Genomic DNA, 57,671 nt, shown 5'->3' with positions numbered 1-57,671 from the left:
GGCCTGCGGGGTTGCCACAGGAGCTGGTGCAGTGTTCAACGCCCTGCAGCCGGACCTGGGGGCCTCCATGGTCGTCTACGGCGCTGGAACGGTCGGGCTGGCCGCGATCATGGCCGCCCGCAATACTGGTGCCTCGACCATCATCGCTGTCGATCTGCATGAGAGCAGGCTGGCATTGGCCCGGCGATTCGGCGCCACCCACACTGTTGATGCCCGCGCGCACGATCCTGTTGTTGCGGTGAAGGACATCTGCGGGAGCCGACTGGCGGATTTCGCACTGGAATGCACCGGAAAGATAGCGGTCGTGCGGCAGGCTATCGACTCGGTCGGAATGCTCGGCACGGCGTGCCTGATCGGCGGGGCGCCAGCGGGTGCGACTTTTGAGGCCGACCACATGAGCACGTTGTGGGGCAAGCGCATCGTCGGACTGCTGGGCGGCGAAAATACCAGCGAGGCACTTATCGGCGGACTGCTGGAGCTCCACGCACAAGGTCGCTTCCCGTTCGACGAACTCGTTCAGGAGTTCCCACTGGAGCAGATCAATCAGGCACTGGAAGCCTCGCTGTCCGGAGCAGTGCTGAAGCCAGTACTGCGAATGCCCGCATGAGCGCATGCCTTCCGGTGATCCGAAATGCACAGTCGGACACATGCGAGATTTCGGTGCAACAAATTTGGATTCGACGAGGAGCTTTCATGCGCGAAGGAGTGGCGCGTGGCTGAAATCCTGAGCCTCTCACAGGGCGTGCGCCGCCTGGTATTCGACGGCGCCACAGTGGCCTTGGAAGGATTCACTCACCTGATTCCAATGGCCGCCGGGCGCGAGATCATCCGGCAGGGTCGTGCGGATCTGACGCTGGTGCGGATGACCCCTGATCTGGTGTACGACCAGATGATCGGGGCGGGCTGCGCCCGCAAGCTCATCTTCTCCTGGGGCGGAAACCCGGGTGTCGGGTCACTGCACCGGTTCCGCGATGCGGTGCAGAAATCCTGGCCGGTGCCGCTGGAGCTCGAGGAGCACTCGCACGCGGGCATGGCGAACCGCTACGTTGCCGGGGCCTCCGGCCTTCCGTTCGCGATTCTGCGCGGCTACGTGGGAACCGATCTGCCGCGGGTGACCGAGACGATCAGATTCATCGACTGCCCGTTCACCGGGCAGCGACTTGCCGCGGTGTCCGCGCTGAACCCGGACGTGACGATCATCCACGCTCAGCGCGCAGACCGTCGGGGCAACGTGCAGCTGTGGGGCCTGCTCGGCGTACAGAAGGAAGCAGTCCTGGCGGCCAAGGCCAGCCTGGTCACCGTCGAGGAGATCGTGGACGAACTCACCCCCGTACCGGGTGCCATCGTCCTGCCGCACTGGACCATCACCGCCGTCGCCCCAGTGCCCGGCGGCGTGCACCCGTCCTACGCACAGGGCTACTCCGAACGCGACAACGCCGCCTATACCGCCTGGGACCCCATCGGGCGAAACCGCGACAAGTTCCGGGAATGGTTGCGCGACAGCGTGTTCACCACCAGTGACGACCACCCCGTACCGGCAGGGGGCACGGCATGAGCGTGCGCTCGTCCGCCCTCCGGAAAGGCAGGGCCTGAATGACTTCCGAACGCTACACCGCCGACGAAATGATGTGTGTCGCCGCAGCCCGTGCCCTGGGCGGGGGCAAGCGGGTGTTCGTCGGCATCGGATTGCCATCCACGGCAGCGAATCTAGCGCGCCGCACGCATGCTCCCGACTTGGTGCTGATCTACGAGTCCGGAACCTTGGGGTCCAAGCCGGACCGGCTGCCCGCCTCCATCGGGGACGGCATCCTGGCAGAGACCGCCGACGCGGTGATCAGTGTGCCGGAGGTGTTCAACTACTGGCTGCAACCCGGGCGCATCAACATCGGATTTCTCGGTGCGGCCCAGCTGGACCGCTTCGGCAACATCAACACCACCGTCATCGGCGACTACCGCGACCCGAGAGCACGGCTGCCCGGCGCGGGCGGAGCGCCCGAGATGGCGGCCTCCTGCGGCGAGGTGTTCGTCGTGACACGGCAAAGCACCCGCAGCTTCGTCGAACAGGTCGAATTCGTCACCAGCTTCGGCCACGGCCGCGGCCCCGGCGACCGTGAGCGCCTCGGGCTGCGTGGTGCCGGGCCCACTCTCGTCATCACCGACCTGGGCGTCTTCCGACCCGATCCGGACAGCCGCGAACTCACCCTCACCGCCCTGCACCCGGGCGTCACGGTAGACCAGGTCGCCGCCGCCACCGGCTGGGCGCTGAAAACAGCCGCCACGCCGGAGGTCACACAGGAACCGACCGACGACGAACTCGCCGAGCTGCGTGTCCTGTGGGCAGCATCATGAGCGCCCGTCACGACCATCCGCCTGCCGAAGGATGCCGGACGAGTCACAATCGCGCAGCGCCCGTCCGCCCATTGGGGTGCGGGAACTCCCGCAGGACATATGGGGGGCGGATGAACGAGGTGTTCGTCCTGGATGGCGTGCGGACCCCGTTCGGACGTTACGGCGGTGCGCTCGCCAGTGTGCGGCCGGACGACCTCGCCTGTCACGTCTTGCGAACCTTGCGGCAGCGCAACGAACTCGATCCCGGCGATGTCGACGAGGTGATCCTCGGCGCGGCCAACCAGGCCGGGGAGGACAACCGAAATGTGGCGAGAATGGCCGTGTTGCTGGCGGGGTGGCCGACCAGCGTGCCTGGCAGCACTGTCAATCGGCTGTGCGGATCCGGTCTCGACGCGGTCATGCAGGCGTCCCGTACGATCGCCTCAGGCGACGCCTCGGTGATCGTGGCCGGGGGCGTGGAATCGATGAGTCGCGCGCCGTGGGTGCTGGCCAAACCCGCCAGTGGATTTCCCGGCCGGCACGAGACCCTGCACTCGACGACGCTGGGCTGGCGGCTGGTGAATCCGTCGATGCCGAAACAGTGGACGGTCACGCTGGGGGAGGCCACCGAACTGCTCGCCGACCGCTACGGCATCGGCCGCGATCGGCAGGACGAATTCGCGCTGCGCAGCCATCAACTCGCCGCCAAGGCGTGGGCCGACGGCTTCTACGACGACCACGTCGCGCCGGTACCCGGTACCGACCTCGTTGCTGACGAGGCGGTTCGAAAGGACACCTCGTTGGAGAGGCTGGCAAGGCTGAAACCCTCGTTCCGGGGTGACGGCACGATCACCGCCGGCAACGCCTCACCACTCAATGACGGTGCGTCGGCAGTGCTACTGGCCGACTCCGCAGGCGCCGACCGGCACGGCCGGACGCCGTTGGCGCGCATCGCCGGGCGCGGCGACGCGGGCGTAGATCCGGACATGTTCGGCATCGGACCGGTCAAGGCCGCCGAAATCGCGCTGCGGCGAGCGGGAATCGGCTGGTCCGACCTGTCGGTGGTGGAGTTGAACGAGGCGTACGCCGCGCAATCGCTGGCTTGTCTGGCCGAGTGGCCGGAACTCGATCCCGAGATCGTCAATATCCACGGTGGCGCCATCGCCATCGGACACCCGCTGGCCGCCTCCGGCGGTCGTCTCATCGCGACCGTCGCCCGTGAACTCCACCGCCGCGGCGGTGGCTGGGGACTCGCCGCGCTCTGCATCGGCGTCGGCCAAGGCCTCGCCGTGGTCTTGGAGGCCTGACATCATGACTGCCACCTCGGAACTGTTTCCGCCCGGCTACCGCAACGATTCACCCAACACCCACCCCCCGCTGGACTTTCCCGACTACAAGTCGACCGCACTGCGGCACCCGAAGCAGCCGCCGCGGCTGCTGGCGCACACCCTGACCGAGATCACTGGGCCTGTGCTCGGCCATGACCGGGTCGGCCCCGGCGATCACGATCTGACCTTCCAGCACCGCGGCGACCCGATCGGCCAGAAGATCATCGTCTTCGGCTGCCTGCTCGACGGTGACGGCCGCCCGATCCCGGACTCGCTCATCGAGATCTGGCAGGCCAACGCCGCTGGCCGCTACCGCCACATCGGTGATCGCTGGGACGCTCCCCTCGACCCGAACTTCGACGGTGTCGGACGCACGCTCACCGACAAGCAGGGCCGCTACGAATTCGTCACCGTCAAGCCCGGCGCCTACCCGTGGGGCAACCATCATAACGCCTGGCGGCCAGCGCACATCCACTTCTCGGTTTTCGGACGAGCGTTCACCCAGCGCCTGGTCACCCAGATGTACTTCCCCGACGACCCGCTTTTCCGCCAGGACCCCGTCTTCAACTCGATTCCGAAACACGCGCGGCCCCGGCTGATTTCGAGATTCAGTTTGGAACACACCACGCCGAACTGGGCGCTGGCGTTCGAGTTCGACATCGTGCTGCGTGGCCGCGATGCCACCCCCGTCGAGGATCCACATGATGACTGACACCCTGATCACGCCGTCACAGACCGTCGGCCCCTACCTGCACATCGGATTGCATTGGGATGACGGGCCTTACGTGGTGCCGTCCGGCACCCCCGGCGCGTTCTGGATCCGTGGCGAAGTGTACGACGGTGCCGGCGATCGGATTCCGGACGCTCTGGTCGAGACGTGGCAGGCCGATTCGAACGGACGCTTCGACCACCCCGATGACCCGCGGGGGAGGGTACCCGGGTGGCGTGGTTTCGGCCGCAGCGACACTCGGCTCGGCGAATACGCCATCCACACGGTGCTGCCGGGTGCAGTGCCCGGTGCGGATCGTCGCCCGCAGGCACCCCACATCGACGTGTCGGTGTTCGCGCGCGGTCTGCTGCACCGCACCGTCACCCGGATCTACTTTCCCGAGCACGCCGATGCGCACGCCACCGATCCGGTATTTAAATCGATTCCAGCGCACCGACGTTCGAGCCTGGTTGCGGCGACATCACCCGATGGATACCGGTTCGACATCCATCTGCAGGGTGATCACGAAACGGTGTTCTTCGATGTCTGAGCTGTTCGATCCGATCCAAGCCGCCGGGCCCGTCGCGGCGGCCACCGGCGATACCGCATGGCTGCAGGCGATGCTCGACGCCGAGGCGGCGCTGGCTCGGGCGCAAGCCGAGACGGGCGTCATCCTGCCCGGCCATGCCGACGCCATTGCCGCGGCGTGCCGGGCCGACTTGTACGATCTCCGCGAGATCGGCAGCGCGGCAACTGGAATCGGCAATCCGGTCGCGCCGCTGGTACGTGCGCTCACCGCCCGAGTTGACGGCGCGGCGGCTGGCTCCGTGCATCGGGGCGCGACCAGCCAGGACATCGTCGATACGGCCGCGATGCTGATCGCGCGCAGGGCGCTGGATGCACTGCTGGTCGACCTGTGGGCCTGCACGGATGCCCTGGCGGCGCTGGCCGAACAGCACGCGTGCACCCCACAGGTCGGGAGAAGCCTGCTGCAGCAGGCTCTTCCGATCACCTTCGGCCTGACCGCCGCATGCTGGCTGTCGGCTCTGGACGCCGCCGCCGAACGCCTCGAGCGCATCCGGGACCGGCGGCTCGCCGCTCAGCTCGGCGGCGCCGTCGGTACGCTCGCCTCCCTGGGCGAGGCAGGGCCGCAGGTGCTGGCGGCCTATGCAGGGCAGCTCGACTTGGTCGTACCGGAACTGCCATGGCATACCGAACGCAGCCGGATCGGTGAGCTGGCGGGTGCGCTGGGCACCCTGGCCGGAGCGGTCGCGAAGATCGGCCGTGACATCACGCTGCTGGCGCAGACCGAAGTCGGCGAAGTCGGCGAGATCGCCGCAGACGTCGGCGGCTCGTCGACGTTGCCGCACAAGCGCAACCCGATCGCGGCCGTTGCCGCATGCGCTGCGGCAGCCCAGGCGCCCGGTCTGGTGGCCACTCTGCTCGCGACCGTCGACCACGAACATCAACGCGCCGCCGGGGGCTGGCACGCGGAATGGCACCCGTTCACCGAACTGCTGCGCAGCACCGGCTCGGCCGTGCACTGGCTGCGAACCAGTCTGTCGCGCTTACGGATACATCCCGGACGGATGCGGCACAACCTCGGACTGACCGGCGGCGTGCTCCTGGCCGAACGCGTCACCACCGAACTGACGCCCGTCGTGGGACGGCTTGCGGCCCACTGCGCGGTGACCGAGTGCGCGCAGCGCGCGGCAGCGGGGGAGTCGTTCACGGAACTTCTCGCGGCGCACCCGGTGATCGGTGATCATATCGACGAGCATCGACTCATCGCGCTGCTGGAAACCTCTGGATACATCGGAAGTGCACCGGTTTTCGTCGACCGCGCGCTGGCGGGGCACGACGAGCTGGTCGCCGATCGCGGCAGACCCGCTCGGACCAGGGGCGCCGTGGCCGTCCACAGCCTCGGCCACGGCGATCCCGACGGTGTGCCGGTGGTGCTCGTCAACGCCATCGGCAGCACTCTCGAAATCTGGCAGCCGTGTCTGAAACCGTTGATCGACAGTGGTTTCCGCGTGATCTGTTACGACGCCCGCGGCCACGGCGAATCACCCGTCCCGGCGGGGCCCTACGGCATCAGAGACTTAGGCACCGACCTGCTCGCACTGCTGGACCAGCTCGGGATCCGGGCCGCCCACTTCGTCGGCGTCTCCCTCGGGGCAATGACCGCGCTATGGCTGGCCGGCCACACCCCGGATCGCGTCCGCGGCCTCGTGATCTGCTGCGCCTCCGCTCGGCCCGGTAACCAACGGATGTGGCGGGAACGGGCGGCCGAGGCGCGCGCGGAGGGCATGAGACGCATCGCCGACGCCAGCGTCGCCCGCTGGTTCACCCCTGACTGGCGGGCCTCCCACCCCGAAACCACCCGCCGCATGCGGCAATTGACCGCCGACACCCCTGCCCACGGATACGCCGGCTGCTGCGCGGCCATCGCCCAGGTCGATCTCACTGCCGAGCTGCCGCGCATTACCGCTCCGACCTTGGTTCTGTCCACCGCCCAGGATCCTGCGTTCCCGCCCGAGCACGGGCGGCTGATTGCCGACCGGATTCCCGGCGCCCGCTTCGAAACCATCGCGGGCGCCGCACATCTGGGCCCTTATGAGCGGCCGGAGCCTTTCACCCGGTCCATCATCGATCACCTGAAGGGTACGTCGTGAGCTACGACCACGATGCCGCGATTACGGTGCGCCGCGAGGTCTTGGGCGACGACCACGTCGACCGAGCCGTCGCGGGGACCACCGACTTCACCAGGCCGTTCCAGGACTACATCACTCAGGCCGCCTGGGGCGCCATCTGGACCCGCGACGGCCTGGACCGACGAACCCGCAGCGCGATCACCCTCGCGCTGCTCACCGTCCTCGGCTGCCACGAGGAACTGGCCATGCACACCCGCGCCGCCCTGCGCAACGGCCTGAGCGACGCGGAAATCGCCGAAGTTCTGCTGCACACCGCCGCCTACGCCGGCATACCCCGAGCCAATACCGCATTCGCCGTCGCCGAACATGTGCTCGGCGAGGCGAAACCGCGGTAGACCTACACCCCCTATCGCCGAAGGAGGAATCGTGGCATCACGCACCATCACCGAGACCACCGTCGGGATCGTCGGCGCCGGCCCCGCAGGCCTGATGCTGTCACACCTGCTCGCGCTCGCCGGTATCGAGTCCGTGGCGATCGATCTGCGCCGTCGCCGCGAGATCGAGGCAACCCATCGCGCCGGGATCCTGGAACGCGACAGCGTTCGGATGCTCATCGACACCGGAGTGTCCGATCGGGTGCTACGAGATGGACACGAACACAAAGGCATCGACCTGCGCTTCGACGGTGTGAGCCACCGGATCGATTTTCAAGCGCTGGTCGGCGCGTCCACCTGGTTGTACCCGCAGACCGATGTGTTCATCGACTTGGTGGAGGCGCGCGAACGGGATGGCGGCGACATCCGTTTCGGGGTGACCGACACACAGGTTCTGGATATCACCGACGCGCGCCCCGGCATACGCTTCGCCGACGCCGACGGCGTGGGACATGAGATCCGCTGCCGGTACCTCGTCGGCGCCGACGGGTCACGCAGTCTGTGCCGGTTCGAAGTCCCGGCGACCGAACGTCAGCAGTACTTCCGCGAGTATCCGTTCGCCTGGTTCGGTATTCTGGCCGAGGCGCCCAAGAGCGCGCCCGAGCTGATCTACGCCCGCTCCGACCGTGGATTCGCGCTGATCAGCCAGCGGACACCCACCCTGCAACGCATGTACTTCCAATGCGCTCCCACCGAGAACGTCGACGACTGGTCCAACGACCGGATCTGGCATGAGCTGCAGGCCCGGATCGCCGGCCGCGACGGCTACGCCCTGCACGAAGGGCGAGTCCTGGAGAAGTCGGTGCTGCCGTTCCGCAGCTTCGTCCAGGAACCCATTCGCTATGGCAACATGCTGCTGGTCGGCGACGCAGCCCACACCGTTCCCCCCACCGGAGCGAAAGGGCTCAATCTCGCCCTCGCCGACGTACGGGTCCTCGCGGAGTTACTCGAACGCGCGATCGTCAAGAATGACACGCAAGCACTCGATCACTACACTCCGCGCGCACTCGCTCGAGTGTGGAAAGCGCAGAACTTCTCGTACTGGATGACGACGATGCTGCATCAACTTCCCGACGCGACCGACTTCGACAACCGGCGGCAGCTGGGCGAATTGGAAATGGTGGTCACGTCGGAATCAGGATCCCGATATCTCGCGGAGGCATACACGGGCTGGCCCACCCCGTAACCGATGGCCGCACGACTCCACCTTGCTGCTCGGAGGTCAGCCCGCACGCCGGACCGGTCGCGCAGGATCGGGTTGATCCAGCGTCGCAGCTGTGCGTCCCTTGGCGCCATCGTCAGCTGATCTTCAGGTGCCGTCCCCGCTGGGTCCGAGAAAGATCCGAAAATTCGTCGCTGCGGATGTCGAGAACGTAGGACCGGATCCGTCCCAGGGTACGAGCAGCCGAGAACGGCGCTCGAGGACGCCGACACAGGAGCGACAGCAATGGAACAGCACGAGATCACCGAGATCCTCAACCGCCCGATCAGCCAGGAGTTGCTGGCCCGCGACCTGAGCCGCTTGGCCTACGTCGCCAAGGACGGCACACCCCGCAACATCCCGATCGCGTTCGCCTGGAACGGCTCGGAGATCGTGCTCTGCACCACGAAGAACGCCCCGAAACTGCCCTCCCTGCGGCACAACCCTCAGGTCGCGCTGACGATCGACACCGAGGTACACCCGCCGAAGATCCTGCTCATCCGCGGGCGGGCCGAGCTGGACGTCGTCGACGGCATACCGGAGGAGTATCTGCAGATCAACGGCAGCTACGAGATGACACCCGAGCAGCGCGTCGAGTGGGAAGCCGAGGTCCGCTCGCTCTATGACGGCATGGTCCGGATCGTCGTCACCCCGACCTGGGTGAAGCTCATCGACTTCGAAACCACCTTGCCCACCGCGATCGAGGAGCTGACCCGGCAGCGGGCCGAACGTCAGCACGCCTGAGGTCACCGCGGCCAGAATGGGCCGTAACGAACCGCCTGGCGCAGGTTCCTCGACGCCTGCCCGGGCCGAAACCTCACGGCGGGGACGGGAACTCGCCGTGGAGGTCGAGCCGCCGAGAGGTCCGGTGCCAGGCACGGACGACTCGCTGTGGCTCTACTTCCTGTGCGCGCACCCGTCGCAGTCCCCTGGTTCGGCCGTCGCGTTGACGCTGCGCGCGGTCGGCGGCCTGACGACGCGGCAGATCGCGACGGCATACCTGGTGCCCGAAGCGACCATGGCACAACGAATCAGCCGAGCCAAGCGGCGTATCTCGGGGCTGCCGCTCGACCAACCCGGCGATCTGACGACGGTGCTGCGGGTCCTTTACCCCCAGCGCGGGTGCGGAAGTTACTGCGTTCGTAGTCGGTCTCCAACCCGGCAGCCTGCCGGAAAGACCGGTCGCACTGAGGATCACCGACCGATGGATGCTGCCCACCGGAGGCACTCGCGAGCAAACGGGACCATCAGCCGAACGACCGTAGTAGCCGGAGGGTTGTCTGCACAACACAACTGGCTCAAAGCCGCCGACATCGATCGAACTGGCCGAAGCGCTTCCGCAGCTGCGGCGCCGCCGGGCTGGTGTGCGCAGCGACTTCCGTCGCCGAGTCGCGGAGCCTGAGCGCGGCCGTCGAGGGGGCGCGGTAAGCGGCTCATTGCGCGCTCGTCGGTCAGTGGGTGAATCGTTCAGCGCCGGTGACACGCAGAAGGTCCAGTGATGTGGCCGCAGGTGTGGCAGGGGCGGCCGAATAGACCACGATGGTTTGGTCGGCCTCTGGTATCAGTAGGGCGTCGCAGTCGAGTGTGAGCGGGCCGAGTTCGGGGTGTTCGATCGTTGTGGTGACGGCGCGCATCGTGCTGGAGTGTCCGCCGCGCCATAGGTGCTCGAAGCCCTCGTTGCCGGAGCGCAAGTCGGCGACGAGGCGGGCGATGTCGGGGTCTTCTGGGTAGCGTGCTTGGGCTGTGCGTAGGCAGCCGACGCAGTTGGCGGCTGTCTTCTTCGCATCTTCCGGCGTCAGTCTCACGCGGCCGAGGCCGTTTCCGAGGAACCGTTGCAAGATGAGGTTGCGTCGAGCGGCTGGTATCTCGGAGAAGTCGCCGAGTAGTGCGGTGGCGAGCGGATTCCAAGCCAGCACATCGGATTTGGCCGACAGCACCAGCGCTGGCAGATCGGACATGCGGTCGAGCATCCGAAGCGCGCTGGGGTGCACCAGCATCGGGACGTGTCCAGCGTGCGGGGGTTCGGAGCCGGCGAGCCGGAACACCAGGTCGCGATCGTTGTCGCTGAGTCGTAGGGCACGTGCCAGTGCACCGAGCACCTGCGTGGATGGTTTCGGTCCCCGTCCCTGCTCGAGTCGGACCACGTAGTCGACGCTGAGCCCCGCCAACTGGGCGACCTCTTCACGACGCAGTCCGGGAACCTGCCGCCGCAGCCCCGATCGTAGGCCCACATCGGCGGGTTTGATGCGTGAACGTGCGGTGCGCAGCACGGTGGCCAGTTCGGCTCTGTCCATGCTCCTATCGTGCCGTGCGTCCCGATCGTCGGGGTGGTACTGCCGGTCCCATGCGTGAGCGGTCCTGGCGGCCGGATGCTGGGACTGTGACGCTGCGGACATGGCAATCACAACAACTGCCCTGGTGACCGGGGCGAACAAGGGGCTTGGCCGCGAGACTGTGCGACGGTTGGCGGGCATGGGCTGGCGGGTGTTCCTGACCGCCCGTGACATCGACCGTGGCACTGCAGCGACACAGGAACTGGCCGCGGCAGGCTTGGCGGTGGAATTCGTCCCACTGGATGTCACCGCCGACGAATCGGTGCAGGCAGCCGCCGATATCGTGATGAATCGCGCGGGTTGGCTGGACGTGCTGGTCAACAACGCCGGCATCGGCGGTCCGATGACACCACCGGCCGACATTCGGGCGGCTGATCTCTGGGATGTCTTCGAGACCAACGTCTTCGGCGTAGTCCGCGTGACGAATGCGTTCCTCCCGCTGCTGCGCGCCGCCGGGCATCCCAGGATTGTGATGGTGTCCAGCGGCTTGGGCTCGATCGCCGCCACCACCGACCCGGATCTGGTCGGGCTGGTGCCTCCCGCCCTCGGCTATCCAGCGTCGAAAGCGGCATTGAATATGATCACCAGCCAATACGCCCGCGCCCTGTCCGATATCCGGGTCAACGCCGTCGACCCCGGATACACCGCCACCGACCTCAACCACCAGTCCGGATTCCAGACGGTCGCCGAGGGCACCGACGCCATCATCCGACTGGCCGGCATCGACTCCGCCGGACCGACCGGTGGATTCTTCGACCGCAACGGTCGTACGCCATGGTGACCGACGGCCGCGTCAACGCCGTGCCGAGCACGCGAGCGGACCGAACGAGGCGGATGATCGGAGCCGGTGTGGCTCTCCTGCTGGCCCTGGGCGTGATCGGGTTTGCCTGGACATCGAAACAGAAAGGAACCGAGACAGTGGCAGATCAAAGCGAAACGAACACCGTCCTGTCGATCGGCCTGCACCCCAGCGCCATCGACTACAGTCGCATACCCGGTCTGGACGAGGCCACGCTGACCGCAAGGATCGCGGTGGGCGAGCAAGCGCTGCACGACGCCGGATTCGACATCGTATCGTGCCTGGTGGAAGCGGAACCCGACGCGGCCGAAGCAACCCTGCGTGACTGCGCCGCCACCAAGCCATTCGGTATCGCGATGATCGGTGCCGGGATACGCGCTATGCCCGAGCACACCTTGCTGTTCGAACGACTAGTGAACGTGGTCAACGAGATATCACCCGGGGTCAAGTTCTGTTTCAACACCTCACCGGAAACCACCATCGATGCGCTGAGGCGATGGATACAGCCGGGCAATCGGTGACAACCATGGCCCTGCAGCCCCGCATCGCGGACGCCAGAGCCCCCGTGATCGGGGCTCGGGGCCGAGTTCGACGTGAGATTCCATGGTCTCCCATCGTGGGCGGTGGGATTATGCGGGCAGCCATGGCCGTCCCTCGGCGAGTATGACGAGGGTTTCAAGCCGTTCTCGCCGACCACGACCGGGAAGATCGAACACTGGCACCAGACGCTGCGCCGGGAACTGCTGGACCAGTCGGCGGATAACACACCAACCGTCACCGGGTTCGCGTTCGTTCAGCTCAGCCGTGATGCCGTGACGAGTTGGAAGGCACCGCCGACTTGCTGGACGCGCGGCTGGAGAAAGCCAGCCGCTTCGAGCATCGAGACGAGTTCGGTGTCGGAGTGGAAGCGAACGCGTTCGGCCACCGGCGCGGGCATGAGCGAGCGGGGCGGCTCGGGTGCGACGGTGTGCAGGACGAGACGTCCGCCCGGCGCGAGCACGCGATGGAGCTCGGCGAGCAGGGCTGGAACAGAGACGAAGAACAGCACGTTCATCGCGGTCACACAGGTGAAGTGCCGGTCCGGCAGCGGCAACGATTCGGCCGCCGCCTCGATGACCTCGAGCCGGCCTTCGCGCACGGCGTCCGCGTTCGCCGACGTCGTGAGCGCCACCATATCGGCACTGTGATCCACCGCGGTCATCCGGCAGCCCAGCGCGAGCGCTCGTGCGGCGAAGGTGCCTCCTCCGCAACCGATTTCCAGCAGATGGTCGTCGTGGGTGAGGTTCAGCGCCGTCAGCGTCTCGTTGAAGATCTCGTGGTGGGACTTCATGTCCCGCCACATCATCCGGGCCAGCCACCCTCGCGGTCGGCGCAGCAGATGGTCGATGAACAGGTCGAAGAGAGCCAAGATTCTTCCTCGGGCGATGTCGGTGATCGGTGTCAGGATCTGGAGCGCGGGTCGATGCGCATGTCTCCGACGATGGTCCGGCGCGCCATGGGGCGTGCGAGGACGTTGTGCGGATATCCCGGAGCGACGGCGGATGCTTCCTGGAGGTATTCGAGATGGTGGTCCTCGAGGCGCACGGTCAGCGCGCCGAGATCGTCCTCGAGCTGTGTGAGGGTGCGTGCGCCGAGAACGGGTGCGGTGACATCGGGTTGGCGCAGCGTCCAGGCGAGGGCTACCTGCGCCGGTGAACGGCCGAGCTCCTCGGCAACGCGGCGCACGGAATCGGCGATGGCCAAGCTTCGTTCGCTGAGACCTTCACCGGCGAGGATCAGGTCCTTCCGGGATGTCCCCAGTGTCGGCTTGCGTGCGTCCGACGGCAGATCGTTGCGGGTGTATTTGCCGGTGAGAACGCCACCTGCCAGTGGGGACCAGGCGACGACGCCGAGACCGAGTTCCCGTGCCATCGGCAGCATGTCGTGCTCGACGGTGCGTTCGGCCAAGTTGTATTCGAGCTGGACCGCGATGAGCGGTGTCCAGCCGCGCAGGTCGGCGATGGTCTGCATGCGGGCGATCTGCCAGGCGGGGGTGTTGGAGATGCCGGTGTAGAGCACTTTGCCTGCGCGCACCAGATCGTCCATGCCGCGCAGGATTTCCTCGACCGGTGTCAGGTCGTCCCACAGGTGCAGATAGAGCAGATCGAGATAGTCGGTGTTCAGGCGGCGCAGGCTGGCCTCGACCGAGGCGATCATGTTCTTGCGATGGTTGCCGCCGGAGTTCGGGTCGGTGAGCCGTCGCAGCGCGGTGTACTTGGTCGCGAGGACGAGAGAGTCCCGGTCGGTCGCGGCGAACTCGCCGAGCCATTCCTCGGCCGTGCCGCCGGTGTAGTTGGCTGCGGTGTCGAAGAAGTTGCCGCCGCGTGTGACATACGCGTCGAAGATCCGCCGGGCCTCTTGCTTGTCCGCCCCCCACCCCCAGGTGGACCCGAAGGTCAAGGTACCCAACGCCATCGGCGACACACGCAGTCCCGACCGCCCCAGTAACCGGTAGCAGTCCAGCGCATTGTTGAAAAAGATTGTCATTATTGGTTAGTGTATGCGCGTTGGTTTTCCCGAGCAAGGGCTGGAGATGGCGACCACTGTGGATGAAGTTCGCCGTTGCGCTGCAACGGTTCTCGGAATCAATGCGAGCGAGATCGATGCGCGGCGCCCGTTGCAGGAACTCGGACTGGATTCGTTCCTCGCCGCCCGTCTGCATCTGCGCTTGGCCGAACGCACAGGCGTCCGCGTGCCACTCGCCTCCTTCGTCGGCGCCACACTCGAGACCCTGATTACTGAAGTCGAAAAGCGCGGTGCGACAGCCGATCCCATCCCCGTTTCCGATTCCTTGCCATCCGCCGCCAAGGTGTCCGACGCCGTCGAGGAGGAGGAGCTCACCGCGATTCAGGCGTCCTACTGGGTCGGCCGGGAAGTAGGGATGCCACTTGGCGGGGTGGCCACTTTCTACTACTTCGAGTTCGACCGCGATCCGGAGCGGTTCGTGGCGGCGAACGTGTGGTCGGAGGCCGCTGCGCTCGAGACGGCGTGGAACATGGTCGTCGCGCGTCACGACATGCTGCGGGCTGTCGTCACCGACGATGGCCGGCAACGGGTGCTACCGGCGGGAAATCCTTACCGCATCGAGATCACCGATCTGCGGGATCCCGGAAGCGACGCCTCCGCGGAACTGGCGCGGCTGCGGCAGGAGAAGTCGCATCAGGTGTGCGATACCACGACCGGACCGTTGTTCGACATCCACGCCGCGCTTCTGCCGTCCGGTGCGATACGGCTGTTCGTCGGCTTCGACATCATGATGCTGGACATGGCGAGCTGGATTCAGCTCATGCGCGAGTGGGGGCGTTTCGTCGCCGATCCCGACGCTGTTGCGGCAGCGCCGCCGACCACGTTCCTTCGCGTACTGCGCGCACGCCGGATGGCCGAAACGGCGCGACGAGAGCGGGATAAGGCGTACTGGGCGGAGCGACTGACCGTCCTGCCACCCGGTCCTCGGCTGCCCTACGCCGCCGCACCGGAAACCATTCGCACCGCACGCTTCCGCCGTCATGAAGAACGGCTGAGTCCGTCACACTGGTCGGCCCTCACCGCGCATGCGGCGCGGCGCGGACTGAGCCCAACCGCAGTGCTGCTCGCGGCCTTCGGCCTCACCCTGTCGCGCTGGGGTGCCACCGACGCGTTCTGCCTCAACGCCACCCTGTTCGATCGGCCCGACAACGTGGACATCGAGGGTGTGGTAGGCGATTTCAGCACTACCGCGCTGGTCGAGATGCCGTCGCCGGAACCGGGTTCCTGGCAGGGCTTCACCGATTTCGCCCGCCGCGTCAACGCGCGGTTCTGGGCCGATCTGGAACACCGTTCCTACAGCGGTGTCGAGGTACAGCGCGAGCAGTTCCCCGACCTGGCCCCGCGCTATCCGGTGGTCTTCACCAGCGGCGTCGGATTGGGCCAGGCCGACGGCCCGGCCGCGGGATGGCTGGGCGACGAGATCTTCGGCGTGTCGCAGACCCCGCAGGTGACCCTCGACCACATCGTCTGGGACGAGGCGGGCGGACTTCGGCTGGCGTGGGACGCGGTCGAAGAGGTCTTCCCGACCGGCTTCGTGACCCGGATGCTCACCGCCCACGCCCGCCTGTTGCGTCGGCTGGCCGAGGACGACCACGCCTGGGAAACCGTGGATCTGGGCTGGAACCCGCATTTCGAGCAGATGCAACCGCTTCCACCCGGACTCGGCACCGGGCTGCTCACCGACCCGCAGCGCAACCAACTGGCGGCGCGGCCCGAGGCCGCTGCCGTGCTGTCCACCAGGGAAACACTCACGCACAGCGAGATATCCGCGCGGGCGCGGGCGATCGCCGGGCGACTGATCGCGGCCGGGGTCCGGCCACATGACCCTGTGGCGGTCCTCGCCCCGAAGTCGGCGGCGCAGATCGTCGCCGTGTACGCAGTGTTGTGGGCGGGGGCGGCATTCGTGCCCGTCGAGCCCGATTGGCCCGCATCGAGGATCGCCTCGGTCTGTCGCCGTGCCGGAATCACGCACGCCTTGACCGCACCCGGCGTCGAGTTGCCCGAGAACGTCATCGCGCATCCGCTCGAGGCCGCGTCCGGTGCGGTAGCCGCGGACGAGCTGGTCGCCGCCGCGGACGATGCCCTGGCCTATGTCATCTTCACTTCCGGATCGACTGGTGAGCCGAAGGGCGTCGCGGTCGAACATCGCGCCGCACGCACGACCGTCGACGACATCAACGACCGCTTCGGCATGGGCCCGAGCGACCGGGTACTCGCACTGTCGGCGCTGAGTTTCGATCTGTCCGTGTACGACATCTTCGGCGTGCTCGGCGCGGGTGGCGCGCTGGTCCTGCCGGACGCCGAGCGGCTGCGCGATCCGGGGCACTGGTGCGAACTCGTCGCGGCGCATCAGGTCACGGTGTGGAACACCGCGCCCGCGCTCGCCGAGATGCTCGTCGAATACGCCGAGGCCGACGTGGCGGCGGCGGCACGCTTGCGCTCGTTGCGGCTATTCCTGTTGTCCGGTGACTGGATTCCGCTGTCACTGCCGGACCGTCTCCGTGCGGTGATCGGCGACCATGTGCGGGTCATCAGTCTGGGTGGCGCGACCGAGGCCGCCATCTGGTCGATCTGTTATCCGATCCGCAAGGTGCGGCCTGAATGGACCAGCATCCCCTACGGCACGGCACTGCGCGCCCAGTCCTTCCTCGTGCTCGACGAGCAGGGCCGACCCTGTCCGGTCGGCATCCCCGGTGAACTGCACATCGGCGGAGCCGGTCTGGCGCGCGGGTATGTCGGCGACGACGAGCAGACCGCGCGCCGTTTCATCCGGCACGATCGGCTGGGCCAGCGGCTCTATCGCACCGGCGACCTGGGCAAATGGCGTCCCGACGGGGCCATCGAGTTCCTCGGCCGCGTCGACCGGCAGGTCAAGGTGCGCGGCCACCGCATCGAACTGGGCGAGATCGAAGTCGTGCTCGCCCGCCATCCGGGCGTGCGCCGCTGTGTGGCGGCGGCGGTGCCGGGGGCGGACGACCGGCCGCAGCTCGTGGCCTACGTCATGATCGGCGACGCACCGGTGGACACAACGGAACTCGCGGACCATGCGGCGCGTCACCTGCCGCAGTACATGGTGCCGTCCCGGTGGGTGCTGTTGGACGCCTTGCCGTTGACGTCCAACGGCAAGGTCGACCATTCCCGGCTGCCGAACCCGTTCCGTCGCGGCACGACCGCCGCGGCGTCCAGAGCGCCGGCCGAGAACGGTCGGGCAGTAAGCTGGTCCGGGGTCGGCAACGATCGGTCCGCGTCCGAAAAATCCGATCCGGTACCAGATTTCGCGCGAGCCGCCGTCGTCACTGCCGGCGACGAGGCAGCCGCAGCGGCCGCCTGCGGTCGTCTCGACGGCACGCCGGACCGGCCAGGGGAGCAGGTGTGGACACCGGCTGATGACTGGCTGCTGCACGCGGCGCGGCAGGCCGAAGCGCTCGGGCTGACGCTGACGCTGCGCGCGGAACCCATCGAGGGCGCCGTCGCGAACAACGCCGGCGAGTGGGTCGGCCGACTGCATGCCTCGGCCACGGCCGGCGGGCTCGTCGCCGAGGCACGCTACGGCGATGCGGCCGAACTCGTCCTCACCGCCGCCAGCACGACCGCCACGGCCGCCCGCGCACGAGTGGAGGCCGTGATCATCGAGGTCTTCACCGATCTGCTCGGCCCCGACATCGCGGCGACCACCCCTTTCCACGATCTCGGCGCCACCTCCCTGACCCTGGTTCGCGCCCATCGCAGGCTGCGGCATCTCACCCCGGCGCTCACGGTCCCGGACATCTTCCGGCTCGGCACCGTCCGGCGACTGGCGGACTGGATCGCCGACCGCGTCGCGCTGGGCTCGTCGACGAGCCGATCCGGTGTCGTGCCGATCGATCTCACCGACGCCGCAGCGCGCGGACGCCGCCGACGTGCGCACCGATCGAAAGCGAGGCTCGCGGATGTCATTCGCTGACACCGTATTCCGGCTGCGCGCCGCTTCGGGCCGTGCAGCCGACCGCAGACAGCGGTTCACCGTCCATTCCGAACACCGCTCGGGCACCGCGACCGAGATGCGGGTGCGCATCGGCCGGCACAGCCTCGTGGTCGACGAACCCGTGGCGGCCGGCGGCGGTGACTCCGGTCCCGACCCGATCGGCATGGCCTTGGCCGCGCTGGGCAGCTGTCAGGCGGTCACCTACCGGTTTCACGCGGCACGGCTGGGTATCGGCATCGATTCGCTGTCGGTGGACGTCACCGCCGATGTGGATCTCGGTCCCGTCTTCGGGCTCACGGACCCGGCATTGCCGTCGCGTGTCCATGTCCGGGCCCGGGTCGGTGGTCCGGACGCACCGGACCGGTATCGGGAACTGCATCGACTCGTCGAGGCCTCGTGCCCGGTGCTGGCAATGATGCGCGGACAACTGGCGGTGGACTCGGAAGTGGAGATCGAATCGTGAACGAAGACAACGCCGTCGCCATCATCGGGATGGCCTGCCGATTTCCCGGCGCACCTGACCTGGCCTCCTACTGGGATCTGATCGCCTCGGGCCGGGAAGGCCTCACCCGGTTCGATGACGCGGAACTCGCCGCGCGTGGCGTGTCCGCCGAACTGCGCGCGCACCGCAATTACGTGCCCGTCGGCGCGGTGATCGAGGGGCAGGACCGCTTCGAACCGGAGCATTTCGGCATCCTGACGCGCGACGCCGAACTGATGGATCCGCAGCTGCGGCTGCTGCTGGAATGCTCATGGGACGCGCTCGGCGACGCGGGATACCGTGCCGGTGGCGGCCTCGGCGCGGTCGGCGTTTTCACCGGAGCCTCCCGCAGTGACTATCTGGAGCACAACCTCGCCGCCTATCGCCTGAATGCCGAACGGGATCCGATCGGCCGGCTCCAGGCGGAGATGGGCACGCTGACGGACTATTTTCCCCAGCAGCTCGCCTACCGGCTCGACCTCACCGGACCCGCTGTGGCGGTGCAGGCCGCCTGCGCGACCTCGCTGGTCGCGGTACACCTCGCCGCACAGGCCCTGCTGTCGGAGGAATGCGACGCCGCCCTCGCCGGGGGTGCGTCGTTGATAGTCCCCCAGGGCCGCGGTTACCTGCATGTGCCCGATGCGGTCTTCTCCGCGGACGGCCATACCCGGGCGTTCGGAGGCGGCGGTACCGGCATGGTGCACAGTCAGGGCGTCGGCGTGGTGGTGCTGCGGCGGCTCGCGGACGCGCTCGCCGACGGCGACCCGATCTACGCGATCGTGCGCGGCAGCGCGGTGAACCACGATGGTGGCGGTAAGGCCGGATTCACCGCTCCGTCGGCGGCCGGGCAGGCGCGAGCGATCGCCGAGGCGCTCGCGGTCGCCGATCTCGGGGTCGACGCGGTCGACCTCATCGAGGCACACGGCACGGCGACCGCGCTGGGCGATCAAATCGAGCTGTCGGCGCTGGCCGCGGTGTTCGCCGACCGAACGGCGCCGCAGCCGATCGCGCTGGGGTCGGTCAAGAGCAATATCGGCCACACCAACAGCGCGGCAGGCATCGCGTCACTGATCAAAACCGCCCTCGCCCTTTCGCATCGGCGCATTCCCGCGACGCTGCACGCGCGTCCGGTCCATTCGGATCTGGAACGCCATCGTGGGCTGTTGGAAGTCGTCGAGCACACCCGGGACTGGCCCGAACGCGATGGCACCCGGATCGCCGGGGTGAGCTCGTTCGGTATCGGCGGCGTGAATTGCCATGCGGTGCTCGAACAAGCCCCCGTGCACTCCGGCGCGAGCGACCCCGACCCGCGCGCGCAACTGCTCTTGGTCTCGGCGGTCACGGAAGCCGGATGCCGGGAGCAAATTGCGTGGGCCGACGCCGATGTGACAGCCGAAACCAGAGCCGACTACGCCTACACCGTGTCGCGCGGGCTGCATCCGGAGTCCGGGTGGCGTGCCACGGCCCTGCTGTCGGGCGAAGAGCCGAACCCGCGGCCCATTGCCGCCGGGCCGGTACCGTCCACGCGACCGGACATCGTCTTCGCGTTTCCTGGCGCCGGTGCGCAGTATCCGGGTATGGGCGCCGGGCTCTACCGCGACGAGCCCGTGTTCGCCGCACATATCGACGACTGCGCCGAAGCGATGCAGCCGTTGCTGAACTACGACATCCGCGACATCGTGAGCGGCCGCGCTTCCCGGCACGACGTCGACGACGTGCGCTACGGGCAGCCCGCCCTGTTCGCGGTATCGCTCGCCACCGCGGCGACGCTGCGCCACTACGGCATCGAGCCCGACGGCGTCATCGGCCACAGTCTGGGCGAATACGCCGCCGCTGTCGTCGCGGGAGTGCTGAGCCTGCCGGACGCTGCCCGGTTGGTGGCGGTCCGGTCCGGCGCACTGGCGGATGCCGCGCCCGGAGCGATGCTGATTGTCGCGCTCGGCGAGGAGGATGTGCGCGCCGCGCTTGCCCGGTATCCGGAGATCGCGCTTGCCGCCGTCAACGGCCCGGACGCCTGCGTGGTCTCGGGACCGGTCGACGCCATCGAGACGCTATCGGCCGCCCTCGGTCGAGCCGGGATCCGCGCCCGCAGGCTGCGTATCAACGCCGCCCTGCATTCTCCCGCCGTCGCCGCTGTGGTCACGCCGCTGCGCACCGCGGCCGAGAACGTGCCGTCCGCTCCGGCCACGCTGCCGCTCTACAGCACCCGCACCGGCCGTCTGACCCGATCCCTGGACGCCGAGCATTGGGCGCGGCATCTACGGGAACCGGTGCTCTTCGCGGCCGCGCTGCAGGCCGCGACGGCCGCAGCACCGACGATCTTTGTCCAGGTCGGACCGGGCAGCTCCCTCGCCGCGCTCGCGCGAGGCAACGCGTCGGCCAATCTGACCGCCGCGCTGAGCACGCTCGCGGAACCCGAGGAGCGGACCGGTGATTCGGCCCCCGATCGCGCTGCGTTGCTCACCACGGTTGGTCACCTGTGGTGTAGCGGCGCGACTGTGGACGTCGAGGCCATGCATCGCCGCCGCCGCCGCACTCGCCTGCCCGTCTACCCCTTTCAACGCCGGAGTCTCTGGATCGACCCGCACACCGAAACACAGACGGTGCCGATCGAGCCCGGCACCTGGTCCGCAGCGCCTCCCGCACCGAATGGCTCCGGCCCACAACCCGGCCCGGACATTCGGATCGAGGTCCCGGCGACGGTGCTCGCACGGTCCGAGGTGCAGGCCGCAGCGTCCCCCGAGCTGTCGACGGTGTCGGCCACCCGCGAACCGGCGTTACCCAACGGTCGGCCGGCGCCGACGGAGCCGAGCCATCGGCCCGAACCGCCGACGCGGAACGGAAGCCCGCAACCGGCGACGTCACTCGCTGCACCGGCTCCTGTGAGCGCGAAGGGCGCGTTAGAGGCAACGGCACCGGCCGCCGCCTCGGAACCTCTCGCATGGCGCACGTTCGCGGGTGCGGAAGAGGAGCAGATCGTCGCACTCTGGGAAGAATTGCTGGGCGAGCGGATCGTCGGCGCCGAGGCGGACTTCTTCGCACTGGGTGGAACTTCCATGCTGGCGACCCGGATGCTGGACATCCTCAACGAAGGCCAGCACACCGATATCCGCATGCGGGAGCTACTCACGCACTCGACCGTGGCCGCCTTCTCCGCGCTGCTGCGAGGTCGCCGCCCGGCGTCGCCCGCCGCGGCCACGCCGGACTCACCCGAGCCGCCCGTACCCGACATCGAACGACCAGACGACGTGGCGGTCGTCGACGCCACGTTCCCGCTCACCCGGGTGCAGCACGCATACTGGGTCGGCCGGTCGGGTGCATTCGGATTGAGTGACGTGTCGTGCCACATCTATCTCGAATACGACTGCGACAAGCTGGATCTGGATCGCTACGAGCAGGCGTGGAACCGTCTGATCCGGCGGCACGAGATGCTGCGTGCGGTCATCACCGAGGACGGGCGCAATCAGATCCTCACCGAGGTGCCGGAGTTCCGGATTCGCCGCCACGACCTCACCGGCTCCGCCGGCCCGGCACGCGAGGACACGCTGTCGGACCTGCGGCGGCGACTGTCGCATCGGGTGCATCGCCCCGACCGCTGGCCGCTGTTCGACGTGCGGGCCGCGCCACTGGACGACACCACCACCCGGCTGTTCATCGGCATCGATGCGCTGGTCTGCGATGCGGGAAGCTTCCTCGTCCTCGACCGAGATCTGCGTCTGCTCTACACCGATCCGGCTGCCGCATTGCCGCCGCTGCCGACGCGATTCGCCGACTACGTGGCACATACCGAGGCACGCGCGGAGTCCGCGCACCGCAGGCGGGCGATCGACTACTGGCAGCGGCGGATGGACAGCCTGCCCGGGGCGCCCGACCTGCCGACCCGCACCCGCACCCAGGCCCAGCCATGGTTCGGCCGCCGGGAGGCCCGGCTCACACCAGCGGAATGGCATGGGCTGCGGCGGCTGGCGGCAGATCATGGCGTGACGCCGTCCGCTGTGCTGCTCACCGCGTACTCGGACGTGCTCGCCGCCTGGTCCGGTGACGAGCGGTTCACCCTGTCGCTGACTCTGGTCGACCGGCCGGTGGCGCTGCCCGGAATCGACGGTGCGGTGGGTGATTTCACCACGCTTCTGGCTCACGAAGTCGATCGCACGGACGGGGGTGCCTTCGCCGAGCGGATCATCCGGACACAGACTCAACTCTTCGACGATATCGATCACCGCGAGTATTCGGCGCTGGACCTGCTCGCCGAACTGTCCTCCCGCACGGGGGAGCGTCGGCTGCTGCCGGTGGTGTTCACCAGTGCCCTCGATGTGGCCCAACTGGTAGGCGGTGACCCGGATCTGGAGTGGGCGGGCAGAATCGTGCACGGCGCGAGCCAGACACCCCAGGTGTGGCTCGACCATCAGGCGTTCGTGCATGCTGGGGGATTGCAACTACAGTGGGACGTCCTCGAGACCGTCCTCGATTCCGCGGCCGCGGATGCCGCGTTCGCCTCCTATGTGAAGTGGCTGCGCCGCCTCGCCGGTGATCCGCAGGCGTGGACCGCACCGGATTCCGGTATGCGGCGAGGGGATCGCGACGAGGACCTGGCCGCCGTCGTCTCCGAAATCTGGGCGCAGGTCCTCAGCCTGGAAACCGATGCCGTGCAACCCCATTCCACGTTCGTGGGTCTGGGCGGCGACTCGGTTCTGGCGGTGCGGATGGCCACCATGGTTCGCACCCGACTCGGTGTCGCGGTGCCCGTGGCGGAGCTGGTCGGGGATCTCTCGTTCGCTGATCTCGTCGCGCTGATCGCCGAGCGCCGTTCCGGTATCTCGGCTATGGCTGTCGAGCTGGCGCGGCAGGCAGACCCGGCAGCACCATTCCCCCTCACCCCGCTGCAGCAGGCCTATTGGGTGGGGCAGCAGCACGGGTACGCCCTCAGCTACGACTCGGCGCACAACTATGTCGACTTCCGGCTCGCCGGGATCGATCCGGCCCTCCTGGACGAGGCGGTGCGTCGGCAGGTGGAACGCCAGCCCATGCTGCGGGCGGTTTTCCTGCCGGACGGCACGCAGCAGGTGCTGCCCGCCGACGATCCGCGACTGGGCGCGCTCCCGATCATCCACCTCGACCTGAGGGCGGCCGGTGCCGGTGAGATCGACCAGCGACTGGCCGCCATCCGCGCCGAGGTGCAGCGCACCGGCCCGCGGCTGGATCCGTGGCCGTTCGCCGTCACCGCCGTCCGGCTTCCGGGCGACGAACTGAGCTTGCACATCGTCTGCAGCCTGCTGGTGGCCGACGGGTGGTCGGTGCAGCTGATGTTCACCGAGCTGTTCACCTACCTGGACGAACCCAATACGGTGCTACCTGCGCTCACCGCCCACTTCGGCGACTACGTGGAAACCATCTCGCGCCAGCGTGCGGAACCGGAATGGCAAGCACAGCGCGACTGGTGGTGGGAACGCATCGACGATCTCCCGCCCGCTCCCGCGTTACCTCTGGCAGTGCCGTTCGATCAGGTACGTCCGGACACGCTGGAACGACGGGAATTCCGAGTATCCGGCGAGCAAATGGCCGTTCTGCGCGACCGCTGCGCCGAGTACAACATCACACCCACCACGGTGTTCGCCACCTGCTGGGCCTCGGCGCTGGCCCGGCTGGCCGGGCACCGCCGCTTCCTGCTGAACGTGCTCTATCTCAACCGCCTGCACCTTCCGCGCGATCTCGATCACGCCATCGGACCCTATGCGGGGACCGTGCTGCTCGACATAGCCCTGCCCGCGCAGCCGACGTTCCTGACCGCCGCCCGGACAGTGCAGGAGGCCATCGCCACCATGCTCGACCACGGACAGGTCACCGGCGTCGAGGTGTTGCGGGAACTGGCGCGGCGCAGGCGCGATACCGCACCGCAGGCGCCCGTCGTCTTCCACAGCACCCTCGGGCTCAATCCGCCGGGCGGCACCCCCGACACGGTCGTCGTCCGCGATTTCTACCAGCGCGTTCGCACGCCGCAGGTGGCCTTGGACATGCAGGTGTTCCAGTGGGACTGGGACGACTCGGTGGTGGTGAACCTGGACGCGGTCGCGGAACTGTTCCCCCCGGGCGTGCTCGACACCCTGTTCGCGCAGGTGTGCGACACCATCACCACGCTCGTGGACCGGCCCGGCACCTGGACGGCGCCGCTCGACGTACCCGATGCCGAACGACCCGCCCACATCGTCGCCGCACCGGTCCCGGCGGTGCTGGGCGGCCCGCCCGCCACCGAAACCGAGTGCGCCATCGCCGGACTGTGGCAGCGGATGGTGGACGTCGCGGGTGACCTCGACCGCGGCACCGACTTCTTCACCATCGGAGGTGACTCGGTACTCGCCATCCGGATGCTCAACCGCCTGCGCGCCGAGCTCGGCTTGGCGTTGACACCACGGGAATTCCTCGCCGATCCCACCCTGGCCGCAGTCGCTGCGACAGCGCGGCGCCAAGCCGCGGAACCGTCGGCCCCGGAAGACTGTCTGGTGCCGCTGCGCGACGGCGTCGGACGACCACTGTTCCTCATCCACCCGACCGGTGGCGACGTGCTCTGTTATGTCGATCTGGCGCGCACTCTCGACACCCGCGCGCCGATCATGGGGATACAGGACCCGCAACTGGCCGGTGCGCCCGGACCGGAGACGATCGCCGATCTGGCGCGGGTGTACGAGGGCGTGGTGCGCGCTTACCAGCCGATAGGCCCCTACCGGATCGGCGGCTGGTCGATGGGCGGGATCATCGCGCACGAGGTGGCACGTCGGCTGCGCGCGGCCGGTGACACCGTGGAGGCGCTGGTTCTGCTCGACTCGAATATCGCCGACCGCATCCATCATGTCGACGGTCGCGAATTCTGGACGCGCTATCTCGGGTCGCTCGCCGCCTTCCTGGACCTGGACCTCGAAACCGACGCTCTGAGCGCCGATTTCGATCGGCATCCGGATGAACAGCAGCGGGCCGAGATCCGGCGCGGGCTGGCCGCCGCCGGGCTGGTAGAGCGCGGCGACCCGGCCGACCAGCGGGTCAAGGAAGACATATTCCGGCGCCACCTGCGTGCGCTGGGCGCGCATCACACCGGTCAGCTCGACGGCGACGGGCTCGAGGTGCTGCTGGTGCGTGCCGATCTGCCCGCACCATACAACTCCGGGGTCGGTATGGGCGTCGACGACTGCTCCGATCTCGCGGATCTCGGGTGGGCAGTGCACACCGGCGTCGTCATCGACACGCGGCCGGTAGCAGCCCACCACTATGCGCTGCTACGACCGCCTGCCGTCCTGACGGTCGCCCATATGGTGTCGGAATTGCTTGCGAGCCTGGACGATTCGGAGAAGCCGTGACCGACGACTATGCCGCCGCCGCGGAGTTCTACGACCTCATGGCCACACCGTACGTGGCCACAGTGGAACCCGTGCTGGCGAAAATGCTGGCCGAGGTGGACACCATCGCCGGACCGGTGGCCGATATCGGGGCGGGCACCGGTCTGTCCACGATGCTGGTCGCCGACGCGTTACCGGACGCGCGCATCATCGCGGTGGAACCGGCCGCGCCGATGCGCGCGGTGCTGCTGTCGCGACTGGCCGCCCGCAAAGACCTGCGCGAGCGAATCACCGTGCGGCCACAGGGATTCCTCGAGACACGACTGCCGACAGGATGCGCGGCGGTGGTCGCCCTCGGGGTGATCGGACACTTCGACCCCGCTACCCGCTCCCGGGTGTGGCGGACCATCGCCGACGCGCTCGCCCCCGGAGCCGACGCCGTGGTGGAAGTGCAGCGTCCCGGGCGCGTCGAGCCGTCGGCGGAACGCCGGTACACCACCGCCAGGGCCGGTGAACTGCGATACGAGGGCTGGAGCCGGGCCGACCCGGCGGACGCGGACTCTCTCGTCTGGCGGATGACCTACCGCACCTACGACGGCGACCGCTTGGTGCAGGAGGTGCGCACCGAACACCACGTATGGCCCGCCGACGCCGAGCGTCTCACCGCCGAAGCGCACGCGGCCGGTTTGCGGCTCACCGGCGCGGACACCGCGACCGGGCTGCTGCGCTTCACCCGCTGACCGATCGCCGCATCCGGTGCGGCAACGGCCGATGACCGCCCCGCCCCCCGGATCACACGACCCGCAAGGGAGGACAACGCAATGACCAACGACGCCACTGCCGCGGTACTGGCCGCGGTCGGCGAACTGCTGCCGACGCTGAGCAAGCGTGCCCAGGACACCGAGCAGGCCAGGCGGATTCCGATCGAGTCGCTGGAAGAGATCACCGCGACAGGGTTCTTCGGCCTGCTGCGCCCGCGCCGCTACGGCGGGCACGAGGCGCATCCCGCCACCTTCTACACCGCAGCCGCCGAGCTGGCCTCGGCGTGCGGCTCGACCGGGTGGGTCGCCTCCGTTCTCGGTGTGTCGCCTTGGAACATTGCGCTGTTCGACAGCCGTGCCCAGGACGAAGTGTGGGGATCGGGCGTGGACCTCCCCATCTGCTCCTCGTACGCCATGACCGGCACCGCCGTTCCCGCCGAGGGCGGTTATCGGCTCAGCGGCACATGGGGTTTCGCTTCCGGCTGTGACCACGCGCGGTGGGCGTTGCTGGGCGCACGGGTGATCGACAACGGCGAACCCATCGATTCGTGCACGTTCCTGGTGCCCGCTGACGACTATCGCGTCTCGGACGTGTGGCAGGCGATGGGCCTGCGGGGCACCGGAAGCAACGACATTCATGTCGACGAGGTCTTCGTGCCCGCACACCGGGTGCTCGCCTCCGATGCGGTGACCGCATGCCGAACACCGGGGCAGCAGGCCAACGACGGGGCGCTGTACCGAATTCCGTTCGGCTGCCTGCACACCAGCGCCATCACCGCAGCCATTGTCGGCATGGCGCGCGGCGGTTATCGGGCGTATCTGGAGCAGCAGAGCGGTCGGGTGCGGGCCGCGCTGCCCGGCGATGCACGGAAGGACACCGGATACCGCGGTGACGAGTTCCGCGACGACCCGGCCACGCTGGAGCGAATCGCGCTCGCCGCCACCGAGATCGACGCGGCCTGGCGCCAGATCACCCACAACATCGACGAACTGTACGCGCTGGCGGTGGCCGACCAGCCCATCGGACCGCGGGATCGGTTGCGGCTGCGCCGCGACCAGGTCCGCGGCACCGAGCGCGCCGTGGCCGCCATGGATCGACTGTTCGAAAGCTCCGGCGGCCGCGCGTTGCGGCCCGACAGCGCCGTACAGCGTTTCTGGCGCGACGTGCACGGGGGGCGAGCGCACGCGGCCAATGATCCCGAACGCGTGTACCGCATGTTTGCCGCGGCCGAACTCGCGGCTGTGTCGGAGGCGCGCAAGCCGTGACCGAGCAGCTGGTCGCCGTGCTCGGGCGGCATCCGTGGGTCGACTCGGCGTGGTGGGACGCGCGGCGTGCGGCGCTCGTGGTGCGCCCCGCCGCCGAAACCGTCGCGGTGCGGCCCGCCCCCGGGGCAATGCTCGTCGAGTACCTCGAGCACTGGCGGCACGTGTATGAGTACGTCTATTCCTCCGAGGAGCTACGCCACGGCGACGATCTGGATCTGTCCGGATGGCGGGCCTCCGACACCGGTGCGGCGTTCCCGCGCGAGCACATGCTGGAGTGGATCGATCACGCCGTCGGCCTGGTACGTCGCGGACAGCCCGGAACCGTTATCGAGATCGGCTGCGGCAGTGGTCTTCTCGTCCACCGACTGTCTCCGTCCACGCGCGGCTATGTGGGACTGGACCCGGCCGCGCCCGTGGTGGAAAGGCTGCGCGCGCGACGGCTCCCCGGGGTCTCGGTGCTGCGTGCCGCCGCGCACGAGCTGACCGCCGACCAGGTGACGGCGGCGTTGCGTGCGTTGGACGCGATCGGGCGGCCGGACTGCGTGGTGCTCAACAGCGTGACCCAGTGCTTTCCGGACGAGCGCTACCTCGCCGCCGTACTCGAGGATGCCCTCGATGCGGTCGCGCCCGGGGGCACCGTTGTCGTGGGTGACATCCGCAATCTCGCCGCGGCCCCGGATTTCGCTCGATGGCTGGAACTGGCGCGCGCTCCCAGTCTCGGCGCCGACGACTTGACACGGCGGACCGCCGCCCGACTCGAGGCCGACGAAGAGCTGCTGTGCGATCCCCGGGTCTTCGCGCGAATCGCCCGCGGGCATTCCCGATCGGTGCGGGTAGCCTGCTACGCCAAGCCGATGCGGGACGACACCGAGCTGACCCGATATCGCTACGACGTGGTGCTGACGGTAGACGCGCCGGCGCCCGGCCCGAACCGTAGCGTCGCCTGGCGCGACCTCACCGGCCGCGGCACCGCCGACCGAATCGCCACCCTCGCCGACACCATCCGCCGGGACGCGACCATGGTCACCGGCATCCCGAACGCGCTACTCGACCACGACGCCGCGGACGCGGTCGCTCCCGCTGTGCTCGCGGCGGTGGCACCGCCGGAATGCGCGGTCCTGCTCGACTCGGCCGACGCTCGGTTCCTCGCGGTCGGTCGGCCAGAACACCATTCGGGGGTGGAAGCGGTGCGTGCCGATCCGCCGCACAGCGCCTGCAACGACCCGTTCACCCGCTATGTGCGCCGCCGGATGCCGGAGGTTCTCACCGACTATCTCGAATTGCTCGGCGCCGCAGCGACACAGCCTTCCATCGTCGTCTCCGAGGAGTTCGCCGCCCATGACCACCACACGACCTACGGACTATCTGGCCGACCTGCGCGCGAACTGCCGGGGTGCCGTCCTGGTGCCGGGTGATCCGGGTTACGACCAGGCGTGGCGACGCTGGAACACCGCCGTCGACCAGCGGCCTGCCGCCGTCGTGCGCTGCGCCCGGGTCCCCGACGTGCGGGCCGCGATCACGACGGCGCGACGGCACGGGATGGCCGTGGCGATACGCGGCGGCGGCCATGAGGTCGCTCGGCATCCAGCAGTGAACGGCTCACTACTGCTGGATCTCTCGGACCTGCGGACGATCACCATCGATCCTCTCGCCCGGCGCGCCACAGTCGGCGCGGGCGTCACCTGGGCGGAGTTCGATCGCGCTTGTCACCGGCACGGCTTGGCCGTGACCGGAGCGGACGTGTCCACTGTCGGCGTGATCGGTTCCACGCTGTGCGGCGGCAGCGGGTGGTTGCAGCGGATGGCGGGTTTCACCTGCGACAGCGTGCGCTCCGCCCAGGTAGTGCTGGCCGACGGACAGTTGGTGCACACCAGCCCGGACCACCACCCCGACCTGCTGTGGGCGCTGTGCGGCGGCGGCGGCAATTTCGGTGTCGTCGTGACCGTCGAGTTCGAACTGCATCCGATCGGTCCCTTGCACGCGGGGACGCTGCTGTTCCGGCTCGACGCGGGGCGCACCGTCTTCCGCGAGTTCCGTGAGCTCTGCGCGGAGGTCCCGGACGAGCTGGCGCTGCGCGCGACCCTGCTGCACTGGCCGCCCACCGCACCCGAAGGGCCGGCGATGGCCGCGGTCACGGTCGCCCACTTCGGACCCGAGGACCGGGCCCGCGCGGAATTGGCAAGACTGAAGCGCCTGGGCGAACCGGAGCTCGACCTCATCCGGCCGCTGGAATACCCACAGCTGCAACGCAATACCGAGCAGGCATTTCACGAAGGCCACGGCACCGCCACCGGAACCGAATGGCTGCGCGCATTCGACGACGATGCCATCGATGCGCTCATCGACCTCGCGGCCGACATGCCCACCCCGTATTCGCTCGTCTCGGTCCATCAACTCGGCGGCGCGCTGCGCCGTGTGCCGGTGGATGCGACCGCGTTCGGCTACCACGACGCCGCCTACCACGCCGTCATGTTCTCCGGCGGGCCGGCGGGGACGAATCTGGACTCCTCGCAGCGGTGGATCGCCGAGGTCGTGGCCGCGCTACAGGGCTGCTCGGCGGGCGGGCCTTATATCGGGATCCTCGATGACACCGCGTCACCAGAACGGGTGCGCCGCGCCTACCACCGCGATTCCTATCCGCGACTGCAACAGCTCAAAGGCACCTACGACCCCGACAACCTGTTCCGCTGCAATCACAACATCCCGCCGCTGAACGGTGCGCGATGACCACCGACGATGCCCCCGACATCGCTGCGCGCGCCGCCGCGGCGGTCGCTGATTTCGATGCGCGGCAATGCCTTTCCGCGCGCGACGACCTCGATCTGTTCGGGTTGCGCGCCATGGCCGCCGCGCTGCGCCCGGCGCTGTCCGGCGGTACGGCGCGCACCGAGGACGACATCGCGGCAGCGCTGGACGTCGCACCACGACATCGCTGGCTGCTGCGGCGCTGGCTCGGTGTGCTCACCACGCACGGGTGGCTGGAACGCGAAGACGGCCATCATTTCTCGTCCCTTCGGGAAGTCGCCGCACCGCACCGCGCCGATCTCGACCGAGTGTGCGACGACCTCGGGTTCTCCCCGCAGCTCGCGCGCTTCTTCGCCGCTGCCAACCGCCATGCGCTGGATCTGGTGCGGGACCGAGTGCTCGCCCAGGAACTGCTGTTCCCGGACGCCGACCTGCTCACCGCCGAGGCCGCATACCGAGACAACCCGGTCAACCGATACCTGAACGCGGCAGCGGGCGCGGTCGTCACGCGGGCTGTGGACGCACTAGCCACCGACCGCCACCCCGTACGCATCCTGGAACTGGGCGCGGGCGTCGGCGGCACCACCGCCGACCTCCTACCGCTACTCGACGGCCTGCCCGTCGAATACCACTTCACCGATGTGTCGTCGTTCTTCCTCGATGCCGCCCGGGCACGCTTCTCGCACTACCCCTGGCTGCGGTTCGGCCTGCTCGACCTCAACGCCGAGCTACCGCCGAAGCGGTCCTTCGACATCATCCTGGCCGCGAACGTGCTGCACAACGCCCACCACTGCGGCGTCGCGCTGGGACGGTTGAACCAGCTATTGCGCCCCGGCGGCCACCTAGTCGTCATCGAGTCCTGCCGCGAACACTGCCAGTTGCTCACCTCGATGCATTTCCTGATGTCTCCCCGCCCCGGCGGTGTCCGCCCCGGTCGCGACGATGTGCGCGCGGGGACCGACCGCATCTTCCTGACCGAAACCCAATGGCGCGCCGCGCTCATCGCAGCCGATCTGCCCGCCTGGCTGGTTCTGCCCGGGCCCGAGCAGGCGTTGGCCGCACACGGCCAACGCATCTTCGCTGCTCGTACCCCACGGTGACCCGAGGAGTCCATCATGTCCCCGCACCCAACCGTGGGCCGCAGCTACGGCGTTACCGACCGCTACGAGGTGGGCCGAGAAAAGATCCGGGATTTCGCCCGTGCCGTCCAGGACTTCCATCCTGCGCACTGGGACGACGCCACCGCCGCCGCGCTCGGCCATCCCGGCCTGGTCGCGCCGATCACCTTCGCCTCGGCGGCCGGCTCATTCGCGCAACGGTCGCAGATGCGGGCCGCGCTCGACGGCTACGACCCGGCACACCTGCTCCAGGTCGATCAGGACATCCGCTGCCACCGCCCCGTAGTAGCAGGAGATCGGCTGACGCACGAGGTCATCGTCGATTCCCGTCGGTCCACACCGGGTGGTGACCTCATCGCAGTCACCACCGTCATCCGCGACGAGACCGCGAACCTGGTGCAGACCGTGCACACCACGCTCGCCGGGCGCGCTCACGAACGCGCACCGACCGTGGAGGCCCTCGCCATGCTCGACCTGCCCGGGCCGGCACCGGCGACGACCAGGCCCGCGCCGCAACCCGTGGGATCGATCCCGCCCACGGCAGAGGCCCGCCCGCACGCCGCTGTGCCGAAATTGACTGTGGGACGAGAATTCCCACAACGCGTGTTCCGCTTGTCCCGCGGTGAACTCGTTCACTACGCCGGTGTCTCCGGCGATGTCAACCCGATTCATTGGAGCGACGAAGCCGCCCGGCACGCGGGGCTGCGCAAGGTGACCGCCCACGGCATGCTGACAATGGGGCTCGGCGCCGCCTGCCTGACCGAATGGCTCGGCGTGGCGGACTGCGTCGTCAGCTACTACGTGCAGTTCGCAAACCCGGTTCTTGTCGACGCCCACCGCGTCGCCGAGATCACCTTCGGCGGCGCGGTCCGATCCTTCGATGACGCCACCGGGCAGGCGACCATATCGCTCACCGCCCGCTGTGCCGAGGTCGCTGTTTTCGCGGGAGCCTCCGCAACCGTGTATGCGAGTTGATACCGCCATCACCAGGGACGGCCATGGCCATCTGACCGGCAAGGTGCTCGTACCAGGCGGGCGGAACCAGCACGTGCACTGACCAGTACGGCGGGGCACCGAATCGCTGTCCACCCCGCACCACGAACGCATCGCTCACGCGGTTCAAAGCAAAGCATGGTCGAAACACCTCGGGTAGGAATGTCTCGATACGTCACACAACAACGCGAGGCTGCCGCCGAAGCCATGGTTTCACCAAGCAACCTATGGCTACTCCTGGGAGAACGCCCCGGTGCTGGCTGCCGACGCCGATGACGATCGCGTTGGACGCTGGCCCTGAGGACGTGAGCCCGCCATCTACCTGGCTGACCGACAGCGGGAAGGAAGCAGACACATGTTGATGATCACCCCCGCGGCCATCGAGGCCGTTCGCAGCATCACGTCCGCCGAGGGGACGCCAGAGGATGCTGGGCTGCGAATCTCCACGGCGGGCGACACGGAGACGTTGCAGCTCGCGGTCGCCGCAGGGCCGGCCGAGCAAGACCAAGTCCTGGATGCCGAAGGATCACGGATCTTCCTGGACCAGCAAGCCGCCGCCTTCCTGGACGACAAGGTCCTGGACACCGGACTGGACCCCAACGGCCAAGGCGCCTTCGTCCTTGGTCAGCAGGACCGGGACACCTCGGGCAACTGAAGCCGGCTGAACATCACGGCGGTGATCTTCTCGTGAGTGAGGGTGTCGGAGTGAAGGTACGGGTGGTTGGCAACCACAACGCCACGCCCGGCGACCAGGGGCCGCGGTGATACCCGACGTCCGGTAATCGGCTACTCGAGACTGGTGGCCGGGTTTGATTCCGGTCGGAATATTGTTGGGAAGCGTTATGTTTGCTTCACTTCTGGTCGAACTATGCCGATGCCCCAACGACGTCGCCGACGCAGCACCCAGCCTCATGACCGCTTCGCCACGCTGACAAGGAGAATCGCTGTTCGGAACCGTCCCGCACGCGTAGTGTCGCACGGATGGCCTGCAGGATCACCGAACTCGTCGTCGACTGCGCCGACCCACAACGGCTGGCGGACTTCTGGTGCGAAGTCCTCGGCTACGTCGAACTCGGCTGGGAGGACGACGCCCTGGAGATCGGTCCGCCTGGAACCGGCTTCGGCGGTTCGCAGCCCACACTGGTGTTCAGCCACCGCACCGAGCCGAAGCGCGGGAAGCTGCCGCTGCACCTCGACGTGAATCCCACCGACCGCGATCAGGACGCGGAACTGGAGCGGCTGCTCGCCGCAGGTGCGCGGAAGGTCGACATCGGCCAGACCGGCGCCGAAACGTGGCACGTGCTGGCCGACCCGGAGGGGAACGAATTCTGCCTGCTCCGGCGGCGGGTCGAGGCGGCGGAGAGCTGAAGGGCACTCTATTGCGTTACCGCACAGTCGATCTCGGACCAGGTTCCGGCAGAGGTGAAATGGGTGACCCGGCGCCCCGACGCGACGCGCCGGCAGAAGCCATCCGAACGCACGCTCATGCCGCGAACCGGTTGTGAGCAGGCGATCTGGGGGCAGCAGGGTTACGCTGGATGAGTGAATGCCCTGCAGCGGCTGCTGTTCGGGTCGGGGCGGTTGCCAGAGGATCTGCGTGCGTCGCTGGTCGCGTCCGACGAGGTTGTGTTCTTGGAGGAGGGCTTGACCGGTTCGGTCACCCGTCGCCACTTCCGCTCTTCCGGTCGTCTCGTGGAGTGGGAGCGGCAGGCAGTCTCAGGCGCGATCGCGGTCACAATCGGCCGCCGGGTGATGGTGTGGGCGGGCCGGTTCAAACACATTGATGTACCGATGACGCATCCACTGTGGGCGACAATCGAGTTCAGCATCGACCGACCGAACCGAGTGTGCTTCACCTACGCCCCGGCGGCGACGGATCCGGGGCAGTCGGGACGGGTGGACGTGCGACTGAAAACGTCGCAGGTGAAGCAACTCGCTCGGCTGGTGACACGACCGGTGTGAGGCCACTGATCGGTTGCCCGGCAAGGTGACTCGGTGAGATCCGACTGAACACACGCTTCTGGCCGATGAGCGGGTCACTCAGCCCTGGCGAGTGGGTCGAATAGTCAGGTCCCCGATTTCGACGTCGTCGGGTTGGTCGATCACGAATGCAATCGCCCGAGCCACCGCCGTGGGATCGATACCGAGATCGGCCATGTTCTGCCTGGCCTGCGCGCGCACGGCCGGATCGTCGACGGCGTTGTCGATAAGCTCGGTGCGGACGTAGCCCGGGGAGATCGACGTTGTCCGCAGAACCCCGTCGGTGCTCTCCTGCCGCAGACCCTCCAGGAGGGTGCGTACCGCGTTCTTCGTCCCGGCGTACACCGCCTGGGTGGGGACGATCTTCAGCCCGGAGGTCGAGACGACGGTGACGAGGTGGCCACTGCCCTGACGGCGGAACACCGGCAGGGCTGCGGCGATCCCGTGCAGGATCCCCTTGACGTTCACGTCGACCATCGCCGACCAGCCTTCGACGTCCAGGTCGGCGATGGAGCTGATCCTGCTGATGCCGGCGTTGCCCACCAAGACGTCCAGACGGCGGAAGCGCTCGACGGCGACGGTGACCAGCGACTGGAGGTCGTCGGGGTCGGTGACGTCCACGCGCGTGGCGGCCGCCTTGCCGCCGGCGGCCTCGATCTCGGCAACCAGCCGGTCCAGCCGGTCGGTGCGGCGGGCGCCGAGGACGACGGCCGCACCGAGTGAGGCGAGGTGGCGAGCTGTTGCTTCACCGATTCCGCTGCTGGCGCCGGTGATGGCGACGACCTTGCCGTGGATGGCCATGAAGATCCTCTGCCTAGAATGGACATATGTCCGGTTACACCGATTATGCCGATGACCTTAGCGGACATATGTCCGCTTCTGTCAAGAGCGGCGGAACGCGGCGTGCGGACGCACAGCGCAACCGCGAGCGGATCCTGCAAGCGGCGCGCGATCTCGTGCACGAGCCGGGAGAGCTGAAGCTCAACGCGGTCGCGAAGGCCTGCGGTATCGGGCAGGGCACGCTGTACCGGCACTTCCCGACACGGGAGCACCTCCTCGCCGAGGTATACCGCCGGGATGTGGATGAGCTGGTTGCCGCGGCTCCGCGTCTGCTGGCGACGCACCAGCCGCTGGATGCGTTGGCGGCGTGGTTCGACCGGGTGGCCGCCTACGCCCGGGTCAAGCGCGATGTGTTCGCCGCCGTCGAGGCGGCGACGTGGCGTGACCTCGCTGCCCACAGCCTCGGCCCGATCGGTGAGGCGGTGGAACTGCTGCTGGCGGCCGGTCGCTTGGCCGGCAGCGTTCGCGCCGACGCCGAAGCCCGCGACGTCATCGTGCTCATCAGCTGGTTGTCGCGGCTGGACGACGCCGAACTCGACGCGCGAGGGCCGCGGTTGCTGTCCATCCTTGTCGACGGTCTCCGCGCACACCGCCCCTGAGACGCATGCACCGTGGGCGCGGTCATGACGCCGTCCGCACGGCGCACGCTCGCAGCCGCATACCGCGCGTTCCCAACGGCCACGCGCCTGCGCCGTGGTCGATGGCCGTGTCCCGTGGTCCGGAGAGGACCCCGCGACCAGCTGCGCTGCGCCGACCCCGCGTCCGTCGGGCGGCGTCGAGGGCCGCGGTGATCTTGCGGGCCATCGCAGCCACGGCGGGGCTGGACTCACCCTTGCGGGGCTGGGCAGCGGCGCCTGCCGACTCCCGCTGCACACTCTGACGTGGCCGGAAGTGGTTGCAGCACAGTGCGCTTGCTGAGCTCATCGCGGGCTCCCGCCGTGAGATGACCGATGCGGGTCGGCGCGCACGTGCGCACGCATACCGTGCAGACCGAACAGGATAGGTAACTCGACTACACCGCCGTCGGCGCTGCCCAGCCAGTGCGGCAAGGACGTATCGAACTCGGCGGCCTCGCCAGGCGCAATGTCAGGTCGCGTGCGCCGAACACCAACCGCAACAGGCCGCATGGCGCTTGTCGTCATTGCGCACGGATCATGGACTCGGGTTGGTCAGACCCGGACCGACCACCGTTTCGCTGATATCGGGAGCGCTGGTGCGCCACTGCCTCGGACTGCACCCGAACTGATTGCGGAACCAGCGGGAGAAGTTGCCCAGTGAGGAGAACCCCAGCAATTCCGCGATTTCGGTCAGAGAGTGGCGGTGGTTGGCCACCATGTGCCTGGCGAGTTCGGCTCGTGTGGAATCCAGTAGGGATGTGAAGGTTTCGCCCTCGGCGGCGAGATGGCGATGGATAGTGCGGCGGTCGAGGCCGAGGCTTCGGGCGACCTGGTCGACCGAGCATCGCCCGGTAGGCAGCAGAAGTTCGATGAGTTCTCGCACGCGGTCCAACGTTGTCGTGGCGTGAGTGTTTCGAACAGAGTCGAAGAACTGCTGTGTGTACGCGCGCAGCTGCGGATCCGACATCGTATTTCGCGCGTCGAGGTCGGTTGTACAGGCCAGGATTCCATTGAAGTCCTGTTCGAAGGCGACATTCGGCCCGAGGACGCGGTAGTGGGTGCGGCGGTCGCGTGGGGCAGCGTGCGTGAAGCGGACTTCCACTGGCTGCCAGCCTGTTCCGAGGAATGCGCGCAGCAACCCGTGGAGTACGCCGACGGCGAGTTCGATGGCTTGGCGGGATCGTTCGGGTTGCCCGAGATCGAGCGCGAGCCGAATGGTGGCGATTCCGTTGTTCTCGGTGAGACGGATGTGCAGTGCCTCGTTGTACATGTGCTCGTGCCGGGACATGACAGTCAGGGCGCTGCGGACATCCGGCTCTTCGCGGATGACCAGGCTGAGGGGGCCGAGGTTGGCGAAGCGGCGCCGCTCGGCCAATCGGAGCCCGAAGTCGTCGCATCCGGCTTCGACCGCGGAGCGTTCGAGGAGGTCGGCGACCGCGTCGGCGGGCACCCAGCGGTCCTGCAGGCTCAGGCCGGCCGGGTCGAGACCGGCTTCGCGGATCAGCCGGGTTGGGTCGAGGCCGAGTGATCGGCCGAGCTCCACGTAACTGTTCAGCGCCGCGTAGCGGGCCAGCGGCTTCAACGCAACCTCCCGATGTCCCGAGACGAGCACTTTTTTGTCCCGTCAAGATAAGTATAGCGTCTCGATCTCCCATACTGTGGGTCCCATCACAGCGATGCCGATCAGCGATAAGGGCCCCGGGAGCGGTGAGGCACCCGGGAACGATTTTCCGTTGATCGCACGCACTCGATAGCCCGCTCGCCGTGCACGCCGTTAGCGCGGGCGTACGGATATCGGACGCCCTTTGTCGGACATGAACGCCGACCGTGTCGTGGCGTGGCGCGGCGGTGGAAGAGGAGATCTACGGTGGCACAAGCTGTTCGCTTCTGCGAGACCGGCGGCCCAGAGGTACTGCGCTGGGAGGAGGTCGAGCTGGGCGGGCCGGGCCGCGCCGAAGTGCGTGTCCGGCACGAGGCGGTCGGATTGAACTTCGCCGACACCTATTTCCGGACCGGGCTGTACCCGGTCCCGCTGCCTGCCGGGATGGGGGTTGAGGCGGCTGGTGTGGTCGAGGCCGTCGGGCGCGGCGTCACCGATTTCGAGCCGGGTGATCGGGTCACCTACACAGGGAGTCCGCTGGGTGCCTACAGCACCGCGCGAGTGATGCCGGCGGCGCATCTGATCGGACTGCCCGATGCGATCGCGTTCGACACGGCCGCGTCGATGACGATGAGGGGATTGACGACGGCCTACCTGCTGCGGCGTATTCATCCACTGCAAGCCGGGGACACCGTGCTGTTGCACGCGGCCGCCGGCGGGGTCGGTCTGATCTTCACGCAGTGGGCGAAGTTGCTGGGGATCACCGTGATCGGAACGGTGTCGAGTGAAGCGAAGGCCGAGGTTGCACGGGCGCACGGGTGTGATCACGTCGTGATCTACACCCGCGAGAACGTCGCGGCCCGGGTCCGGGAGATCACCGGCGGTGCCGGCGTACCGCTGGTCTACGACAGCATCGGAGCGACCACGTTCCAGTCGTCGCTGGATTCGCTGTCCAGGCGAGGCCTGCTGGTCTGCTTCGGCACCGCGTCCGGTCCCGTTCCGCCGATCGATGCGATGCAGCTGGCAGCCAAGGGCTCGCTGTTCGTCACCCGGCCCGCTCTCGCCGATTACATCGCCGACTCCGCCGAGCGGGGGGCGCTGGCAGATGAACTGTTCGCCCATGTCGCCGCAGGCCGGATACGCATCGAGATCAACCAACGCTACGCACTGCCCGATGCCGTGCGTGCGCATCGAGACCTGGAGTCCGGCAGCAGCATCGGCTCCTCGGTCTTCACGCTCTGACACCAGCCGCAATCGCGGCTCGACCTACGGAGGCTCGATCATGACAACCCTTGCTCCACTGAGTGATTCGTCGGTGCGCGCAGCGATCGGCGTGAAGCCGCTGACCTGCACGATCGGCGCCGAACTGCTCGACGTCGACCTCGCGGAAGTGTCCCGCGACGACCGGCTCTTCGCCGAACTGCGCAAGCTGCTGCTGGAGCACAAGGTGCTGTTCGTCCGTGACCAGGACATCAGCCGCGCCGATCATGTCGCACTCGCGCATCGCTTCGGCGACTTGGAAGACCATCCCGTCGCGGGCAGCGATCCGGATCATCCAGGCCTGGTACGCATCTACAAGGACCTCGACAGTGCCCCCGAACACTACGAGAACGCTTACCACTGTGACGCCACCTGGCGAGAGAACCCGCCGATGGGCTGCGTCCTGCGCTGCGTGGAGACGCCGGCGGTTGGCGGGGACACCATCTGGGTGAACATGGTCGAGGCCTACCGGCGGCTGCCCGAGGGGGTGCGGGAACGCATTCGCGGACTGCGCGCCCGGCACAGCATCGAGGCCAGTTTCGGCGCCGCTATGCCGATTGACCAGCGGCACGACCTGGCGCAGCGGTTCCCCGACGCCGAGCATCCGGTGGTGCGAACCCATCCGGAGACGGGGGAACAGATCCTGTTCGTCAATTCATTCACCACCCATCTGGTCAATTACCACACCCCCGAAAACGTGCGCTTCGGCGCCGATTACGCACCCGGCGCCGCGGAGCTGTTGCACTACCTGATTCGACAGGCCGCCATTCCCGAATATCAGGTGCGCTGGCGCTGGACGAAGAACAGCTTCGCCATCTGGGACAACCGCTCCACCCAACACTACGCGGTCCAGGACTACTCGCCCGCGGTTCGGAAGATGGAGCGCGCGGGGATCATCGGCGACCAGCCGTTCTGAATCACAGTCATATCAGCAGGGTTCGAATTCCGATAGGAGAATACTCATGCATTTCCACGACGATTCGCTGTTCGCGGAGAACCAGGAGAAGCTGGTCATCACCGCCGCCCCTTACGGCCCGGAATGGGAGCCCGACGACTTCCGCGAGGACTTGCCGCTCACCATGGACGAGCACGTTCAGCAGGCGGTCGACTGTTACAACGCCGGCGCCGCCGTGCTGCACATCCACGTGCGTGAGCTCGACGGCAAGGGCTCCAAGCGGCTGTCGAAGTTCAACGAGTTGCTCGGCCGGCTGCGCGAGGCTGTGCCGGACATGATCCTGCAGGTCGGCGGCTCGATCTCGTTCGCACCGGAAGGTGCAGGTGTGGAGGCGAAGTGGCTGTCCGACGACGCCAGGCACATGCTGGCCGAGCTGGATCCGAAACCCGATCAGGTGACCATCGCCATCAACACCAACCAGATGAACATCGTGGAGTTGATGACCGACGACGACATCGCGGGTACGTCGTTCACGCGGCCGGAAGTGTACGAAGCGTATCGCGAGATGTATGTGCCGGCGGGACCGGGCTGGGTGGAGGAACACCTGAGGCGATTGCAGGCAGCGGGGATCCAGCCGCACTTCCAGCTTGCCAATATTCCGCAGTTGGAGACGGTGGAGCGGTTGATCCGTCGCGGTGTGTACACCGGCCCGCTGATGGTGACGTGGGTAGGCATCGGCGGCGGCTTCGACGGCCCCAATCCCTACAACATGATGGATTTCATCCGTCGGGTACCCGACGGCGCGGTGCTGACGCTGGAAACGCTCATGCGCAGTGTGCTGCCGACCAACACCATGGCCATCGCCATGGGCCTGCACGCCCGCTGCGGCAACGAGGACACCCTGTGGGGCCGCAAGGGCGAGAAGACGACCTCGGTGCAGCAAATCGAACAGCTCGTGCGCATCGCCGGCGAGCTGGGTCGCGGGGTCGCCACGGGCAAGGAAGCCCGCGAGATCTACAAGCTCGGCGACCGCTATGCCGACGCCGACGAAACCCTCGCCAAGATCGGATTCGCCCCGAACCGCAGGCCCGGTCAGGTCGGATTCACCCACCACGCCTGAGCGTCCGCCATCCGACGGGGAACGGCATAGTCGCACATCGGATTCGTAGGAGCACCAATGGAGTTGCCCACTACCGCCACCGGGGCGAATGGCCACGCGCCACCGCCCCGGCCACGGCGGTCGATCGACATGACCACCCCGTCGGTGACCGTTCCGGAGGTGTCCCGGTGAGCGGGGTCATGGTCTCGCCCGCTGAAGCGGTCGCCGACATGGACTCCGGGGCTTCACTCGCGGTCGGCGGATTCGGGCTGTCATCACCAACCTCGCCGTAATCGACGTCACCTCGACCGGGTTGATCCTGCGCGAGTGCGCAGCTGACGTCACTCGAGACCAGGTACGCGCAGCCACCGCTGCGCCGCTCATCGTCACGACGTGACGGGCTTCCCGGTGTTATTCGAAAACTACTGTCCTGCTGTCTATTCCACGATCATAGCGAAAGGCCTTTCGTGCTCGACCTTGCTGTGCTGCTGGAGGACTCCGCTCGCCGCCACCCGACGAAAACGCCGTCATACTGCGGAAGCGAACGCCTCACCTATGCCGAACTCGACGCTCGTGCGAATCAGATCGCGCACCTGCTCTTGGCCTCCGGAATCGAGCCCGGCGACAAGGGCGCCCTCTCCCGGTCCCAACCTGCCGGAGTTCCCGGCCCTCGACTACGGCATCCTCGAGGCCGGCGGGGTCGGCGGCATCGACACCCTCGCTCGAGCTCTCGCTTCGCGACCGGAACAGTTCGACACCGTCGCCAGGCGGCCGGATGACACCGCGGTCATCCACTACACCAGCGGTACCGCTGCGCGACCCAAGGGGCCGAACTCACCCACACCAACACGGTCATGAACACGCTCACCGCGAACCGGCTCTTCGGCAACCGCCCCGACCGCCATGACACCCACCTGGTCACGCTGCCGCTGTTCCATTCCTTCGGCCAGACCATCGACATGAACGCCGGGCTCTCGGTCCACGCAGGATCTCGTCGATCTTGTCGCGGGTGGCGTTACCAGCGCGGCCATGCGCGATTCGCCCGGGCGACGTCGGCCCCGGAAACCGTCGAAACCGCCGCTCCGGAACCGCGGACACTCTCCGGTGTCAGTGGGCGTATCCGCCGATTGTTCCGGCGCTGGTCACAGCGCTGGGGAGGCGATTCAGGTGGGCTGGACAACCGGTAGCCGTCGAGGGCTGGAAGGATGTGATCATGTCGATTGATCGCGCGATTTTGTTTCGGCTGGCCACGAGTGACGTTGTGGAGCGGGTTGTCCGGGCTGTGCCGCGAGGTGAGGACCTGGCTTGGCGAGCGGCGTCGCGGTATGTCCCGGGGACTGCGGCGGCCGACGCGGTCCGGGTGGCCGGGGAACTCCATGCGCGTGGCGTGGCCGCCAGTATCGATCAGTTCGGTGAATTGGTCGACGATACCCTCGTCGCATCGCGGGTTGCTGATGACTACCTGCGGTTGGCCGACGACCTTGCCGGCCTCCCGCAGGACGTATGGCTGGCTGTCGATCTGTCCCATCTCGGCCTTGATGTCGACCCGACTGGCTGTGCCGACCGTCTCGCGGCGATCGCGCAGGCGTTGCCGGAGGGTCGACGTATCCAGGTCGGCGGCGAGGACCACGCGCGCGCGGACGCGGTGCTGAAGTGTGTACTCGACGTAGCCGACCGAGGCATGGCCGATCGCCTCGGTGCCACCGTACAGGCCAATATGCATCGGACGCCCGACGACATGGAACGTCTCCTCGAGGCCGGCGTCCACATCCGGCTGGTCAAGGGCGCCTACCTCGAATCGCCCGGTCGGGCCTTGCCGTACGGCGAGCCCACCGACGTCGCCTTCATGCGCTTGGCGCATCGGCTAGCGGCAGCACACGCGCCGTTCGTGCTGGCGACCCATGACGGTGTCCTTCGTGAGGCGCTTCTGACCGCGCTCGGGCCGGTACCGGTGGAACAGCTGCTCGGGGTGCGACCGGAGATGCTGAACGATCTCGTCGCTCGCGGTGTGCCGGTTCGCGTGTACGTCCCCTTCGGTCACAACTGGTTTCGCTACTGGATGCGCCGAGTTGCCGAATCACGTGGCGCTTGACCATCGCGCACCGTTACCAGGGCCATCCCACTACCCGACATCCCCGACCGCCTTTCAGCGCAACGCGCGGGCGATGGTCACCCGACGCAACCGCCACCAGGCAGCCGCAGCCGAGCGGCGGCCCGGCACACCCTGACCGCAGAACAGTCGGTGTTCAACCCTTGTCGGAGTGCGCGCCGGTCATCAGTGCTGCCAGGTCGTCGGGTTCGAGAAACGACGGTGGAGGGGGTGGCCCCCACGCATACAGCGCCGGCAGGCCATGCAGGATTTGCGGGGACCACAGTTCGTCCTCTGGGATGGGATCCATGTCGGAGTAGTACTCGGAGAAGTTGCCTGCAGGGTCTTTGAGGTACCAGAAAAAGTTGGCGCCTGCGAAATGTCGGCCCAGACCCCAGATGTCATCGGGCTTTTCCTGCACGCAATGGTTGTGGCATTCGCCGAGCCCAGCAATGCGGGTGGTCAGCAGAGAGCTCGAGGTACGGGCACTCGGTGGCGATCACGCCGTCATTCATTCCGATCTGCCCTGCGTGCACAACATCGGCTACCTGATCGGGGATCTGCTGCTGCACCCGGGAGACGCGTGGGTCATCCCGCCCGATCCGGTTCGGGTGCTGCTACTTCCCACGGGGGGACCGTGGATGAAGGCCGGCGAGGCGGTCGACTATCTGCGTGCGGTCGCTCCCGAGAACGCCGTGCCCATCCATCAGCAAGGTCTGGCCGAGGTGCACCAGCAGCCGTATTACCAACTCTTCCGCGGTCTCAAACCGGAGGACACCGAGATCCGCGTGCTCGACCACGGCGTCACCACCTCGTTCTGAACATCAGGGAACAAGGCGAAGGGGCTAGGCATTTCACCGCTCTGCTGCCCTCCCAGATCCGGCCCGAGACGAGCAGGCTGCCGCCGCGAACCTTCACTCGGCGCAGGCATTCCGCCAGCGGTAGGCCCACGTGGTCGAGGAAACCGTAACTGGCGGGATCGGATCCGCGATCAGTTGGCCGGCTGACATGTAGGTGCATCTCATCGACTGCGACCTGGATTCATGCAATGACCGTGCTCCAACGGGGTTCGGCGCACTGGTGGTGCGCGCCGGGCGACTACTGCTCGCGTCGGTTGCTTGCTTGCCGGTGACCGACCGGCAGCAGAAGCAGGTTCAGCAGACCGGCCGATGCGGCCATCAGCAGGCCGCCGTCGAGGTAGTGGCAGGCCATTGCGCCGAGATAGCTGGGGCCACCCCAGGCGTTGACGGTGAAGTTCGGGTCCAGGCCGGCGAGTACCTGTACTCCGATCCGGTACGGGCCGAACACCAGCATCGCCATCGGCAATATTCCGATCAACAGGCGAAGCACCGCGGTCGGGTGGTGCCGGGCGGCATGCACGGTGTGTGCGAGCCGCGAGGCGGCGGTGGTACCGAGCGGGGCAAGCAATGAAAGGCGACCCGTGGGGGCGGGGCGGCGACGCAGTACGACCATGGTCACGCCGCCAGCCAGCATGAACACCACGATGTGCGCCGCCCATGCGGCGGTTCCGTCGACGTGTGTCGCGAGGTGTGGGGACCGGTTGAGATAGGTAACGCCACCGGATATGAGCCCTGCCACCAGGGACGTGGCGGTGATTGCGACCAGCGGTCGGGACAGCCTGGGCCGGATGCCGACGCCGTCCGAGTAAGGGGTCTGCGCAGTGTTGGTTCGGGTGGGTGCGGTGTCGCGTGCGTTCATGGCATCACTGTCGCCCGCAGGCTTGATCGGTGTCGTCATCCTCGGGCCTGGACATGGCCATCCACCTCGGACGGATGTCTCGGGACATCTCAGCCTTCCGGATGACGCGGTACTTCGACGTCGGAGCGATGCGTCGGCAGTGGCGGCCCGGCTACCGTCTGCGCTATGGCGATTACCTCCGTACCTCGGGATCACGCTGGGCCTCCGGCATCGCTTGCGTGGCACCAACGGCTCATTCCGATGCCGCATCGAGCGGATGACGCGGGGCCGGACACGAGCGACATCGCAATCGCGGTCGTCTGCTTTGCGGTGTTCACTCTGCCAGTGCTGATAGGTGTCACCGGCGGAAGCGGGTCCCTGGCGGCGATCACGATGCTCGGCGCCGCCACAGTGGTCCCGTTGATCGTCCGGCGACGCTGGCCGGTCGCGGTTCTCTTCGCGGTGTCGGGCGTCTTGTGCCTGTCCGCGGTGCTCGGCGTTCGCTTCACACCGTGGGTGAGCAATGCGGGCCCGGCGCTCGCCATCGCCGCGTTCACAGTCGCGGACCGGCGATCCCGCCGCGACTCGGCGCTCGCCATCGCCGCGGCGGTCATAGCCGCTTGCATTGCCGCGCGGGTCGGTCTGGACCTGCATCCCGACCAGGACCAGGACTTCGTGCAGTTGCTGATCGCCGCCCCGGCCTTGCTGCTCGGCGACATGGTCCAGACCCGCCGCGAATACCGGCACAGCATCGCCGTGCAGCGACGTCGCCGGGCCGAGGAGGAGGAACGCCGGATCCGGGCTGAGGAACGGCTACGGGTGTCGCGAGATGTGCACGACCTGCTCTCGCACACGTTGAGCATGGTCGCTGTCCGTTCCGGAGTAGCTCGTCTGCTGCTCGACGAACAGCCGGGCGAGGCGCGTCAGGCGCTGAGCACGATCGAGACGGCCAGCCGGTCGGCGCTGAACGAACTGCGGCGGGTGCTGGCGCAAATCCGTGAATCCGGGCCATCGCGCGAAACAGGCGAACCCGGTCTCGCCGAGATCGCCGAGCTCGTCGATGGGATGCGTCATGACGGCCTGGTCGTGGAGTACCGCGTCGTCGGTGAGCCGGTCGGCTACCCGGCGTTACTGCAGACGACTGTCTATCGCATTGCGCAGGAGGCGCTCACCAACGTCGTCAAACACGCGCACACCGCTCGTGCGCAGGTCGAGGTCCGGCATGCGCCGAACGAACTGACCGTGTCCATCGTCGACGACGGCCCGGCAGCTCAGCATGCCGGTTGGTCCGACATCGACGACAGCGGATCGGGCCTCGGTCTGGTCGGGATGCACGAGCGGGTGGCGTTGTTCGGTGGCCGTTTCGAGGCCGGACCCCGACCCGAGGGCGGCTTCGCTGTCGTCGCCGGTTTCCCGATCGGTGCGGACGACGATGCCTGCTGACAACCCCCATCGGGATCCGATCCAAGTACTCATCGCCGACGACGAGGCGCTTGTCCGCGCCGGATTCCGCGTCCTCGTCGATTCCGCGGCGGATCTCTCCGTCGTCGGCGAGGCCGGCAACGGCGGCGAAGCGGTCCGCCTCGCCCGCCAGCTGCGACCCGATGTCGTGCTGATGGACATCCGGATGCCGATCATGGACGGACTGGAGGCGATGCGGCACATCGCCGCCGCGGGCTCGGACGGTCCCCATGTGTTGATCGTGACCACCTTCGACCAAGACGAGCACGTCTTCCGGGCGCTGCGCAGCGGCGCAAGCGGTTTCATCCTCAAGGACTCCCCGCCCGAGCAGCTGCTGCACGCGATCCGCGTCGTCGCCGACGGTGACGCCCTGCTGACCCCCAGCGTCACCCGCCGGATGATCAGCGCCTTCGCTCGACAACCCGCGGCACGGGCCGCGCAGCCGGGCGCGCTGGCCGCGCTCACCGACCGCGAGCGCGAAGTCCTCGGGCACGTCGCGGCCGGACGATCGAACGCCGAGATCGCCAACACCCTTTATCTCAGTGTCGCCACGGTCAAGACCCACGTCGGACGTCTGCTCACCAAGCTGTCGGCCCGCGACCGTGCGCAACTGGTCGTCCTCGCCTATGAAACCGGTCTCGCCGTGCCGGGCGCCTCATCCGAGTAGGTCGGCCACCGCGTCGCATCACTCGCCGAACACACCAGCGCCCTGCGTCATGACGCGGCGCCGACAAATCGACCTCGCCGACCTCCCACACCCCTGTTATGGCACTCCTCGACGCCTTCAGATCTGAAACGAGCGACGAAACTCCATGGCCGCTGGCCGAACCGACCGGGGAACACCCGGGGCATCACCTGGCTGCGGCGAGCGGCCTGCCGACCGCATCGGGCAGTGTTTCAACCCTAGCTGGGCGTGTGGCCTCCGCTATCGGTTCAGGCTGTCAGCGACAAGATCGACCATTGCATCTGCGGCCTCCGTTAGGGGGCTGGTGTCTTTGCAGGTGCGGCTCAGCATGATTGCACCCTCGAATACGGCCAGAACAACCGTGCTGAGAGGGCGCGCACGTTCTTGCGATTCCCGCTGCCCACCATCGCGTCGGTCAACGGCCCCGCAATCGCAGGCGGATTCGATCTGGCAACCTTGACCGCTATCGCGAATCGATACCGCTTCGGTACCGGGCGACGAAGCGGCGCAGTATCTCCCCGGGAACGGGGACCGATTCTTGATGGCCGAGAGCCGTCAATGACGCGGCCTCGTCGGGGTCGAAATAACCGGCGTCACGGTAGGTTTCGATGCGGAGTGCCAATCCCTTGCTGTCCAATTCGGGATGGAACTGAGTTGCGTAGATATCTCGCCCGAACCGAATCATCTGTACCGGGCAACCGGCCGACTCGGCCAGTAGCTCTGCGTCCGGCGGCACCTCTTGGCAAGCTTCCTTGTGCCCGACGAACGCCCGGAACGAACGCGGAATGGCTTCCAGCAGAGGGTCTTTGCTACCTCCGTCGGTCAGGATCATCGTCTGCGCGCCGGCTGTTTCACTGTATCGTCGATCGCTCACCTCGCCGCCGAGTACGTCGGCCAGGATGCCCAATCCATAGCAGGCGCCGAAATACGGGAAGTCCCTGGCGATGACCTCGGTTACCACTTGCCGCAATTTCGGCTCGAACTGTTTTTGATAATCGTATTTCTTGTCGACGGGATAACTGATATTGCTCGGCCCGCCGCCGACGATGACAGCCGAGAAATTGTTCAGATCGATATCGGGCAATCCCTGGTCCATGTGTATTCGCACCAGCTCGTCGGTATCGAGGTGGGAAAAGCGCAGCACGGCGCGGTATTCGTCGTCCGCCGCCTCGCGCTCGGGGCGCAACTGCAATAGCAAATAGGGCCTGGACAAGCTCTCGTCACCTCCTCGGCCTCGCGCGACACTCCCGCCGAAGTCGTGGAACCCGGCATCCCACCCTGGCGACAGCCGAGCTCTCGTCATGACCACCCGTCAGATCGACAAGCCGAAACGGCCGACAACAAAACGGTAGACCCTCGCGACTTTCGAACTCCGAGCTTCGGAGCAAGACCTGATGCCACGACTGCCCTCTACTCGCAGCCGGTATTCCCCGGCTGTGCGACACATGTGCTCCGCAGACACGTGATGCGTGACGCTCTGTGAGTTGGATATTAACGGACCAACCTCGGTGCTGCCGGGAAACGCGTTCGCGGGAGCGGGCGACGACTCAGCTGGCGTCGCTACGCTTGTAGGACGTGCCCAGGGGAAACTCCCCTGGTCGGCAAGTGCGGTTGGAGTCACGGCCACCTCGGGGACTCGTAGCCCTTCCTCGGTGTCGGCCGGCACCTTCCGCCACTGCCGCTGCCTCGCGACCGATGCGGCGGTCGATCGCCTGGTTCGTGGTCCGTGGCCGCTTGTGCCCGGCGCCATGGCCGACCGGTGGCTGAGGCCGAGCCGAGCCGCGCGCCCGCCCGAGCTCGGGTCGGTCACCGTCCGCTTCATGCGAACAGAACGCCTACCCGTTCGCCATCAGCGCGGCGATGTGTTCGATCCGCACGATCTTCCCGCTCGCTCCCCAGTTGCCCACGGATCTTCTCGCGGCGCTCCTCGTCGAGCGACCCCTTGGGAACGAACAACTCCACAAACGGCATCAGCTAGTCGATGACGAGTAGACGCTGCTTCGGTTACATGTGGGCATGCTTCATGAGGACGTGCGAGATCTCGCGGGCGGCTCGGTGGCCGGATTCGACGGCACCGTCCATGTAACCCGCCCACCGAGTGGCGGTTTCGGTGCCTGCCCAATGTAATGGGCCGATGGGGGTGCGCAGCGCACTACCGAACCGGGTGAGGGTTGACGGCGCGGTGAACGCTCCGTAGCACCCGCGACTGAATTCCTCTTCGGCCCAGTCTCGTTCGAGGTATGCGATCGGATGCTGGGCGTGTGGCCCGAAGTATCCGACCAGATCGGTCAGGACTCGAGCGCGACGCTCGGCGAGATCCAGTCGGCCTGCGGCGTCGGCGTGCGTGCCTTCGAGAAATCCGACGAGCACTCCGGGTGCACCGTCCTGTGGAGTGTTGTCGAAGACGGTGCCCAATGACCGATGATCGCTGTTGGCCTGGCCGCTGAGCCCCTCGCGGCGCCAGAACGGCTCGTCGTAGGCGACATTGACCTTGATCACCCGGCCCATCGGCATGCGCTGGACGAGTTGGTCACGGTCGCCGGGAAGACCAGGGCTGAAGCGGATACGTGCAGCCAACGGGGGCGGCACTGCGATCACCGCGCGGGCGGCTCGGACCGTGGTCCTTCCCGCGGAAACCCGGACACCCGCGGCATCCCAACCGATTTCGGTGACCGCGGCGCCGAGCACGATTCGGTCGCCGAGTGCATCGGCCAAAGCCAGTGCGATGCGTTGCGAACCTCCGACGACGCGGTCCTGCTGCGCCCCGCCGGCGGTGTTGATCAACGCGTCCAGCCCGCCCGCCGCGCCGACGTAGAAGCAAGCCCACAGTGCGGACAGATCCTCCGGCTCTGCCGAGAACACCGCCTCGGTGATCAGCCGGAAGAAGGATCGGCCACCGGAGGTGTAGACGTTCCGCCGAAGCCAGGTGGCGAACGTCTGGCCGTCGAGATGTTCGGCTTGCTCGGCCAGCCACGGCTCCCGCGCCGCAACCTGATGCGCGAGTCGGTCGAGTCGCCACTGGGCCTGCGCGACATCGGCCAGCGCCAGCGGGTTGAGTCGTGGAATGCGCCCCGTGTAAACCGATCGGGCCGTGCCGATTTCGGCGATATGCCGGCCTTCGGTATGCGTGGGGAAGGTGGTCAGGCCGAGCTCGCCGATCAGCGCGAGCACCTCATCCTGTCCGGGTCCAACCCATTGGCCGCCTACCTCGATCGGGGCGCCGCCCGGCAGTTCGGCATTGAGCAGCCGCCCACCGACGCGGTCCCGCGCTTCGAGGACCACCACCTCACGCCCGTCCCGGACCAGGTCGCGCGCGGCCACCAACCCGGCGAGCCCGGCACCCACCACCACGACATCCACTGACCGTTCCATCACTACCCGCCTTCATACACAGTGTATCTGAAATACGCACTGTATGTGATATCCATGGCGTATGGAATCTGTTCGGGAAAAGTACGCGGAGAACACCCGTCAAACGCTGTTCGACACCGCGCTGCGCCTGTTCGCCGAACGTGACTACGCGGATCTCTCGGCGGAGGAACTTGTACGTGCGGCCGGCCTGACTCGCGGCGCGCTCTACCACCACTTCGATGGCAAGCGCGGCCTGTTCGAAGCAGTCATGAGCGAGCTGGAAGGCCGAGCGGCGCAGCGGATCCGCGCTGCAACCGCGACGAGCTCGGACCCATTCGAACGCGCCGATCGCGGAGTAGCGGAATTCCTGAACATATGTACCGAACACGACTACCGCCAGATCGTGCTGCTACAGGGCCCGCTCGCACTGGGCTGGCAGCGCTGGCGTGAACTGGATCAACAGCACCTCGGCGGACTGGTCGTCGATGCCGTCCGAACTCTGCTCGACGCCGAACTCATCCGGCCGCACCCCGCCGAGCTGGTCGCCAGCGCGTTCTACGGCGCCCTGACCGAGCTGTCGCTGACCATCGCCGACACCGATCACCCTGACCGCACTCGCGCACAGGCGACCCGTCTCATCCGAGACCTCCTCGGCGGACTGGCGGCGGGGGCGGCGCGAACCGTCACTTCAGCTGCGGGAAGCGTGCACGGTGACGGGCCTTGACCGAGTCGGCCAGCTCGGCGACCGGCCCGTCGACGACAGCGTTCGGCACCACCTCCGCGATCGGCAGGGCTGCGACAGGCGCCCTCGGCACGCCCCACTCCGTCAACCAGGCAACCAGCTGGCTGGAGGATGCCGCGTACACGATCCGCCCGAGGCCGACCCATCCGTGGCTCGCCGCGCACATCGGACAGTGCTCGCCAGAGGTGTAGACGATGGCGTAAGCCATACTTTCGCGCGCCGGAGACGAGCTCGAGGAAAGGGGCGGCTGAGTCACGCCGTAGCCGGGTGCGGTATCGGTGGTCCGTACCAGTGGCAGAGCAGTAGGGCGAGTTCGACGTCGAGGCGGTCTTCGGCGATCGGCCTGCCGCGCCGCGACACTGCTCGTGCGACCCGATACTTCACCGAGTTGGAGTGCAGGTCGAGTTCCGCGGCGGCTGCTTTGTAGCTCGATCCGGTGCCCAGAAATACCCGTAGGGTCTCGCGTAGCCGTTCGTCGTTGTCGCTGTCGGCGGCCAGATCGCCGAGTACCTCGCCGACCCACTCCCAGACTTCCGCGATCCTGTCACCGAGTAGCGCCGCTACCGACAATCCGGGGTCTGCGGCCGCGATGATTCGCGGTTCGGAGTTTCCGCGCGCCAGCGCGACCGCGCGTGCGTCTCGTGCCGAGCGATGCGACCGCCGGAATCCCGGAACTCCGGGAGCCATCGTGCCGATCGCTATCGATGGCGCATCGGCTTGTGCGGCCGCGAAGCCACGGACCCTGGCGACGGCGCCGGGTTGCGCTGAACGATACGGCAGCCACGCCCAGCCGCTCATCTGATCGTCCGCGATGAAAAGGGGGGCTGCGGCGGTTCCCGCTGCCTCCGCTGACTTGCGGACGAATCGTCGCAGTGCGGCCAGTTCGTCTCCGCGGGTGCTGGTGTCGGGGTACCAGACGATAAGCGCCAAATGGTGCCATTGGAGCGGATAGTGGATCTGGTCGGTGGTGCCGTCGATATCGACGATCCTTGTGCCCGTCAGCAGTTCGCGCACGCGTAGCTCGCGGACACTGTTGCGGGTTTCCAGCCACTGCTCGCGCTCTGCTTCGTAGATGCCGACGACCTGCTGGGTGACTTTGTCGAGGTACTGGAACAGCCGGGTGGTGATCGCCTGTCCGCCGAGGAAGCGTTCGGCAGGCGTGATATCCGCGGCCTGCAGTTCGGCGAAAACAAGTTCGGTCACCCGCTGCTGGCCGAGGTGATATGCGCGAATCAAGGCATTGAGCGGGACGCCGTGCTGCGCCAAACGCCGGGTGTACTCGATTGCCGCCGGAGGGAGGTGGATTCGCGCCGCCGGGATGTCGTGCCGCAGCGCGTGCAGCAGAGTGTCGAGGTTGCCCTGCACGCTGGACCCGAGCAATTCGACGCTGTGGACATCTGCACGCAGCTCGGGTATTTCTTCCTCTAGTCCACGGTGGATACTCGCGCTGATGTCCGTCACCCGCTCGTTCATGCGGGCGGCGATCCTCGCGACACAGCGGCTCACCTCGGTATCACCGTTGCGACGAAAAGTCGTCACCACCTGATGATAGTTACATCACCGTGACCGCGGCAGCGAATCGCGCAGTCGATATCTGTCTTCCGGGGACAAAGCACGCGACGAATTCAGTCGGTGCACGACGATGCCGATCCGCCGGGCGATTTCTACAGTTTTCAACGATCCCTGTACACCGGTGCTGAGGACATCGCATGACACTTTCGACCCTCCCGGACCGCCGCGCCGAGGCCGCACCGCACGCACCCGCCCTTGCCGACGACAGCAACGAACTGAACAACCGCGAACTGCTGGCCACCGTGCAGCGGGCTGCTGCCCGCCTGCGCGCCGCGGGCGTCACGACCGGCGATGTAGTCGCGATCATGCTGCCCGCCACGGTTGACCTCGTGGTGTCTCTGTTCGCCACGTGGCGCCTGGGTGCCACAGCGGCCCTGATCGACGCATCCCTGACCGACGGAGAGGCCGGCTACCAGATAGCTGACACGGGCGCCAAGGTCCTCATTGTCGCTGCGCACCCTCCGGCGATCTCGCCGCCGGTCCGGGTCGTGACGCCCGCTTGCGGGTTCAGCGCGGCAGCGCCCGATACCACCGACGCGGCGTGGGCCGGCAAGGAGGAACCGGCGCTTGTCACCTACATCGGTGCAGGCAACCGAGCGATGCTCGACCACGGGAACCTCGAGGCAATGTGCCAGTTGGTGATCAAGGTATTCGCGCTGACCGGTGCCGACCACAGCCTGTCGACTCTCCCCATGTCGCAGGTGAGCGGGATCATGGTCGGCGCCTTGTCACCGTTGCTGGCCGGGGGCCGCGCCACCATGGCGGGCCCGCTCAGCCCGGAGGGATTCTCGGACCGGATCGAACACAGGCGGCCCACCTACCTCTCCGCGGTTCCGGGAAATTTCGCAGCGCTGTCCGATCTACCCGGCCACCTGCGGACGAACAACTCGTCGGTGAGGTTCGCAATCTGCTGCATGGAACATGCGGGGACCGAACTCAAAACCAAGTTCGAACATCGCTACGGAATACCACTCGTCAACGGGTACGGACTGAGCAAGGTTATCGCGCGAGCACACGAAATCCGTAGACCAGCGATGCCCTAGAAGACGGTCTTCTTGCGTCGTCGGAAATCCCAAAGGAACGTGTCATGCGTTTTGCTGCACGATATCTGCTGGTCAGATCGCTGGAACTTCGCCCGCGTAGGATAAACCGGTACTGGTCCACTCCTCGAGGAGGCTGGTGATGACCGACAGCCCACGATCGATCGCCGAAATCGACAAAGCGCTCCCCTCGGGTGAGGGACAGGAGGGGTTTTCCGGCTACGGGGTGATGGGGATGCCATTCGCCAGCGGACATTACTTGGCGCTGCGGCATTTCCCTGCCAGCTCGGTCGGGGAAGGGTACGACGCGGTATGGCATCGGGACCCGGCCGGTGAATGGGTGATCTACAGCAGTGTTTCCCCGGAGGTCAGCTGCGCCCGCTATTTCGGCTCGGCGCTCGAAGACGCACGGACCGAACGCATCTCGGTGACCTGGACGGGTCCGTTCGCGTTCACGGTGGAGGTGCAGGGCAGGCTTGTGTGGGATGTCGAACTGGGGCGATCGGCAGCGACGGTGGCGATGACGGGTCTCGGTCGCAAACTGCCCACGGCGTTGTGGCGACGCCCTGCGGTCTTGTCGCTCATGTCGCGGGTTGCGGGTCCGGTGCTGGGCGTCGGGCGGGTGCGGCTCATCGGCACGTCGCCGAACGGTCAGTGGTTCCGGGCCAATCCGCGGAGGCTGTGGATCGTCGAGAACAGTGGTGCGCGGATCGGTGGAATCGATATCGGTCCTCCGGGTCCGCTGGCCGAACAGGCGAGGTTGGGTGATTTCTGGCTGCCGCAACGCGGAATGTTCGTCGTGGGCGAGTCATATTTCGAGCAGTACGATGCGGCGCGCCATCAGGCGGCCCGTCCCGGCTCATGATCGGCGCGCTCGTTGATCGGCGCAGCGCTGACTGGCCCGACCAACACCGACGCTGCCGACCATCCGCCCGCCAGATCATCCCGTTATAGGGCGCTCTGGCGAAATTCAGCGCCGCCTCGAAAAAGATCAACCGCGGTCGACCAGAACGTCCCAGCCGGATTCGACCGAACGTCTGCATCGCTCGGGATCGTCGCCCGCGGCGACGAAGAGCGCGGTGAGCATCGGGACGCCGTATGCGAGGGTCTCGTACGATAGCGGGCCCGAGGTGACCAGGGTGGCGAGACCGTGCCCAATGGTCCATGCCTGTGTCGCGAGCTCCGGCGGGTTGACGTCGGCGCGGAAGCGGCCTGCCGTTTTCGCTCGCTCCACCGCGTGCACCAAGCGGTACAGCGTCTCGTCGGCGGCTGCGGCGTCCTCGAGTTCGAAGCTCGCGTCGAACATGACGCGGTAGAGATCCGGGTTCTCGAGCGCGTTGCTCAGGTACGCGGCGCCGAGCGCGACTTGGTCGCGGACCGGGTCCGCGGTCGTCGCGACCGTGGCGAGCTTCGCGGCCAGACGGGTGAATCCCTCCTGCCGCAATGCTTTCCACAACCCATCCATGCCGTCGAAGTAGGTGTAGACGGCCATGGTCGATACGTCGGTGCCCGCGACCAAGGCGCGCAACGTCACCGGCTCGCGCATCCGGAGCATGTGCGCGGCTCGTTCGATCAGCATCGACCGGATGCGGGGATTCTTGGTGCGGGCCATGGCGGAAGATAACATAGCATTGTTATGGTTTGCTCTGAGTGCCGCACTGCGGACCGAGACGAACGAAGGAGTGGACCATGGCCGTGAAACTGGTCAATCCCGAGGCATTGCCGAAACCAGAGGTGTACCGCCAGCTCGCGATCGCCGAGGGCTCGAAGTTGGTGTTCTTGGCGGGCCAGGTGGCCCGCGACGCGAACGGTGAAAAGGTCGGCGAGGGCGACTTCGCCGCTCAGGTCGAGCAGGCGTATCTCAATGTGGCCGCGGCCCTGGCAGAGGTCGGTGGTAGCTGGGACGACATCGCGAAGCTGACCATCTACGTCGTCGACTGGACGCCGGACAAGATGCCGCTGCTCGGCGAGGGAGTCGGGCGCGCTGCCGCGAAGCTCGGGATCGATCCGGTCAAGCCGATCACGCTGCTCGGCGTCTCGGCCCTGGGGGAGCCGGACATCATGGTGGAGGTCGAGGCGACGGCGGTGCTGGACTAGCGCACTACCTGTCGCGCCGGACTCGCTCGCCGAGCTCGCTTCCACGGCAAACTCGTCGACCCCGCCACAGCACCGCGCCGGGCGGAGACAGTTACGGGCTTCGTGTGCGTGAATCCCGCCGTTCCGCCGCCTGCGCTGCCGGCCACCACCGACACCCGCTTCGCAGTGGCCCCAGCGGTATGGTGAACGGCGCCTGCAGATTCGGCCGTTAACTGCTCCGCGACCGTTGGCAGCGCTGAGGTCGCGCGCACGCGTGTAGGGTGACTGGCGCAGCGCGGATAGGAGCGGACTGGTGCATGTCCATCACTTGGATGCCGGCGGCACCCGTCCTTTCGGGGGCCGTTTGTTCGACGGTCGGCCAGGGGTGCTTCGCAGGGGAGTTGGAGCGTCTCATTGCTTGTTGATCGAGCACTCTGCTGGGTTGACGCTGGTTGATACGGGCTACGGCGAGCAGGCATTGGAGCGGCCCGATGTGTGGGTGGGTCGGCAACTCATCCGCCAATCGAACCCGGTTCTCGACCGCCCGATCGCCCGGCAGGTGGAGGCGCTGGGATTCGACCGGGGGGATGTCCGGGACATCATCGTGACGCACCTCGACCTCGATCACGCAGGGGGCCTTGCCGATTTCCCACAGGCCACCGTGCACGTATTCCAAGACGAGCTGGATGCTGTCGAGGGGGCGTACGGCCACCGCGAGAAGTTCCGGTATCGGCGAGTGCAGTTCGAGCACGGGCCCAAGTGGTTGGTCTACGGAGAGTCCGACAGCAGCGACGAGCGCTGGTTCGGTTTCCAGGCGGTGCGCGAACTGCGCGGCCTGCCACCGCAAATACTGATGGTCCCGCTGCTGGGACACACTCGCGGTCACGTCGGAGTCGCGGTGGACACCGGGAACGGCTGGCTGTTACACGCCGGTGATGCCTACACCTACCACGGCCAAATGGCTGTGCAGCCATCAATGCCGTTGGGGACCAGGGTCTTCCAGTGGTATGTGGACACTCGGCGCGAGTCACGGATCGAAAATCAGCAGCGGCTACGGGAACTCGTCCGCACCAACGGCGACGTGGTGACGATGTTCTCCGCACACTGCGCTACAGAGTTCGAGCGACTGAGCCGTTGACATCCGGCATCTCGCGCGGTCCCGATGGGCCCGCGCGAGCGGGCGCTCGAGCGCCTTGCCGGACATCAGATGAACGAGAATGCCGTTGGCGGGCTACTCTTTTCGCATGTGGCTGTTCGCCCTGTGGGGATGTATCGGCGCGGCAGTGAATTGTGGGACCGAATTCGTCGAGGCAAGTCGTCGAGTCAGGGGATGGCCGTGGACCGATCCGCGGGGCCCCGGTGGAGGGGTTTACGCGGTTGCCGTTCTCATCAAGCTCGGGGCAGGCACTGCCACCGCGGCGGTTCTCTCCGGAAGTGGGTTTCTGCCGGGGCATGTCGCCGTCGCCTTCGGTATAGGTGCGTGTGCTCCCTCCATCATCAAGAAGCTTGCCCAGTACGTCCAATCGCTGATGCCCGGCGGGCCACCGGCGTGAGGGAGGGAGGGCGATGACGCCGAACCAGGTCGGGGCGCGGTTACTGTCGGCGCTGGCAGGGACCAGCCCAGCGTTCGCGCGGAGATACGTGGACGAGCGCAAGGGTGCG

The 57,671-nt window shown here is 67.3% G+C and carries 48 protein-coding genes and 5 pseudogenes (1 of these 53 only partly in view); 40 read left to right on the top strand and 13 right to left on the bottom strand.

Going from position 1 to position 57,671, the window contains the following annotated elements:
* The 11 genes and pseudogenes from OHA40_RS00430 to OHA40_RS00380 all read left to right on the top strand — a co-directional run.
* Positions 1–607, top strand: the 3' portion of a protein-coding gene (locus tag OHA40_RS00430; RefSeq protein WP_442943881.1) for an NAD(P)-dependent alcohol dehydrogenase. 497 nt of this gene lie to the left of the window's left edge; the window shows 607 of its 1,104 coding nt (coding positions 498–1,104); the start codon falls outside the window, past its left edge; the stop codon is at positions 605–607.
* A 105-nt stretch (positions 608–712) separates the two neighbouring features.
* Positions 713–1,555 (top strand): CoA transferase subunit A, encoded by an 843-nt coding sequence (locus OHA40_RS00425; protein WP_330231073.1) that lies wholly within the window; start codon positions 713–715, stop codon positions 1,553–1,555.
* 38 nt (positions 1,556–1,593) lie between these two features.
* Entirely contained in the window at positions 1,594–2,349 is a 756-nt protein-coding gene (locus tag OHA40_RS00420) for a CoA-transferase subunit beta (protein WP_330231072.1), read from the top strand.
* A 110-nt stretch (positions 2,350–2,459) separates the two neighbouring features.
* Positions 2,460–3,635, top strand: coding sequence for a thiolase family protein (locus tag OHA40_RS00415; protein ID WP_330231071.1), 1,176 nt, complete (start codon positions 2,460–2,462; stop codon positions 3,633–3,635).
* Between the two features lie 4 nt (positions 3,636–3,639).
* Positions 3,640–4,368, top strand: coding sequence for a protocatechuate 3,4-dioxygenase subunit beta (pcaH, locus tag OHA40_RS00410; protein WP_330231070.1), 729 nt, complete (start codon positions 3,640–3,642; stop codon positions 4,366–4,368).
* A complete protein-coding gene (gene pcaG, locus OHA40_RS00405; RefSeq protein WP_330231069.1) occupies positions 4,358–4,915 on the top strand; it encodes a protocatechuate 3,4-dioxygenase subunit alpha in 558 nt (185 codons plus the stop codon). Before pcaH ends, pcaG begins: the two co-directional genes overlap by 11 nt.
* On the top strand, positions 4,854–7,040 hold the full coding sequence (pcaB, locus tag OHA40_RS00400) for a 3-carboxy-cis,cis-muconate cycloisomerase (protein ID WP_330234482.1): 2,187 nt from the start codon (positions 4,854–4,856) through the stop codon (positions 7,038–7,040). Before pcaG ends, pcaB begins: the two co-directional genes overlap by 62 nt.
* On the top strand, positions 7,037–7,414 hold the full coding sequence (pcaC, locus tag OHA40_RS00395; protein WP_330231068.1) for a 4-carboxymuconolactone decarboxylase: 378 nt from the start codon (positions 7,037–7,039) through the stop codon (positions 7,412–7,414). The genes pcaB and pcaC overlap by 4 nt, the downstream gene beginning before the upstream one ends.
* A gap of 94 nt (positions 7,415–7,508) precedes the next feature.
* Complete coding sequence (locus OHA40_RS00390; RefSeq protein ID WP_330234481.1) at positions 7,509–8,639, top strand: 4-hydroxybenzoate 3-monooxygenase; 1,131 nt, start codon at positions 7,509–7,511, stop codon at positions 8,637–8,639.
* 261 nt (positions 8,640–8,900) lie between these two features.
* Entirely contained in the window at positions 8,901–9,398 is a 498-nt protein-coding gene (locus OHA40_RS00385) for a pyridoxamine 5'-phosphate oxidase family protein (protein WP_330231067.1), read from the top strand.
* Positions 9,399–9,431: 33 nt separating this feature from the next.
* Positions 9,432–9,765, top strand: a pseudogene (locus OHA40_RS00380) (sigma factor-like helix-turn-helix DNA-binding protein); the annotation flags it as partial.
* Between the two features lie 340 nt (positions 9,766–10,105).
* Here the strand turns inward: OHA40_RS00380 and OHA40_RS00375 are convergent.
* A complete protein-coding gene (locus OHA40_RS00375; protein WP_330231066.1) occupies positions 10,106–10,948 on the bottom strand; it encodes a helix-turn-helix transcriptional regulator in 843 nt (280 codons plus the stop codon).
* Positions 10,949–11,048: 100 nt separating this feature from the next.
* On the opposite strand from OHA40_RS00375, the gene OHA40_RS00370 reads away from it, so the two are divergent.
* Together OHA40_RS00370 and OHA40_RS00365 are read left to right on the top strand one after the other, a co-directional pair.
* A complete protein-coding gene (locus OHA40_RS00370) occupies positions 11,049–11,768 on the top strand; it encodes an SDR family oxidoreductase (protein WP_330231065.1) in 720 nt (239 codons plus the stop codon).
* Between the two features lie 68 nt (positions 11,769–11,836).
* On the top strand, positions 11,837–12,307 hold the full coding sequence (locus OHA40_RS00365; RefSeq protein WP_330231064.1) for a hypothetical protein: 471 nt from the start codon (positions 11,837–11,839) through the stop codon (positions 12,305–12,307).
* 272 nt (positions 12,308–12,579) lie between these two features.
* On the opposite strand, the gene OHA40_RS00360 is transcribed toward OHA40_RS00365, so the two are convergent.
* On the bottom strand, positions 12,580–13,194 hold the full coding sequence (locus OHA40_RS00360; RefSeq protein ID WP_330231063.1) for a class I SAM-dependent methyltransferase: 615 nt from the start codon (positions 13,192–13,194) through the stop codon (positions 12,580–12,582).
* Positions 13,195–13,226: 32 nt separating this feature from the next.
* Complete coding sequence (locus OHA40_RS00355) at positions 13,227–14,312, bottom strand: aldo/keto reductase (protein WP_330231062.1); 1,086 nt, start codon at positions 14,310–14,312, stop codon at positions 13,227–13,229.
* A 13-nt stretch (positions 14,313–14,325) separates the two neighbouring features.
* Between OHA40_RS00355 and OHA40_RS00350 the strand changes: the two genes are divergently transcribed.
* The 12 genes from OHA40_RS00350 (at position 14,326) to OHA40_RS00295 (ending at position 34,966) form a co-directional block, all read left to right on the top strand.
* The gene (locus tag OHA40_RS00350) at positions 14,326–18,294 is read left to right on the top strand and encodes a non-ribosomal peptide synthetase (protein ID WP_330231061.1); all 3,969 of its coding nucleotides are present in this window, start codon (positions 14,326–14,328) and stop codon (positions 18,292–18,294) included.
* Positions 18,281–18,778 (top strand): OsmC family protein, encoded by a 498-nt coding sequence (locus tag OHA40_RS00345; protein WP_330231060.1) that lies wholly within the window; start codon positions 18,281–18,283, stop codon positions 18,776–18,778. Before OHA40_RS00350 ends, OHA40_RS00345 begins: the two co-directional genes overlap by 14 nt.
* Positions 18,775–26,142, top strand: a complete 7,368-nt coding sequence (locus tag OHA40_RS00340; protein ID WP_330231059.1) for an acyltransferase domain-containing protein — start codon at positions 18,775–18,777, stop codon at positions 26,140–26,142. Before OHA40_RS00345 ends, OHA40_RS00340 begins: the two co-directional genes overlap by 4 nt.
* Positions 26,139–26,861 carry a class I SAM-dependent methyltransferase gene (locus OHA40_RS00335; RefSeq protein WP_330231058.1) on the top strand — a complete coding sequence of 241 codons (723 nt, stop codon included), beginning with the start codon at positions 26,139–26,141 and terminating at the stop codon, positions 26,859–26,861. The genes OHA40_RS00340 and OHA40_RS00335 overlap by 4 nt, the downstream gene beginning before the upstream one ends.
* Before the next feature lie 81 nt (positions 26,862–26,942).
* Complete coding sequence (gene hsaA, locus OHA40_RS00330; RefSeq protein ID WP_330231057.1) at positions 26,943–28,148, top strand: 3-hydroxy-9,10-secoandrosta-1,3,5(10)-triene-9,17-dione monooxygenase oxygenase subunit; 1,206 nt, start codon at positions 26,943–26,945, stop codon at positions 28,146–28,148.
* Positions 28,145–29,563 carry a class I SAM-dependent methyltransferase gene (locus OHA40_RS00325; RefSeq protein ID WP_330231056.1) on the top strand — a complete coding sequence of 473 codons (1,419 nt, stop codon included), beginning with the start codon at positions 28,145–28,147 and terminating at the stop codon, positions 29,561–29,563. Before hsaA ends, OHA40_RS00325 begins: the two co-directional genes overlap by 4 nt.
* On the top strand, positions 29,487–30,875 hold the full coding sequence (locus OHA40_RS00320; protein ID WP_330231055.1) for an FAD-binding oxidoreductase: 1,389 nt from the start codon (positions 29,487–29,489) through the stop codon (positions 30,873–30,875). Before OHA40_RS00325 ends, OHA40_RS00320 begins: the two co-directional genes overlap by 77 nt.
* Positions 30,872–31,993 carry a class I SAM-dependent methyltransferase gene (locus OHA40_RS00315; protein WP_330231054.1) on the top strand — a complete coding sequence of 374 codons (1,122 nt, stop codon included), beginning with the start codon at positions 30,872–30,874 and terminating at the stop codon, positions 31,991–31,993. The genes OHA40_RS00320 and OHA40_RS00315 overlap by 4 nt, the downstream gene beginning before the upstream one ends.
* Positions 31,994–32,008: 15 nt before the next feature.
* Positions 32,009–32,986 carry a fused (3R)-hydroxyacyl-ACP dehydratase subunits HadA/HadB gene (locus tag OHA40_RS00310; RefSeq protein ID WP_330231053.1) on the top strand — a complete coding sequence of 326 codons (978 nt, stop codon included), beginning with the start codon at positions 32,009–32,011 and terminating at the stop codon, positions 32,984–32,986.
* 373 nt (positions 32,987–33,359) lie between these two features.
* The gene (locus OHA40_RS00305) at positions 33,360–33,659 is read left to right on the top strand and encodes a hypothetical protein (protein WP_330231052.1); all 300 of its coding nucleotides are present in this window, start codon (positions 33,360–33,362) and stop codon (positions 33,657–33,659) included.
* A 326-nt stretch (positions 33,660–33,985) separates the two neighbouring features.
* Positions 33,986–34,372 carry a VOC family protein gene (locus OHA40_RS00300; protein WP_330231051.1) on the top strand — a complete coding sequence of 129 codons (387 nt, stop codon included), beginning with the start codon at positions 33,986–33,988 and terminating at the stop codon, positions 34,370–34,372.
* 174 nt (positions 34,373–34,546) lie between these two features.
* Complete coding sequence (locus tag OHA40_RS00295) at positions 34,547–34,966, top strand: hypothetical protein (protein WP_330231050.1); 420 nt, start codon at positions 34,547–34,549, stop codon at positions 34,964–34,966.
* 78 nt (positions 34,967–35,044) lie between these two features.
* Here OHA40_RS00295 and OHA40_RS00290 read toward each other — a convergent pair whose 3' ends face one another.
* On the bottom strand, positions 35,045–35,785 hold the full coding sequence (locus OHA40_RS00290; RefSeq protein WP_330231049.1) for an SDR family oxidoreductase: 741 nt from the start codon (positions 35,783–35,785) through the stop codon (positions 35,045–35,047).
* A 26-nt stretch (positions 35,786–35,811) separates the two neighbouring features.
* On the opposite strand from OHA40_RS00290, the gene OHA40_RS00285 reads away from it, so the two are divergent.
* Positions 35,812–36,423, top strand: coding sequence for a TetR/AcrR family transcriptional regulator (locus OHA40_RS00285; protein WP_330231048.1), 612 nt, complete (start codon positions 35,812–35,814; stop codon positions 36,421–36,423).
* A gap of 553 nt (positions 36,424–36,976) precedes the next feature.
* Here OHA40_RS00285 and OHA40_RS00280 read toward each other — a convergent pair.
* Entirely contained in the window at positions 36,977–38,023 is a 1,047-nt protein-coding gene (locus tag OHA40_RS00280) for an AraC family transcriptional regulator (protein ID WP_330231047.1), read from the bottom strand.
* A gap of 285 nt (positions 38,024–38,308) precedes the next feature.
* Here OHA40_RS00280 and OHA40_RS00275 point away from each other — a divergent pair, with 285 nt between their 5' ends.
* The 6 genes and pseudogenes from OHA40_RS00275 to OHA40_RS00250 all read left to right on the top strand — a co-directional run bounded on the left by OHA40_RS00275 (position 38,309) and on the right by OHA40_RS00250 (position 43,387).
* Positions 38,309–39,283, top strand: a complete 975-nt coding sequence (locus OHA40_RS00275; RefSeq protein WP_330231046.1) for a quinone oxidoreductase family protein — start codon at positions 38,309–38,311, stop codon at positions 39,281–39,283.
* Between the two features lie 40 nt (positions 39,284–39,323).
* Positions 39,324–40,217, top strand: coding sequence for a TauD/TfdA dioxygenase family protein (locus tag OHA40_RS00270; protein WP_330231045.1), 894 nt, complete (start codon positions 39,324–39,326; stop codon positions 40,215–40,217).
* Positions 40,218–40,263: 46 nt separating this feature from the next.
* Positions 40,264–41,316, top strand: coding sequence for a 3-keto-5-aminohexanoate cleavage protein (locus OHA40_RS00265; RefSeq protein ID WP_330231044.1), 1,053 nt, complete (start codon positions 40,264–40,266; stop codon positions 41,314–41,316).
* Between the two features lie 241 nt (positions 41,317–41,557).
* Positions 41,558–41,692: pseudogene (locus OHA40_RS00260) on the top strand (succinyl-CoA--3-ketoacid-CoA transferase); the annotation flags it as partial.
* 70 nt (positions 41,693–41,762) lie between these two features.
* A pseudogene (locus OHA40_RS00255) lies at positions 41,763–42,281 on the top strand (AMP-binding protein); the annotation flags it as partial.
* A gap of 227 nt (positions 42,282–42,508) precedes the next feature.
* A complete protein-coding gene (locus OHA40_RS00250; protein ID WP_330231043.1) occupies positions 42,509–43,387 on the top strand; it encodes a proline dehydrogenase family protein in 879 nt (292 codons plus the stop codon).
* Positions 43,388–43,541: 154 nt separating this feature from the next.
* Here the strand turns inward: OHA40_RS00250 and OHA40_RS00245 are convergent.
* Positions 43,542–43,784, bottom strand: a pseudogene (locus OHA40_RS00245) (VOC family protein); the annotation flags it as partial.
* 58 nt (positions 43,785–43,842) lie between these two features.
* Between OHA40_RS00245 and OHA40_RS00240 the strand changes: the two are divergent.
* Positions 43,843–44,205: a hypothetical protein gene (locus OHA40_RS00240; protein ID WP_442943880.1), complete on the top strand. Its 363-nt coding sequence runs from the start codon at positions 43,843–43,845 to the stop codon at positions 44,203–44,205.
* A gap of 277 nt (positions 44,206–44,482) precedes the next feature.
* Here the strand turns inward: OHA40_RS00240 and OHA40_RS00235 are convergent, their stop codons facing one another.
* Positions 44,483–45,103: a hypothetical protein gene (locus OHA40_RS00235; protein ID WP_330231042.1), complete on the bottom strand. Its 621-nt coding sequence runs from the start codon at positions 45,101–45,103 to the stop codon at positions 44,483–44,485.
* Positions 45,104–45,268: 165 nt separating this feature from the next.
* Between OHA40_RS00235 and OHA40_RS00230 the strand changes: the two genes are divergently transcribed.
* On the top strand, positions 45,269–46,525 hold the full coding sequence (locus OHA40_RS00230; RefSeq protein WP_442943879.1) for a sensor histidine kinase: 1,257 nt from the start codon (positions 45,269–45,271) through the stop codon (positions 46,523–46,525).
* Positions 46,515–47,210 (top strand): response regulator transcription factor, encoded by a 696-nt coding sequence (locus OHA40_RS00225; RefSeq protein ID WP_330231040.1) that lies wholly within the window; start codon positions 46,515–46,517, stop codon positions 47,208–47,210. The genes OHA40_RS00230 and OHA40_RS00225 overlap by 11 nt, the downstream gene beginning before the upstream one ends.
* Before the next feature lie 258 nt (positions 47,211–47,468).
* On the opposite strand, the gene OHA40_RS34595 is transcribed toward OHA40_RS00225, so the two are convergent.
* The 3 genes from OHA40_RS34595 to OHA40_RS00215 form a co-directional block, all read right to left on the bottom strand.
* The gene (locus OHA40_RS34595; RefSeq protein WP_442944092.1) at positions 47,469–47,582 is read right to left on the bottom strand and encodes a hypothetical protein; all 114 of its coding nucleotides are present in this window, start codon (positions 47,580–47,582) and stop codon (positions 47,469–47,471) included.
* Positions 47,583–47,691: 109 nt separating this feature from the next.
* Entirely contained in the window at positions 47,692–48,441 is a 750-nt protein-coding gene (locus OHA40_RS00220) for a glutamine amidotransferase (protein WP_330231039.1), read from the bottom strand.
* A gap of 791 nt (positions 48,442–49,232) precedes the next feature.
* The gene (locus OHA40_RS00215; protein WP_330231038.1) at positions 49,233–50,600 is read right to left on the bottom strand and encodes a flavin monoamine oxidase family protein; all 1,368 of its coding nucleotides are present in this window, start codon (positions 50,598–50,600) and stop codon (positions 49,233–49,235) included.
* Positions 50,601–50,661: 61 nt separating this feature from the next.
* On the opposite strand from OHA40_RS00215, the gene OHA40_RS00210 reads away from it, so the two are divergent.
* The gene (locus tag OHA40_RS00210; RefSeq protein ID WP_330231037.1) at positions 50,662–51,303 is read left to right on the top strand and encodes a TetR/AcrR family transcriptional regulator; all 642 of its coding nucleotides are present in this window, start codon (positions 50,662–50,664) and stop codon (positions 51,301–51,303) included.
* On the opposite strand, the pseudogene OHA40_RS00205 reads toward OHA40_RS00210, so the two are convergent.
* Positions 51,263–51,526, bottom strand: a pseudogene (locus OHA40_RS00205) (nucleoside deaminase); the annotation flags it as partial. The gene OHA40_RS00210 and the pseudogene OHA40_RS00205 overlap by 41 nt on opposite strands.
* 47 nt (positions 51,527–51,573) lie before the next feature.
* On the bottom strand, positions 51,574–52,860 hold the full coding sequence (locus OHA40_RS00200; protein WP_330231036.1) for a PucR family transcriptional regulator: 1,287 nt from the start codon (positions 52,858–52,860) through the stop codon (positions 51,574–51,576).
* A gap of 170 nt (positions 52,861–53,030) precedes the next feature.
* Between OHA40_RS00200 and OHA40_RS00195 the strand changes: the two genes are divergently transcribed.
* Positions 53,031–53,936 carry an AMP-binding protein gene (locus tag OHA40_RS00195; RefSeq protein ID WP_330231035.1) on the top strand — a complete coding sequence of 302 codons (906 nt, stop codon included), beginning with the start codon at positions 53,031–53,033 and terminating at the stop codon, positions 53,934–53,936.
* A 139-nt stretch (positions 53,937–54,075) separates the two neighbouring features.
* Positions 54,076–54,798: a hypothetical protein gene (locus OHA40_RS00190; protein ID WP_330231034.1), complete on the top strand. Its 723-nt coding sequence runs from the start codon at positions 54,076–54,078 to the stop codon at positions 54,796–54,798.
* Positions 54,799–54,924: 126 nt separating this feature from the next.
* Here OHA40_RS00190 and OHA40_RS00185 read toward each other — a convergent pair whose 3' ends face one another.
* Positions 54,925–55,545, bottom strand: a complete 621-nt coding sequence (locus tag OHA40_RS00185) for a TetR/AcrR family transcriptional regulator (RefSeq protein ID WP_330231033.1) — start codon at positions 55,543–55,545, stop codon at positions 54,925–54,927.
* Between the two features lie 77 nt (positions 55,546–55,622).
* Here OHA40_RS00185 and OHA40_RS00180 point away from each other — a divergent pair, with 77 nt between their 5' ends.
* Both OHA40_RS00180 and OHA40_RS00175 read left to right on the top strand, forming a co-directional pair.
* Positions 55,623–56,030: a RidA family protein gene (locus OHA40_RS00180; RefSeq protein ID WP_330231032.1), complete on the top strand. Its 408-nt coding sequence runs from the start codon at positions 55,623–55,625 to the stop codon at positions 56,028–56,030.
* 421 nt (positions 56,031–56,451) lie between these two features.
* Positions 56,452–57,147 carry an MBL fold metallo-hydrolase gene (locus OHA40_RS00175; RefSeq protein WP_330231031.1) on the top strand — a complete coding sequence of 232 codons (696 nt, stop codon included), beginning with the start codon at positions 56,452–56,454 and terminating at the stop codon, positions 57,145–57,147.
* The last annotated feature ends 524 nt before the right edge of the window (positions 57,148–57,671 follow it).

The sequence above is a fragment of the Nocardia sp. NBC_00508 genome (genome assembly GCF_036346875.1).
Classification (GTDB): Bacteria; Actinomycetota; Actinomycetes; order Mycobacteriales; family Mycobacteriaceae; genus Nocardia.
The sequence above is the reverse complement of the archived record's forward strand: the minus strand, read 5'-3'. Positions and strand labels throughout refer to the sequence as shown.

What these genes read in the sequence shown, in the direction of transcription:
- OHA40_RS00235 (WP_330231042.1), bottom strand. Translation starts at nt 45,103, where the DNA reads ATGAACGCACGCGACACCGCACCCACCCGAACCAACACTGCGCAGACC.
- hsaA (WP_330231057.1), top strand. Translation starts at nt 26,943, where the DNA reads ATGACCAACGACGCCACTGCCGCGGTACTGGCCGCGGTCGGCGAACTG.
- OHA40_RS00355 (WP_330231062.1), bottom strand. Translation starts at nt 14,312, where the DNA reads ATGACAATCTTTTTCAACAATGCGCTGGACTGCTACCGGTTACTGGGG.
- OHA40_RS00185 (WP_330231033.1), bottom strand. Translation starts at nt 55,545, where the DNA reads ATGGCCCGCACCAAGAATCCCCGCATCCGGTCGATGCTGATCGAACGA.
- OHA40_RS00390 (WP_330234481.1), top strand. Translation starts at nt 7,509, where the DNA reads ATGCTGTCACACCTGCTCGCGCTCGCCGGTATCGAGTCCGTGGCGATC.
- OHA40_RS00385 (WP_330231067.1), top strand. Translation starts at nt 8,901, where the DNA reads ATGGAACAGCACGAGATCACCGAGATCCTCAACCGCCCGATCAGCCAG.
- OHA40_RS00190 (WP_330231034.1), top strand. Translation starts at nt 54,076, where the DNA reads ATGACCGACAGCCCACGATCGATCGCCGAAATCGACAAAGCGCTCCCC.
- OHA40_RS00225 (WP_330231040.1), top strand. Translation starts at nt 46,515, where the DNA reads ATGCCTGCTGACAACCCCCATCGGGATCCGATCCAAGTACTCATCGCC.
- OHA40_RS00265 (WP_330231044.1), top strand. Translation starts at nt 40,264, where the DNA reads ATGCATTTCCACGACGATTCGCTGTTCGCGGAGAACCAGGAGAAGCTG.
- OHA40_RS00420 (WP_330231072.1), top strand. Translation starts at nt 1,594, where the DNA reads ATGACTTCCGAACGCTACACCGCCGACGAAATGATGTGTGTCGCCGCA.
- OHA40_RS00285 (WP_330231048.1), top strand. Translation starts at nt 35,812, where the DNA reads ATGTCCGGTTACACCGATTATGCCGATGACCTTAGCGGACATATGTCC.
- OHA40_RS00250 (WP_330231043.1), top strand. Translation starts at nt 42,509, where the DNA reads ATGTCGATTGATCGCGCGATTTTGTTTCGGCTGGCCACGAGTGACGTT.
- pcaG (WP_330231069.1), top strand. Translation starts at nt 4,358, where the DNA reads ATGATGACTGACACCCTGATCACGCCGTCACAGACCGTCGGCCCCTAC.
- OHA40_RS00315 (WP_330231054.1), top strand. Translation starts at nt 30,872, where the DNA reads ATGACCACCGACGATGCCCCCGACATCGCTGCGCGCGCCGCCGCGGCG.
- OHA40_RS00305 (WP_330231052.1), top strand. Translation starts at nt 33,360, where the DNA reads ATGTTGATGATCACCCCCGCGGCCATCGAGGCCGTTCGCAGCATCACG.
- OHA40_RS00320 (WP_330231055.1), top strand. Translation starts at nt 29,487, where the DNA reads ATGACCACCACACGACCTACGGACTATCTGGCCGACCTGCGCGCGAAC.
- pcaH (WP_330231070.1), top strand. Translation starts at nt 3,640, where the DNA reads ATGACTGCCACCTCGGAACTGTTTCCGCCCGGCTACCGCAACGATTCA.
- OHA40_RS00195 (WP_330231035.1), top strand. Translation starts at nt 53,031, where the DNA reads ATGACACTTTCGACCCTCCCGGACCGCCGCGCCGAGGCCGCACCGCAC.
- OHA40_RS00230 (WP_442943879.1), top strand. Translation starts at nt 45,269, where the DNA reads ATGGCGATTACCTCCGTACCTCGGGATCACGCTGGGCCTCCGGCATCG.
- OHA40_RS00215 (WP_330231038.1), bottom strand. Translation starts at nt 50,600, where the DNA reads ATGGAACGGTCAGTGGATGTCGTGGTGGTGGGTGCCGGGCTCGCCGGG.
- OHA40_RS00415 (WP_330231071.1), top strand. Translation starts at nt 2,460, where the DNA reads ATGAACGAGGTGTTCGTCCTGGATGGCGTGCGGACCCCGTTCGGACGT.
- OHA40_RS00375 (WP_330231066.1), bottom strand. Translation starts at nt 10,948, where the DNA reads ATGGACAGAGCCGAACTGGCCACCGTGCTGCGCACCGCACGTTCACGC.
- OHA40_RS00210 (WP_330231037.1), top strand. Translation starts at nt 50,662, where the DNA reads ATGGAATCTGTTCGGGAAAAGTACGCGGAGAACACCCGTCAAACGCTG.
- OHA40_RS00310 (WP_330231053.1), top strand. Translation starts at nt 32,009, where the DNA reads ATGTCCCCGCACCCAACCGTGGGCCGCAGCTACGGCGTTACCGACCGC.
- OHA40_RS00350 (WP_330231061.1), top strand. Translation starts at nt 14,326, where the DNA reads ATGCGCGTTGGTTTTCCCGAGCAAGGGCTGGAGATGGCGACCACTGTG.
- OHA40_RS00370 (WP_330231065.1), top strand. Translation starts at nt 11,049, where the DNA reads ATGGCAATCACAACAACTGCCCTGGTGACCGGGGCGAACAAGGGGCTT.
- OHA40_RS00290 (WP_330231049.1), bottom strand. Translation starts at nt 35,785, where the DNA reads ATGGCCATCCACGGCAAGGTCGTCGCCATCACCGGCGCCAGCAGCGGA.
- OHA40_RS00300 (WP_330231051.1), top strand. Translation starts at nt 33,986, where the DNA reads ATGGCCTGCAGGATCACCGAACTCGTCGTCGACTGCGCCGACCCACAA.
- pcaB (WP_330234482.1), top strand. Translation starts at nt 4,854, where the DNA reads ATGGATACCGGTTCGACATCCATCTGCAGGGTGATCACGAAACGGTGT.
- OHA40_RS00180 (WP_330231032.1), top strand. Translation starts at nt 55,623, where the DNA reads ATGGCCGTGAAACTGGTCAATCCCGAGGCATTGCCGAAACCAGAGGTG.
- OHA40_RS00270 (WP_330231045.1), top strand. Translation starts at nt 39,324, where the DNA reads ATGACAACCCTTGCTCCACTGAGTGATTCGTCGGTGCGCGCAGCGATC.
- OHA40_RS00345 (WP_330231060.1), top strand. Translation starts at nt 18,281, where the DNA reads ATGTCATTCGCTGACACCGTATTCCGGCTGCGCGCCGCTTCGGGCCGT.